At 63.0% G+C, this 56,979-nt stretch carries 50 protein-coding genes (1 of these 50 only partly in view); 31 read left to right on the forward strand and 19 right to left on the reverse strand.

Annotated elements, in window-relative coordinates; genetic code table 11:
- The 4 genes from SB772_RS27540 to SB772_RS27555 all read left to right on the forward strand — a co-directional run.
- Nucleotides 1–707 (forward strand): ABC transporter ATP-binding protein (locus tag SB772_RS27540; RefSeq protein WP_410836337.1); only part of this gene is annotated, 707 nt, incomplete at its 5' end.
- A complete protein-coding gene (locus tag SB772_RS27545; protein ID WP_410836338.1) occupies nt 704–1,561 on the forward strand; it encodes an ABC transporter permease in 858 nt (285 codons plus the stop codon). The genes SB772_RS27540 and SB772_RS27545, both read left to right, overlap by 4 nt.
- 44 nt (nt 1,562–1,605) lie before the next feature.
- On the forward strand, nt 1,606–2,586 hold the full coding sequence (locus SB772_RS27550; protein ID WP_410836339.1) for an ABC transporter substrate-binding protein: 981 nt from the start codon (nt 1,606–1,608) through the stop codon (nt 2,584–2,586).
- Between the two features lie 20 nt (nt 2,587–2,606).
- Nucleotides 2,607–3,938: an amidase gene (locus SB772_RS27555; protein WP_410836340.1), complete on the forward strand. Its 1,332-nt coding sequence runs from the start codon at nt 2,607–2,609 to the stop codon at nt 3,936–3,938.
- Between the two features lie 42 nt (nt 3,939–3,980).
- On the opposite strand, the gene SB772_RS27560 is transcribed toward SB772_RS27555, so the two are convergent.
- The gene (locus SB772_RS27560) at nt 3,981–5,441 is read right to left on the reverse strand and encodes an NAD-dependent succinate-semialdehyde dehydrogenase (RefSeq protein ID WP_410836341.1); all 1,461 of its coding nucleotides are present in this window, start codon (nt 5,439–5,441) and stop codon (nt 3,981–3,983) included.
- Between the two features lie 1,074 nt (nt 5,442–6,515).
- The gene (locus SB772_RS27565; RefSeq protein ID WP_410836342.1) at nt 6,516–7,805 is read right to left on the reverse strand and encodes a 4-aminobutyrate--2-oxoglutarate transaminase; all 1,290 of its coding nucleotides are present in this window, start codon (nt 7,803–7,805) and stop codon (nt 6,516–6,518) included.
- A 116-nt stretch (nt 7,806–7,921) separates the two neighbouring features.
- Between SB772_RS27565 and SB772_RS27570 the strand changes: the two genes are divergently transcribed.
- Nucleotides 7,922–9,439, forward strand: coding sequence for a PLP-dependent aminotransferase family protein (locus SB772_RS27570; RefSeq protein WP_410836343.1), 1,518 nt, complete (start codon nt 7,922–7,924; stop codon nt 9,437–9,439).
- 87 nt (nt 9,440–9,526) lie between these two features.
- Here the strand turns inward: SB772_RS27570 and phnE are convergent, their stop codons facing one another.
- Genes phnE through phnC form a run of 3 tightly spaced genes read right to left on the reverse strand, consistent with a single transcriptional unit; the run spans nt 9,527 to nt 12,281 of the window.
- Complete coding sequence (gene phnE / locus SB772_RS27575) at nt 9,527–10,375, reverse strand: phosphonate ABC transporter, permease protein PhnE (protein WP_410836344.1); 849 nt, start codon at nt 10,373–10,375, stop codon at nt 9,527–9,529.
- On the reverse strand, nt 10,372–11,349 hold the full coding sequence (gene phnD, locus SB772_RS27580; RefSeq protein ID WP_410836345.1) for a phosphonate ABC transporter substrate-binding protein: 978 nt from the start codon (nt 11,347–11,349) through the stop codon (nt 10,372–10,374). The genes phnE and phnD overlap by 4 nt, the downstream gene beginning before the upstream one ends.
- Nucleotides 11,346–12,281, reverse strand: a complete 936-nt coding sequence (phnC, locus tag SB772_RS27585) for a phosphonate ABC transporter ATP-binding protein (protein WP_410836346.1) — start codon at nt 12,279–12,281, stop codon at nt 11,346–11,348. Before phnC ends, phnD begins: the two co-directional genes overlap by 4 nt.
- Before the next feature lie 295 nt (nt 12,282–12,576).
- Here phnC and SB772_RS27590 point away from each other — a divergent pair, with 295 nt between their 5' ends.
- The 4 genes from SB772_RS27590 to SB772_RS27605 all read left to right on the forward strand — a co-directional run bounded on the left by SB772_RS27590 (nt 12,577) and on the right by SB772_RS27605 (nt 20,433).
- Nucleotides 12,577–13,611, forward strand: a complete 1,035-nt coding sequence (locus tag SB772_RS27590) for a M14 family zinc carboxypeptidase (RefSeq protein WP_410836347.1) — start codon at nt 12,577–12,579, stop codon at nt 13,609–13,611.
- Complete coding sequence (locus SB772_RS27595) at nt 13,608–14,384, forward strand: alpha/beta fold hydrolase (protein ID WP_410836348.1); 777 nt, start codon at nt 13,608–13,610, stop codon at nt 14,382–14,384. The genes SB772_RS27590 and SB772_RS27595 overlap by 4 nt, the downstream gene beginning before the upstream one ends.
- A gap of 158 nt (nt 14,385–14,542) precedes the next feature.
- Nucleotides 14,543–19,384, forward strand: coding sequence for an NAD-glutamate dehydrogenase (locus tag SB772_RS27600; RefSeq protein ID WP_410836349.1), 4,842 nt, complete (start codon nt 14,543–14,545; stop codon nt 19,382–19,384).
- A gap of 143 nt (nt 19,385–19,527) precedes the next feature.
- The gene (locus tag SB772_RS27605) at nt 19,528–20,433 is read left to right on the forward strand and encodes a cation diffusion facilitator family transporter (RefSeq protein WP_410836350.1); all 906 of its coding nucleotides are present in this window, start codon (nt 19,528–19,530) and stop codon (nt 20,431–20,433) included.
- A gap of 58 nt (nt 20,434–20,491) precedes the next feature.
- On the opposite strand, the gene SB772_RS27610 is transcribed toward SB772_RS27605, so the two are convergent.
- Nucleotides 20,492–21,472, reverse strand: coding sequence for an aldo/keto reductase (locus tag SB772_RS27610; RefSeq protein ID WP_410836351.1), 981 nt, complete (start codon nt 21,470–21,472; stop codon nt 20,492–20,494).
- A 238-nt stretch (nt 21,473–21,710) separates the two neighbouring features.
- Between SB772_RS27610 and SB772_RS27615 the strand changes: the two genes are divergently transcribed.
- Nucleotides 21,711–22,784 carry a purine-nucleoside phosphorylase gene (locus SB772_RS27615; RefSeq protein ID WP_410836352.1) on the forward strand — a complete coding sequence of 358 codons (1,074 nt, stop codon included), beginning with the start codon at nt 21,711–21,713 and terminating at the stop codon, nt 22,782–22,784.
- Nucleotides 22,785–23,991: 1,207 nt separating this feature from the next.
- Here SB772_RS27615 and SB772_RS27620 read toward each other — a convergent pair.
- Together SB772_RS27620 and SB772_RS27625 are read right to left on the reverse strand one after the other, a co-directional pair.
- Nucleotides 23,992–24,300 carry a DUF4148 domain-containing protein gene (locus tag SB772_RS27620; protein WP_410836353.1) on the reverse strand — a complete coding sequence of 103 codons (309 nt, stop codon included), beginning with the start codon at nt 24,298–24,300 and terminating at the stop codon, nt 23,992–23,994.
- Between the two features lie 203 nt (nt 24,301–24,503).
- A complete protein-coding gene (locus SB772_RS27625) occupies nt 24,504–25,508 on the reverse strand; it encodes a LysR family transcriptional regulator (RefSeq protein WP_410836354.1) in 1,005 nt (334 codons plus the stop codon).
- 173 nt (nt 25,509–25,681) lie between these two features.
- On the opposite strand from SB772_RS27625, the gene SB772_RS27630 reads away from it, so the two are divergent.
- The 6 genes from SB772_RS27630 to SB772_RS27655 all read left to right on the forward strand — a co-directional run bounded on the left by SB772_RS27630 (nt 25,682) and on the right by SB772_RS27655 (nt 35,430).
- The gene (locus tag SB772_RS27630) at nt 25,682–26,536 is read left to right on the forward strand and encodes an alpha/beta hydrolase (RefSeq protein ID WP_410836355.1); all 855 of its coding nucleotides are present in this window, start codon (nt 25,682–25,684) and stop codon (nt 26,534–26,536) included.
- A gap of 34 nt (nt 26,537–26,570) precedes the next feature.
- Nucleotides 26,571–27,779 carry an efflux RND transporter periplasmic adaptor subunit gene (locus tag SB772_RS27635; RefSeq protein WP_410836356.1) on the forward strand — a complete coding sequence of 403 codons (1,209 nt, stop codon included), beginning with the start codon at nt 26,571–26,573 and terminating at the stop codon, nt 27,777–27,779.
- 66 nt (nt 27,780–27,845) lie between these two features.
- A complete protein-coding gene (locus SB772_RS27640; RefSeq protein WP_410836357.1) occupies nt 27,846–31,031 on the forward strand; it encodes an efflux RND transporter permease subunit in 3,186 nt (1,061 codons plus the stop codon).
- A 13-nt stretch (nt 31,032–31,044) separates the two neighbouring features.
- Complete coding sequence (locus tag SB772_RS27645; protein ID WP_410836358.1) at nt 31,045–32,601, forward strand: efflux transporter outer membrane subunit; 1,557 nt, start codon at nt 31,045–31,047, stop codon at nt 32,599–32,601.
- Between the two features lie 270 nt (nt 32,602–32,871).
- A complete protein-coding gene (locus SB772_RS27650) occupies nt 32,872–34,041 on the forward strand; it encodes an acyl-CoA dehydrogenase family protein (RefSeq protein ID WP_410836485.1) in 1,170 nt (389 codons plus the stop codon).
- A 60-nt stretch (nt 34,042–34,101) separates the two neighbouring features.
- The gene (locus SB772_RS27655) at nt 34,102–35,430 is read left to right on the forward strand and encodes an Nramp family divalent metal transporter (protein WP_410836359.1); all 1,329 of its coding nucleotides are present in this window, start codon (nt 34,102–34,104) and stop codon (nt 35,428–35,430) included.
- Nucleotides 35,431–35,580: 150 nt separating this feature from the next.
- On the opposite strand, the gene flhC is transcribed toward SB772_RS27655, so the two are convergent.
- The 5 genes from flhC to SB772_RS27680 form a co-directional block, all read right to left on the reverse strand.
- Nucleotides 35,581–36,150 carry a flagellar transcriptional regulator FlhC gene (flhC, locus tag SB772_RS27660; RefSeq protein WP_410836360.1) on the reverse strand — a complete coding sequence of 190 codons (570 nt, stop codon included), beginning with the start codon at nt 36,148–36,150 and terminating at the stop codon, nt 35,581–35,583.
- 15 nt (nt 36,151–36,165) lie between these two features.
- Entirely contained in the window at nt 36,166–36,486 is a 321-nt protein-coding gene (gene flhD / locus SB772_RS27665) for a flagellar transcriptional regulator FlhD (protein ID WP_028194930.1), read from the reverse strand.
- Between the two features lie 637 nt (nt 36,487–37,123).
- Nucleotides 37,124–38,038 (reverse strand): helix-turn-helix domain-containing protein, encoded by a 915-nt coding sequence (locus tag SB772_RS27670; RefSeq protein ID WP_410836361.1) that lies wholly within the window; start codon nt 38,036–38,038, stop codon nt 37,124–37,126.
- Between the two features lie 206 nt (nt 38,039–38,244).
- Nucleotides 38,245–38,547, reverse strand: coding sequence for an addiction module antidote protein (locus tag SB772_RS27675; protein WP_410836362.1), 303 nt, complete (start codon nt 38,545–38,547; stop codon nt 38,245–38,247).
- The gene (locus SB772_RS27680) at nt 38,544–38,915 is read right to left on the reverse strand and encodes a type II toxin-antitoxin system RelE/ParE family toxin (RefSeq protein WP_410836363.1); all 372 of its coding nucleotides are present in this window, start codon (nt 38,913–38,915) and stop codon (nt 38,544–38,546) included. The genes SB772_RS27675 and SB772_RS27680 overlap by 4 nt, the downstream gene beginning before the upstream one ends.
- Before the next feature lie 295 nt (nt 38,916–39,210).
- Here SB772_RS27680 and SB772_RS27685 point away from each other — a divergent pair, with 295 nt between their 5' ends.
- The 5 genes from SB772_RS27685 to SB772_RS27705 all read left to right on the forward strand — a co-directional run bounded on the left by SB772_RS27685 (nt 39,211) and on the right by SB772_RS27705 (nt 41,342).
- Complete coding sequence (locus SB772_RS27685) at nt 39,211–39,579, forward strand: nuclear transport factor 2 family protein (RefSeq protein WP_341318687.1); 369 nt, start codon at nt 39,211–39,213, stop codon at nt 39,577–39,579.
- A 31-nt stretch (nt 39,580–39,610) separates the two neighbouring features.
- Nucleotides 39,611–39,880 (forward strand): hypothetical protein, encoded by a 270-nt coding sequence (locus tag SB772_RS27690; protein ID WP_410836364.1) that lies wholly within the window; start codon nt 39,611–39,613, stop codon nt 39,878–39,880.
- Between the two features lie 105 nt (nt 39,881–39,985).
- On the forward strand, nt 39,986–40,447 hold the full coding sequence (locus SB772_RS27695) for an RbsD/FucU family protein (RefSeq protein ID WP_410836365.1): 462 nt from the start codon (nt 39,986–39,988) through the stop codon (nt 40,445–40,447).
- A gap of 135 nt (nt 40,448–40,582) precedes the next feature.
- Nucleotides 40,583–41,014 (forward strand): DoxX family protein, encoded by a 432-nt coding sequence (locus SB772_RS27700; RefSeq protein WP_410836366.1) that lies wholly within the window; start codon nt 40,583–40,585, stop codon nt 41,012–41,014.
- Between the two features lie 55 nt (nt 41,015–41,069).
- Nucleotides 41,070–41,342, forward strand: a complete 273-nt coding sequence (locus tag SB772_RS27705; protein WP_410836367.1) for a hypothetical protein — start codon at nt 41,070–41,072, stop codon at nt 41,340–41,342.
- Nucleotides 41,343–41,366: 24 nt separating this feature from the next.
- On the opposite strand, the gene SB772_RS27710 is transcribed toward SB772_RS27705, so the two are convergent.
- Nucleotides 41,367–42,857, reverse strand: coding sequence for an MFS transporter (locus SB772_RS27710; RefSeq protein ID WP_410836368.1), 1,491 nt, complete (start codon nt 42,855–42,857; stop codon nt 41,367–41,369).
- 146 nt (nt 42,858–43,003) lie between these two features.
- Nucleotides 43,004–44,311, reverse strand: a complete 1,308-nt coding sequence (locus SB772_RS27715; RefSeq protein WP_410836369.1) for an MFS transporter — start codon at nt 44,309–44,311, stop codon at nt 43,004–43,006.
- 407 nt (nt 44,312–44,718) lie between these two features.
- On the opposite strand from SB772_RS27715, the gene SB772_RS27720 reads away from it, so the two are divergent.
- Nucleotides 44,719–45,438, forward strand: a complete 720-nt coding sequence (locus SB772_RS27720) for a response regulator transcription factor (protein WP_410836370.1) — start codon at nt 44,719–44,721, stop codon at nt 45,436–45,438.
- A gap of 75 nt (nt 45,439–45,513) precedes the next feature.
- On the opposite strand, the gene SB772_RS27725 is transcribed toward SB772_RS27720, so the two are convergent.
- Complete coding sequence (locus SB772_RS27725; protein ID WP_410836371.1) at nt 45,514–46,419, reverse strand: dihydrodipicolinate synthase family protein; 906 nt, start codon at nt 46,417–46,419, stop codon at nt 45,514–45,516.
- Nucleotides 46,420–46,766: 347 nt separating this feature from the next.
- On the opposite strand from SB772_RS27725, the gene SB772_RS27730 reads away from it, so the two are divergent.
- From SB772_RS27730 to SB772_RS27755, 6 genes are all read left to right on the forward strand, one after another.
- Nucleotides 46,767–47,723, forward strand: a complete 957-nt coding sequence (locus SB772_RS27730) for a 4-hydroxyproline epimerase (protein WP_410836372.1) — start codon at nt 46,767–46,769, stop codon at nt 47,721–47,723.
- Nucleotides 47,720–48,847: an NAD(P)/FAD-dependent oxidoreductase gene (locus SB772_RS27735; RefSeq protein WP_410836486.1), complete on the forward strand. Its 1,128-nt coding sequence runs from the start codon at nt 47,720–47,722 to the stop codon at nt 48,845–48,847. Before SB772_RS27730 ends, SB772_RS27735 begins: the two co-directional genes overlap by 4 nt.
- A 4-nt stretch (nt 48,848–48,851) precedes the next feature.
- Entirely contained in the window at nt 48,852–49,139 is a 288-nt protein-coding gene (locus tag SB772_RS27740) for a (2Fe-2S)-binding protein (protein WP_410836487.1), read from the forward strand.
- Nucleotides 49,136–50,425: an FAD-dependent oxidoreductase gene (locus SB772_RS27745; protein ID WP_410836373.1), complete on the forward strand. Its 1,290-nt coding sequence runs from the start codon at nt 49,136–49,138 to the stop codon at nt 50,423–50,425. The genes SB772_RS27740 and SB772_RS27745 overlap by 4 nt, the downstream gene beginning before the upstream one ends.
- A 155-nt stretch (nt 50,426–50,580) precedes the next feature.
- Nucleotides 50,581–51,348 (forward strand): AraC family transcriptional regulator, encoded by a 768-nt coding sequence (locus tag SB772_RS27750; RefSeq protein WP_341318846.1) that lies wholly within the window; start codon nt 50,581–50,583, stop codon nt 51,346–51,348.
- A gap of 10 nt (nt 51,349–51,358) precedes the next feature.
- The gene (locus SB772_RS27755; RefSeq protein ID WP_410836374.1) at nt 51,359–51,688 is read left to right on the forward strand and encodes a hypothetical protein; all 330 of its coding nucleotides are present in this window, start codon (nt 51,359–51,361) and stop codon (nt 51,686–51,688) included.
- 4 nt (nt 51,689–51,692) lie between these two features.
- Here the strand turns inward: SB772_RS27755 and SB772_RS27760 are convergent, their stop codons facing one another.
- The 3 genes from SB772_RS27760 to SB772_RS27770 form a co-directional block, all read right to left on the reverse strand.
- Complete coding sequence (locus tag SB772_RS27760) at nt 51,693–51,953, reverse strand: hypothetical protein (RefSeq protein WP_341318848.1); 261 nt, start codon at nt 51,951–51,953, stop codon at nt 51,693–51,695.
- 145 nt (nt 51,954–52,098) lie between these two features.
- The gene (locus SB772_RS27765; protein ID WP_410836375.1) at nt 52,099–52,431 is read right to left on the reverse strand and encodes a hypothetical protein; all 333 of its coding nucleotides are present in this window, start codon (nt 52,429–52,431) and stop codon (nt 52,099–52,101) included.
- Nucleotides 52,432–52,586: 155 nt separating this feature from the next.
- Nucleotides 52,587–54,470 (reverse strand): bifunctional sugar phosphate isomerase/epimerase/4-hydroxyphenylpyruvate dioxygenase family protein, encoded by a 1,884-nt coding sequence (locus SB772_RS27770; RefSeq protein WP_410836376.1) that lies wholly within the window; start codon nt 54,468–54,470, stop codon nt 52,587–52,589.
- A gap of 346 nt (nt 54,471–54,816) precedes the next feature.
- Between SB772_RS27770 and aroQ the strand changes: the two genes are divergently transcribed.
- The 3 genes from aroQ to SB772_RS27785 form a co-directional block, all read left to right on the forward strand.
- Nucleotides 54,817–55,272 (forward strand): type II 3-dehydroquinate dehydratase, encoded by a 456-nt coding sequence (gene aroQ, locus SB772_RS27775; protein WP_410836377.1) that lies wholly within the window; start codon nt 54,817–54,819, stop codon nt 55,270–55,272.
- Nucleotides 55,269–56,123 (forward strand): shikimate dehydrogenase, encoded by an 855-nt coding sequence (locus tag SB772_RS27780; protein ID WP_410836378.1) that lies wholly within the window; start codon nt 55,269–55,271, stop codon nt 56,121–56,123. Before aroQ ends, SB772_RS27780 begins: the two co-directional genes overlap by 4 nt.
- An 89-nt stretch (nt 56,124–56,212) precedes the next feature.
- Nucleotides 56,213–56,979 carry the 5' portion of an MFS transporter gene (locus SB772_RS27785; RefSeq protein WP_410836379.1) on the forward strand. 613 nt of this gene lie beyond the right edge of the window, so 767 of the gene's 1,380 nt are visible here — the first part of the coding sequence; it begins with the start codon at nt 56,213–56,215; its stop codon lies beyond the right edge, outside the window.

Below are 56,979 nucleotides of genomic sequence, written 5' to 3' on the forward strand. Positions count from 1 at the left end.
TCGGCGGTCTCACCTTCGACATCCACGAGCGTGATTTCGTCAGCATCATCGGGCCGTCGGGCTGCGGCAAGACGACGGTCTTCAATGTGATCGCGGGGTTGCTCGAGGCCGATAGCGGCGACATCGTCTATCGCGGTCAGGCCGTGGATGGATTGCGCGGCAAGGTCGGCTACATGATGCAGCGCGACCTGTTGCTGCCGTGGCGCACGGTGCTGCAAAACGTGCTGATCGGCCCCGAGCTGTCGAAAATGCCGGCGGCGCAGGCGCATGAGATGGCGATGGAATACCTCAATACGTACGGCCTCGCCGGCTTTGAAAATGCTTATCCACGCATGCTGTCCGGCGGCATGCGCCAGCGTGTGGCCCTGATCCGCACGCTGATCAACGATCCCGACATCATCCTGCTCGACGAGCCCTTCTCGGCGCTCGACTATCAGACGCGCCTCTATCTGGAAGGTGTGCTGATGGAGGCGGTCGAGACGTTCCACAAGACCGTCGTGCTCGTCACGCACGATATCGACGAAGCCGTGGCGTTGTCCAAGCGCGTCGTGGTGCTCGGCGGGCGGCCTTCGCAGGTGAAGAAGATCTACGACATCGACATTGGCGCGCGCTCGCCGATCGGCGCTCGCAGCGATCCGAACTTCGCGGGCTATTTTCACGCGTTGTGCGGCGAACTCGATATCCAGACCGAGGTGAGGGCAGCATGACGCAGTCCGTCTCCATCGATAAAGGCGCAACGGTGCGGCGCACTCCGAAGGCACGGCCGCGGCGGCTCGTGCTCGATAGCGGCTGGGGCCGCTCGCTGCTGCAAATCGCGGCGGTGATCGCGTTCTTCGCGATCTGGGAAGGCGCGGCGCGTCTCGGCTGGGTATCGAATTTTCTGGTCGGCTCGCCTTCCAAAATTCTCGACGCGCTGTTGCGCGACATGCGGTCTCATCAACTGTTCATCGATACCGGCTACACGCTCTTCGAAGCCATTCTCGGTTTCGTGTTCGGCACGGCGGCCGGCTCGGTGTGCGGGCTCGCGCTCTGGTATTCGCCGTTCGTTGCGCGGCTGATCGAGCCGTTCATCGTCGCGATCAACAGCGTGCCGAAGATCGCGTTCGCGCCGATCGTGATTCTATGGTTCGGCACCGGGCTGATATCGAAGGTCGCGCTGGCGATTTCGCTGACCGCCATCGTCGCGCTGATTGCGGCCTACGAGGCAGCGAAAGACGCCGATCCCGATCTGCAGGCGCTGCTCGTTACGCTCGGCGCCAACAAGAACGACGTGTTCATGAAGGTGGTGGTGCCGTTCACGCTGCCGTACGTGATCTCCACGTTCCGCATCAACGTCGGCTTCGGCCTGGTCGGCGCGGTGGTGGGCGAATTCATTTCATCGGAGAAAGGGCTCGGGCACATGATCTTCACCGCGTCGAGCCTGTACGACCTCAACACGGTATGGGCGGGGCTCTTCGTGCTGATGGCGATCGGCTTCGTGCTGTACTTCCTGATCGACCTCATCGAGCGCAAGTTGCTGCCGTGGCGGCAGGCGTCGAATACGACCACGCTGAAGGTTTAAACGCATTTCCGGCAGTCCAACCACTTCTATCCCAGGACAGGACGATGGCATTCACAGCAAAAAAAGCGCTCACGGCGTTGACCACGGCTTTGGCATTGACCGTTGCATCCGTTTCCTCGCCGGCGTTTGCCGCCGACAGGAAAGTCACCATTTCGCAGGCCTTCCAGTCGATGCTCTATCTGCCGCTCTATGTGGCGATCGACGGTGGCTTCTTCACGAAGGAAGGGCTCGACGTCACCAAGCAGACGGCGGGCAGCCCGAGCGCGGCGCTCTCGGCGGTGCTGTCGGGCAGCGCCGATTTCTCGCTGCACGGGCCGGAGTGGACGGCGGTCGCGGCGGAGAAGGGTGCGGATGTCGACATCATCGCCAACGTCGTGAACGGCGCGGCGGTATGGATCGCGGCCGCGCCCGACATGAAATTCAACAGCATCAAGGACGTGAAGGATCAGGTCGTGGTGTCCGGGCAGATGCCGACCACCAGCACGTCGCTGTTCTTCAAGTTGTTGAAGGAGAACGGCATGTCGCAGAGCGACGTCAAGCTGATTCAGGTGCCGCTTGGTTCGGAGATCGGGCCGCTGGTGGCCGGGCAGTCGAAGATCGCGGTGATGTATGAGCCGGGCCTCGATCAGGCCGTGGCGAAGGGCATGAAAGTCGTGCTCGGCTTTCCGAAGCTCTATGGCGAATACGCGTTCTCGTCGATTTCGGCAAAACGCAGTGTCGATCCGGATGCGGCCGCGCGGTTCGTGAAGGGGCTGCAGAACGCGCTGCGCTACATGCAGAGCAACCCAGCCGAAACGCAGGCGATCGCGCGCAAGGAATTTCCGACGCTCGATCCGGCGGTGGTGGACGCGGCGGTCAAGCGCATGCTGGCCGAAGGCGTGTATCCGAAGAACGTCGACATTACGCCGAAAGCGCTGACGGTTGCGATGGATACGCAGATCGCGCTCGGCAACCTGAAGCAGCAGCCGAAGTACGATACATTCATCGTCCACAGTTATATCCAGCCCGCGCTTGCCGCGAAGTAAGACTACTTGCCGACGCTCTCATGACTACGTTCGATCAATCGCCGACCATCGGCGACATACGTGCCGCGCTAGCCGCGGGTGACGCCACCGTGGCGCAATACGTTTCAGGCGCTTACGATGCCGCGCGGAAATCGCAAGCAACGTTGCACGCATTCTGCTACTTGCCCGATACGCCGCCGGTCAACCTCGCCGATGCGAGTGCGCCGCTCGCCGGTGTGCCGGTCGCGGTGAAGGATGTCATCGACACCGCCGACATGCCCACCGAGTTCAACTCGGCGGCCTATAAGGGACGGCGTCCCGGGCGCGATGCGTGGGTCGTGGCGCGCTTGCGGGCCGCCGGCGCGTCGATTCTCGGCAAGACGGTGACCACCGAGTTCGCGTGGCGTCATCCGGGGCCGACGGTCAATCCGTGGAACGGCGCGTTCACGCCGGGCGGGTCGTCGAGCGGATCGGCGGCGGCGGTCGCGGCCGGTATCGTGCCGCTCGCGCTCGGCACGCAGACGCAGGGCTCGGTGATCCGCCCGGCGGCTTATTGCGGCATCGTCGGTTTCAAGCCCACGTACGGCACGATTGCGCGAACCGGTGTGTTGCCGCTGGCGTGGTCGCTGGATCACGTCGGACTGTTCGCGCGGCGCGTCGCGGACGTGGCGTATGTGTTGAAGCTGGTTACAGGCGCGGATGCCGCGGATCCGCATGTTTCGCATGTGACCCCGGTCGCGCGCGGCGCGGGCACGCGGCGCATCGGCGTGTTGTCGAAACAGGCCGGCGGTGCCATTGAACCGGCGCAGCAGGCCGCGCTCGACCGGCTCGCGGCGCAGCTCGCGCGCGACGGCGCTGAGATCGTGACGGTGGATTTGCCGCAGGAAATCTTCGAGACGCCGGCGCACGCGCTGCAATTGATGGCGGTGGAAGCGGCGATCACGCATGGCGAACTGATCGATCGCACGCCCGAACTCGTGAGTCCCGCGATGCGCGGTCTCGTCGACGATGGGCGCACGCTGCCGGCCACCACCTACGCGAAGATCAAGGCGGCGCAGCTGCCGATGGCGCAGCGCTTTCATGTGTGGCTCACGCAAGCCATGGCGCTCGACGCGCTGCTGGTGGCGCCCGCCACGGGCGAGCCGCCGCGCGGCCTCGACTATACGGGCGATGCCTCGTTCTGCGCGCCGTGGACCTTCCTCGGCGTGCCGGCCGTGACGGTGCCGGTGGGATTCGGGCCGTCGGGCCTGCCGCTCGGCGCGCAACTGGTGGGCGCCGCGCAAGGTGACGCCGGGTTGCTCACGTTGGCGGAGTGGGTCGAGGCGCGCACGGGTTGGGAACGGCTACGCGCGACAGGATTTCTGTCGGCGTAGTTTCCAGCGTAAGTTCGATATTCGAGCCTTTACAGTAAAGGCTCAGATACCGCCGACGCACATGTACTTGATGACCACGTAATCGTCGATACCGTAGTGCGAGCCTTCGCGGCCGAGACCGGATTGCTTGACGCCGCCGAACGGTGCCACTTCGTTCGAGATGAGGCCGGTGTTGATGCCGACCATGCCATATTCGAGGGCTTCGGCGACGCGCCAGACGCGGCCGATATCGCGGCTATAGAAATACGACGCGAGGCCGAATTCGGTATCGTTGGCGAGGCGGATCACTTCCTCGTCCGACGAGAAGCGGAACAGCGGCGCGAGCGGGCCGAACGTTTCGTCGCGGGCGACCAACATGCCCGGCGTGACATCCGCGAGCACTGTCGGCTCGAAGAAGCCGTGGCCGAGTGCATGACGCTTGCCGCCGGTGAGGATGCGTGCGCCTTTGGCGAGCGCGTCTTCGATATGCGATTCGACCTTGAGCACGGCTGCTTCGTTGATGAGCGGACCTTGCGTGACGCCGTCTTCGGTGCCGCGGCCGACCTTCAGTTGTTCGACTGCGTCGCGCAGTTTCGCGGCGAACGCGTCGTAGACTTTATCGTGCACGTAGAAGCGATTCGTGCAGACGCAGGTTTGGCCGCTATTGCGGTATTTCGACGCGATGGCGCCGGCGACGGCCGCATCCAGATCCGCGTCTTCGAAGACGATGAACGGCGCGTTGCCGCCGAGTTCGAGCGACACTTTCTTGACGGTCGGCGCGCACTGCGCCATCAGCAGACGGCCGACCGGCGTCGAGCCGGTGAACGACAGTTTGCGCACGACCGGGTTGCCGGTCAGTTCCGCGCCGATGGCTTTCGGCTCACCGGTGACGACGTTGAACACGCCGCGGGGGACGCCCGCGCGTTCGGCCAGCACGGCGAGCGCGAGGGCTGACAGCGGCGTGGCTTCAGCCGGTTTGACGATGATCGGGCAGCCGGCGGCGAGGGCCGGACCGACCTTGCGGGTGATCATGGCTGCCGGGAAATTCCACGGCGTGATGGCTGCGCAGACGCCGATCGGTTCTTTCGTCACGACAATGCGTTTGTCGCCTGCCGGCGTGGGGATGGTGTCGCCGTTGACGCGTTTGCCTTCTTCGGCGAACCATTCCAGGAATGAGGCGGCGTACTGGATTTCGCCTTTGGCCTCGGATAGGGGCTTGCCTTGTTCGGCCGTTAGAATTTGCGCGAGGTCGTCGGCGTGCTCAAGCATGAGGTCATGCCATTTGCGTAGTATCGCTGCGCGGTGCTTGGCCGTTGTTGCTCGCCATGCTGGCCATGCTGTGTTTGCTACGTCGATCGCCCTGCGGGTTTCAGTTGTGCCCATGCGGGGCACGGTGGCGATTGTTTCGCCTGTGGCCGGGTTTTTTACTTCGAAGGTTTTACTGTCGTCGGCCTGTTGCCATTCGCCGGCGATGTAGGCTTTTGTCTTTAAAAGGGTTTTGTCTTTTAAGGTCAGTATCGTCATTTTGTCGTGCTCCGCGTAGTTTGGATTTTGATGGTGTTTTTGCTTGCCCGGCGGCTTATGTCTGTGTGCCTGCGGTGGTGGCCTTTCCTTGATTTGTTAGTGGTCTATTAGGTGGTGGCCTTTCCCTGATTTGTTAGTGGTCTATTAGCGTTCCCCCTGTGCGGGGGGGCACCTACTTTTCTTTGCCGGCCGCAAAGAAAAGTAGGCAAAAGAAAGCGGCTTCACACCGCTAATTCTTAAGCGGGTCCCCTGGCTTGGAGGAGGTAGTGGAGCATCTGGAATCGGTGTTCTCGCACACTCCGCGCTGGTGACAAGGCAGTCATTTTTCCGGCGGCGCTACGCGCGCCGTGGCGGTACTTCACAAGACCGACCTCCATTTTCGCGTCAATGTTTCGCTTGATGTGTCCGGCGGCGTTATGCACGTCGTAGCGGTACTTCACAAAACCGTCGGACCCTTCGGGCGCTTTCGGCGTCGGCGGTGGTTCACGCATAACGGTTTGCCTTTGCTGCGCTAGCGTAACTCGCGGCGACGTTTCGTTCGGCGAAGCGGCCCGCACTTCCGCAGTCCGGCGCCTCGCCGAGGCGAAGCCGATGGCCCCCACCACGCGCAAACGAAGCCACTGGTTTCCCTGGCAGACCCGTCCGCGGCGCACGTAGTGCGAGGCGGGAAGAATGATGCCGGAGGCGCCAATCCGCTATCGGTGTTGTGAAGTACCGCCACGGCGCGCGTAGCGCCGCCGGAAGTATGACTGCCTTGTCACCCGCGCGGAGTGTGCGAGAACACTGATTCCAGATGCTCCACTACCTCCTCCAAGCCAGGGGACCCGCTTAAGAATTAGCGGTTTGAGCCGCTTTCTTTTGCCTACTTTTCTTTGCGGCCGGCAAAGAAAAGTAGGTGCCCCCCGCACAGGGGGAACGCTAATAGACCACTAACAAATCAAGGAAAGGCCACCACCTAATAGACCACTAACAAATCAAGGAAAGGCCACCACCTAATAGACCACTAACAAATCAAGGAAAGGCCACCACCGCAGGCAAACAGAACATGAGCGCCACGAAAGGCAAAAAAAACCCTTAAACAGCGACCGCCACGGTCTCCTTAACCACCTCTTCAAGGATACCCAAAGCCTCATCGAAGACAGAATCCTGAATCGTGAGCGGAAACAGGAACCGAACGACGTTCGAATAAACCCCACAAACGAGCAACAACAACCCGCGCTCAAGCGCACGAGCCTGCACCCGCTTGGTGAACTCCGCATCCGGCTCGGAACCACCTGCCTTGCAGAACTCAACAGCCACCATCCCCCCCGGCCCGCGCACATCGGCAATCTGCGGAACCTCGCCCTGCAGCGCGACCAGCTTCGCTTTAACGCGATCTCCCAATACAACAGCCCGCTCGCAGAGCTTCTCTTCATCGATGATATCGAGCACAGCATGCGCAGCAGCAACCGCCAACGGGTTACCGGCATAGGTGCCGCCCAGCCCACCAGGCGCCGCAGCATCCATCACGTCGGCACGACCCACCACACCCGACAACGGCATGCCGCCGGCCAGGCTCTTGGCCATCGTCATCAGATCGGGCACCACATCGTAGTGATGCATCGCAAACAACTTCCCGGTACGGGCAAAACCCGTCTGCACTTCATCCGCGATCAGTAAAATCCCGTGCTCATTGCACAACTTCCGCAACGCGCGCACAAACTCGGCCGGCGCGGGATAAAAACCGCCTTCGCCCTGAACCGGTTCAAAAATGATCGCCGCGACACGTTTCGGATCGATGTCGGCCTTGAACAGAAACTCGATCGCCTTCAGCGAATCGGCCGTCGTCACGCCGTGCAGCGGATTCGGGAACGGTGCATGGAACACGTCGGAAGGGAACGGACCAAAGCCGAGCTTGTACGGCGCAACCTTGCCGGTCAGCGCCATGCCCATCAGCGTGCGGCCATGAAAACCGCCGGTAAAGGCAATCACGCCCGGGCGGCCGGTCGCAGCGCGGGCAATCTTGATCGCGTTTTCAACCGCTTCGGCACCCGTCGTGAAGAATGCCGTCTTCTTCGGATAGTCGCCCGGCGCGCGTTGATTGATCTTCTCAGCCAGTTCGACATACGACGCATACGGCACGATCTGATACGCGGTGTGCGTGAAATGATCGAGCTGCTCGCGGATTGCCGCCAGAATCTTCGGATGACGGTGGCCCGTGTTGCACACCGCAATGCCCGCAGCGAAGTCGATGAAACGGCGGCCCTCGACGTCCCACAACTCGGCGTTCTCGGCGCGCTCAGCGTAGAAATCGCACATCACGCCCACACCACGCGGCGTGGCGGCATCCTTGCGGCTCTTCAGGTCAGCATTCTTCACAGTCATCTCCTCACTCCTCGGTTCTCGCGGACGCCGCGCCCTCAGCGCAGCACATGCAGCGACTATAATGAGATTTGGCTCTTAACTTCAGAGCCATTTCAATAAAAATATAGGAGCCAATCATGCGCGCGAGCGTTTTGTCCGACTGGCTGGCGCAGCGCCTCGATCGTGGCAACGGCCAGCCGATCTATCGTCAGCTGCACCGGCTGTTGCAGCAAGCGATTCTGTCGCGCGAATTGCCGGCGGGCACGAAGGTGCCATCGTCGCGTTTGCTGGCGCAGGAACTGGGCATCGGGCGCAATACCGTCACTCAAGTGTATGAGCAGCTGGCCCTCGAAGGCTATGTGAGTTCGGCGACCGGGCGCGGCACCTTCGTCGCCGATAGCGCGCCGGACGAAATCGTCGGCGCGCCCGATGCGGAGGCGCACGCGGCGCGGCTCGAGCCACTCCCGCTCCCACTGCCGTTGCAGGCCAGGCGCGCGCTGTCCACGCGCGGCGCGAGGCTGATTGCCGGCGCGGGCGTGTCCAAGCGTCAATGGGGCGCGTTCATGCCGGGCGTGCCGGACGTCACGAAGTTTCCGGCCCGCGTGTGGAGCCGCTTGCATAACAAGTACTGGCGCCGGCTGCGTCCGGACCTGCTGACTTATGCGCCGGGCGGCGGTCTGGCACTGCTGCGGCACGCGCTGGCGGACTATCTGCGCACGTCGCGTTCGGTGCGTTGCACGCCCGAACAGATCGTCATCACGACCGGGATTCACCAGTCGGTCGATCTGGCCGTGCGCCTGCTGTCCGATCCGGGCGACGTGATCTGGACCGAAGACCCCTGCTATTGGGGCGTGCGCAGCGTCATGCACGTGTCCGGCCTGCAATCGCGGCCGATCGCCGTCGACGAAGAGGGCATCAATCCGTCCGCCGACGATCTCGCGCAGCCGCCGAAGCTGATGCTCGTCACGCCCTCGCATCAATATCCGCTCGGCATGGTGATGAGCCTCGCGCGGCGCCGCATGCTGCTCGAATATGCGCGGCAGAACCAATGCTGGATCATCGAGGACGACTACGACAGCGAATACCGCTACGGCAGCCGGCCGCTGGCATCGTTGCAAGGTCTGGACACGTCCGGCCAGGTGATTTACGTGGGCAGCTTCGGCAAGACGCTGTTTCCGGGTTTGCGCATTGGCTACCTGGTCGCGCCGGAGGCGCTGGCGGAGAGCTTTGCCACCGCCAGCGCGGAGTTGTATCGCGAAGGACAGTTGCTGCAACAGGCGATGCTCGCGGAGTTCATCGCGGAAGGGCATTTCACCTCGCACATCCGCAAGATGCGCACGCTTTACGGTCAGCGGCGCCAGGCGCTGCTCGACGCCGCCGCGCGCCGTTATGGCGATGCGTTGCCGGCAGTCGGCGGCGATGCCGGTTTGCATCTGGTGATGCAGTTGCCCGAAGGCGCCGACGACCGCGCCGTGGCCGCGGCGGCGCTGGAACGCAATATCGTCGTGCGGCCCGTGTCGGGGTATTACGCGCAACCGTCGCGCGCGCCGTCGGGCTTGCTGATCGGCTACGCGTGCGTGCCGGATGAGGAGATCGCGCCGGCCTTCAACACGCTAGCCGATGCGATCGACGCGACGCTCGTGCAATTCGCGTGAGCTTGAGCGTACGCGTGCGCCACCGCTGCAAATCCCGATCGGGATGGCGCCCAGCATGATCCGTGCGCAGGCAACGATGCGCCGCGATCAGGTCACGCGCTCCCGCAGCCACGCGGAAGCCAGATCGATCGCCGTCACGACCACGATCACCATGATCATCACCGCGGCGGTCTGCGCATAGTTGAACGAGCGGATCGACTCGTACAGCACCACGCCGATGCCGCCCGCGCCGACCATGCCGACCACCATCGCCGAGCGCACGTTGGATTCGAAGCGATACAACGCGTACGAGATCCACAACGGCAGCACTTGCGGCAGCACGGCGTAGATGATTTCGTCGAGACTGGTTGCGCCGGTTGCGCGCACGCCCTCGGCCGGACGCGGATCGATCGCCTCGACCGCTTCCGCAAACAGTTTGGCGAGCACGCCGGTGGTGTGCACCCACAAGGCCAGCACGCCGGCGAACGGACCGAGGCCGACCGCGACGATGAACAGCATCGCGAAGACCATTTCGTTGATCGCGCGGCACGCATCCATCAGGCGGCGCATCGGCTGCACGATCCACATCGGCGCCATGTTGTGCGCGGACATCAACCCGCACGGCACCGCGCACACCAGCGAGAGGGCGGTGCCCCACACCGCCACCGACAGCGTCACAACCATCTCGTGCAGATAGTTGCGCCACTCGGTGAAGTCCGGCGGGAAAAAGTCCCTGGCGAACTGGCCCATGTTGCCGGAGTCGCTGAGCAGGTCGAGCGGGCGCATGTCGGCGCCGTGCCAGGCTCCGCCCAACACGGCGAGCACCGCGATCCAGCCGAGCAGCGACAGCCAGCTGCGCTTGCCCGCGGCCGGCGCGGCATGCCGTGCCGCCGCAGCCGACGCCGTGCGCGCCTCGTTCGCGCGCGCCGGCGAGGTGACCAGATCGGCCGTGCTCATTGCTTCGCTGCAGGCGCGTTGAGCGCGCTCAGCTTCGCATCGAGCTCGGCCAGCTGGGTCTTACGGTCGTCGGCGGAAAGATGCGCGTCGCTCTCGATCTTCTGCTTCTGCTGGAACAGCGCGACCTGGCGGATCGGCAGCAACTGCGCATCCGTGGAAGCCGCGAAGCCGGCATAGCCGGTGATCGCCGCCATCACCGCCTTTTCATGCGGATCGGACTTCGCGTAGTTCAGGAAGAAGTTGCGGATCTTGTCCTTGGTGGCTTGCGGCAGATCCTTGCGCCACACCAGCGGGTCCGACGGAATCAGTGGCGAGGTCCACAGCACGCGCACTTGCGCGAACTTGTCCGGATGCTGCTGCTTGAGCGTGTCGAGCTGCTCAGTGTTGTTGGTGGCGATGTCGATCTTGTTGTTCACCACGGCCAGCAGGTTTGCTTCGTGGCTCGACGGCAACACGGTCTTGAACGAGGTGTAGACCGGCGTGTTGTGTTTCGCGAACAGGTAGTAGCCCGGAATCAGCGTGCCCGATGTGGAGTTCGGATCGCCGAAGCCGAGCGTGACGTCCCTGCTGTTCCTGAAGACGTCGTCGAGCGTCTTGAAGCGGCTGTTCACGTTGGTGATCAGCACCGAGTAATAGCCGGCGTTGCCGTTCGCGTACTGGACCTTGGCGAACACCTCGCCTTGCGAGCGATCGACCGCCTGGATCGCCGAGGCGTTGCCGAAATAGCCCACCTGCACTTTATTGAAGCGCATGCCTTCGATGATCCCGGCGTAGTCGGTCGCGAAGAACGCTTTGACGTTCAGGCCGGTTTGCCTGTTCATGTCGTCGATCAGCGGTTCCCAGCGCTGTTTCAGCACGGACGACGAATCAGTCGAGATGATGCCGAGATTGAGGTCTTCAGCTTGTGCGGTGGCGACGCAGGCGAACGCGGCGGCGCCGACGGTCAGCGTGATCAATGAACGCAGGAATTTCATCGGTTGAGATCCGGTTGAGTGGACAGAGTCGGGAAGCGCGCATAACTCGAGTGCGCTGGATTGAGGGCGAACGCGTAACGCGTCGGGGCGGGTGCGTCGTCAGGCGTCGCTGCGGTGCTTTCCGCGGTGTTGGCGCTGTTGGCGGTGTCGTCGAGCAGTTCGTGGGCGCCGTCGCCGTAAAGCTTCTTGAGCAGAGCCGGGGTCAGCGCGGCGGACGGGCCGTCGTAGACGATCTTGCCGCGTCGCAACGCAACGGTGCGCGGGCAATACTGCATCGCGATATCCACCTGATGCAGCGACACCAGCACTGTCAGCTGATGCTCGATGTTCAGCGTATGCAGCATGTCCATGACGCGGCGCGCCGATTCGGGATCGAGCGAGGCGATCGGTTCGTCGGCGAGCACGATGCGAGCGCGTTGCACCAGCGCACGCGCCAATGCCGCGCGCTGCTGCTGCCCGCCGGAAAGGGTGGCGGCGCGTTCGCGCGCATGTTCGGCAATGCCGACTTCATCGAGCGCGGTCATCGACAACGCCCGCTCCGCACGCGGAAAACGCCCGAGCAGACGGCGCCACAACGGCAGGCGTGCCAGCGCGCCGATCAGCACGTTGCTTTCGACCGACAAGCGGTTCACCAAATTGAATTGCTGAAACACGAAGCCGATATCGCGGCGAATGCGCCGCACTTCACGCACGATGCGGCCGTTCTGCTGAATCGGCCGGCCGAGAATCTCGATCCGCGACGGCTGCGCATCCGAGGCGGTGAAGCCCGCGATATGCCGCAGAAGCGTCGACTTGCCCGAGCCCGATGCGCCGATCAGCGCGACCATTTCGCCGGGCTCGACGCGCAAATCGATTTCGTCCAGTGCCTTGCGGCCGTTGCCGAACGTCTTGCTCAGCCGTTCGATACGAATTGCTTCCCGAATCGCGTCCATAACCAAGTAGCCCTTGATGCATCCGGCCGTTGCCGGAATGTGTGGGGCACATTCTAGGAAGCGTGTGTGACGGCTGAGTGACGGCATCGTAACGTCTAGACGACTATATCTTTTAGTGTCCGTTTTGCGTCTACAGCAAGGCAAATTGAAGTCAAACGGCTGAACGGAAAATGACACGCTGATGACACGATCTGCGCGGGGCAGGCCTCGCCGTTCATGATCGCCGCAAGTCAGGCTATATTGCGTCATTCGCTGTGCCGTCCCCAATAACCTTGCAATTCCATTCGCCGTCGTCATGCAGCCTTTGAGCTTTCTTCCCGACAGCTTTGCGGAGTACGAAGATCTCAAGACGATCCTCGAACAGGGCGGCGCCAACTTCGAAATCCGCACCGTCTGCGAGACGACGGTGCGTGGCAGGCAATTCGCCGTACACACGGCGAGCATGGGTTCGAGCGACCCGCTGGCGCCGGCCATCGGGTTTTTCGGCGGCATTCATGGGCTCGAACGGATCGGCTCGCAACTCGTGCTCGACTACATGCGCGCGCTGCTGTCGCGGCTCGAATGGGACGAACTGCTAGTGCGGCAGCTGCAATCGATTCGTCTGATCTTTATGCCGATCGTCAATCCGGGCGGCATGTGGGCCGCCACGCGCGCCAACCCCAATGGCGTCGATCTGATGCGCAACGCGCCGCAGAACGCCGACGAACGTGTGCCGCTGCTGGCCGGCGGTCAGCGCCTGGGTGCATGGCTGCCCTGGTATCGCGGTCCGCTAGGCGCGCCGATGGAGCCTGAAGCCGCGGCGCTGTTGCGGGTAGTCGAAACCGAACTGGCCACGCGGCCGCTCAGCATCGCGCTGGACTGTCACTCGGGTTACGGCTGGCGCGACAGCATCTGGTTTCCGTATGCGCGCACCCGCAAGCTGATGCCGCATCTGCCGGAAATGTACGTGCTGAAGACCATGTTCGAACGCGCGCATCCGCATCACGGTTACGCGTTCGAACCGCAGAGTCACCAGTATCTGTTGCATGGCGATCTGTGGGACTACGCGTACGACCGCACGCCGCCGCCCAACGTCTTTCTGCCGATGACGCTCGAACTGGGCTCGTGGCTGTGGATCAAGAAGAATCCACGTCAACTGTTTTCGCGGCAGGGCATGTTCAATCCGGTGAAAGCGCATCGCACCGCACGCGTGCTGCGGCGTCATGCGAACCTGCTCGACTTTCTGGCGCGCGCGGCGTTCTCGTCGCAGCGCTGGCTGCCGCAGGGCAATCGTCGCGAACAACTGCTGCAAAGCGCAATCGAGCTTTGGTATGAAGCGGGCCGCGTATGAGCACGTGGATTCTATTGCGCGGACTTACACGCGAAACACGGCACTGGGGCCGCTTGCCTGAGTTGCTGCGTGACGCGATCGGCAGCGATCGCCTGCTGCTGCTCGATCTGCCCGGCAACGGCGAGTTCAACGACTTGCGCGCGCCAGCTTCGGTAGCGGATATGGTGGGCTTCGTGCGGCTGGCTGCTTTGCAAAGCAAGGTGGCCGGTCCGTATCGCGTGCTCGCGATGTCGCTCGGCGGCATGGTGGCGACGGACTGGGCGCAGCGTCATCCCGGCGAGATCGAGCGGCTCGTGCTGATCAATACCAGCATGCGGCCGTTCAGCCGCATGCACGAGCGGCTGCGTCCATCGGCATGGCCGACGCTCTTCGAGGTGGCCGCGCATTGGCGCGACGCCCGGCGCGCGGAAGCGGGCATTCATCGGTTGACGTGCAATAACGTCGAGACGCTGACCGCCGATCTTGCCGCATGGAGCGAAATTCGTCAGAACGCGCCGGTGAGCCGAGGCAATGCGCTGCGGCAGCTATGGGCGGCCGCGCGCTTTAGCGCCGGGAAGGAGAAGCCGCGCTGCCCGACGCTGCTACTGTCCTCACGCGGCGACAAACTGGTGAACCCGGTATGTTCCGCAAAGCTCGCCATGGCGTGGGGCGCCGCGCATCGTGAGCATCCACTGGCCGGTCACGATCTGCCGCACGACGATCCGGCGTGGACCAGCGAGCAGGTCCGCGCGTGGCTGGCTCAGGGTGCGGGCACGTCGAAAGCCCCGCTTTAAACAGCGAACAGTAGACCCTATTCGGGGCTTCCGCCAGCGGGTATAACCTATGTGCGGTCGCACATCGCTTTTCGAGCGGGCAGGTGCATAATTCCTGTTCGGACGATGCATGCGATTCACGCGATATACGGTTATTGCCGGCCGCCGGGGAGCTCATCATGCAAGCGAAGAATGAAGAAGCCGTCACGCACCTGCTGAACGATGTCTTCGAATTTGCACGTGGGCGATTGCCTGAAGCAACCTTCGCCGTCGTCGAGCCTTTTTTGCGGCACTACTACGATTTCGTCGACGCCGACGATCTGCAAAGCCGCGCCATTGCCGATCTATACGGCGCGGCGCTCGCGCACTGGCAAACCGCGCAGCGCTTCGTGCCCGGCAGCGAACGGCTGCGCGTCTATAACCCGATCCTCGAGCAGCACGGCTGGCATTCCGATCACACGGTGATCGAAATCGTCAACGACGACATGCCGTTCCTCGTCGATTCGGTATCGATGGCGGTCAACCGGCTCGGGCTTGCGCTGCATTCGGTCGTGCATCCGGTGTTTCGCATCTGGCGCGGCCCCGACGGCAGCATCGTGCGTGTGGGCCAGGGCGCCGAAGACGCAGCCGATACGCTTTCGCAGCTTGCCTCGTTTATCCACTTCGAAGTCGATCGTTGCGGCGACGCCGCAAAGCTCGATGCCTTGCGTGACGAGATCGCGCGGGTCTTGCGCGACGTGCGTGCCGCGGTGGAAGACTGGCCGAAGATCGTCGAACGCGCGCGCGCCACCATCAAAGGCATGAAGGCCGGCGAGGCGGGGCCGGAAGGTGTCGAGGCCCGCGCGTTCCTCGAATGGATGGTGGCCGATCACTTCACGTTTCTCGGCCAGCGCGACTATGAACTGGTGCAGCACGATATCGGGTACGGCCTGCGCGCCGTGCCCGGCTCCGGACTCGGCATTCTGCGCGACGGGCAGCGTACTGCGGGCGCGCCCGAAGTCACGCCGTTGCCGCCTGCCGCGGCCGATATCATCTCCGGCTCGTCGCCGATCTTTCTGACCAAGGCGAACTCGCGTGCAACCGTGCATCGGCCCGGCTATCTGGACTACATCGGCGTCAAGCTAGCCGGTGCGGACGGCAAGGTGACGGGCGAGCGGCGCTTCATCGGCCTGTATACGTCCACCGCGTATTTTGTATCGTCCTCGGAAATACCGATCGTGCGCCGCAAATGCGCGAACATCGTGCGGCGTGCCGGATTCCTGCCGAAGGGGCATCTGGCCAAGTCGCTGGTGACGGTGCTCGAAACCTATCCGCGCGATGAACTCCTCCAGGCCGACGAAAGCCAGCTCTACGACATTGCGCTCGGCGTGCTGCGTTTGCAGGAGCACCAGCGCACGCGTCTGTTCGTGCGGCGCGATCGTTTCGATCGCTTCGTGTCGTGCCTCGTGTTCGTCCCGCGCGACAAGTACAACACCGATCTGCGGCAGCGCATCGCCAATCTGCTGGCCGACGCATTCAACGGCGCAAGCGTCGAGTTCACACCGCTGCTGTCGGAGTCGACGCTCGCGCGCATTCACTTCGTCGTGCATGCGAAACCGGACGGCATGCCCAGCGTCGATACGCGCGAACTCGAAGCGCGGCTTGTACAGGTATCGCGCCGCTGGCAGGACGATCTCGCCGACGCCTTGCTCGACGCATTCGGCGAAGAGCAGGGCAATCGCCTGCTGCAACACTACGTGGATTCGTTTCCAGCCGGCTATCGCGACGACTATCCGGCTCGCACGGCGGTGCGCGACATCGAACTGATCGAACGCGTGCAGGGCAGCGAGCGGCTCGCGATGAACCTGTATCGCCCAATCGAAGCGGGGCCGCGTGCGTTTCGCTTCAAGGTCTATCGCGCCGGCTTGCCGATCGCGCTGTCGCGCAGCTTGCCGATGCTCGAACATCTGGGCGTGCGGGTCGATGAAGAGCGGCCCTATCTGATCGAGGCACGGGGTGCGACGCCCGCGTGGATTCACGACTTCGGTCTTGAAGTCGCGGACGACACGGAGTTCGATATCGAGCGCGTGAAAGACCTGTTCGAAGAAGCGTTCGAGCAGGTGTGGACGGGCGCAATCGAAAGCGACGATTTCAACCGGCTCGTGCTGCGCGCGCATCTGAACGCGCGCGAGGTGACGATTCTGCGTGCGTATGCCAAGTACCTGCGGCAAGTAGGATCGACTTTCAGCGATGCCTACATCGAACGCGCGGTGACCGGCAATCCGGCGATCGCCCGCATGCTGGTCGAGTTGTTCATCGCACGCTTCGACCCGGTGTTCGGCGACACGCGCGAGGTACGCGTCGACGGCTTGTTGAAGACGATCGACAGCGCGCTCGATCAGGTGCCCAATCTCGACGAAGACCGGATACTCCGGCAGTTTCTCGGCGTGATCAAGGCGACGCAGCGCACCAACTATTATCGCTTCGACGCCGACGGGCAGCCGAAACCGTATCTGTCGTTCAAGTTCAATCCGGCACAGGTACCCGGTTTGCCGGAACCGAAACCGATGTTCGAGATCTGGGTGTACTCGCCGCGTGTGGAAGGCGTGCATTTGCGCGGGGGCCGTGTCGCTCGCGGCGGACTGCGCTGGTCGGATCGCCGCGAAGACTTCCGCACGGAAGTGCTCGGCCTGATGAAGGCGCAGATGGTGAAGAACGTCGTGATCGTGCCGGTCGGCTCGAAAGGCGGCTTCGTCGTGAAGAATCCGCCGCCGCCAACTGATCGCGATGCATGGATGCGCGAGGGTGTTGCGTGCTATCAGACGTTTTTGCGCGGCCTGCTCGATTTGACCGACAACCTCGCGGGCACGACGGTGGCGCCGCCGCCCGACGTGGTGCGCCACGATCCCGACGACCCCTATCTGGTGGTCGCCGCCGACAAAGGCACGGCGACGTTCTCCGACTACGCGAACGCCATCTCGCAGGAATACGGTTTCTGGCTCGACGATGCATTCGCGTCGGGCGGTTCGGTCGGCTACGACCACAAGAAAATGGCGATCACCGCGCGCGGCGCATGGGAATCGGTGAAGCGGCATTTCCGCGAGATGGGCGTCGATACGCAGACGACCGACTTCACTGTGGTCGGTGTCGGCGACATGTCGGGCGACGTGTTCGGCAACGGCATGCTGTTGTCGCCGCATATCAAACTGGTGGCCGCGTTCGATCACCGGCATATCTTTCTCGATCCGAATCCCGATCCGGCGGTCAGCCTTGCGGAGCGCGGGCGGCTTTTCGGTCTCGATCGTTCGAGCTGGGCCGACTACGATCCCTCGCTGATCTCGGCTGGCGGCGGCGTGTTTCCGCGCACCGCCAAAACCATTCCGCTGTCCGCGGCGGTACAGGCGGTACTCGGCATCAACGTGCCGGCGCTGGCGCCGGCCGAACTGATGCGCGCGATTTTGCAGGCGCCTGTCGATCTGCTGTACAACGGCGGCATCGGCACGTATGTGAAGGCGAGCCGCGAAACGCATCTGCAAGTCGGCGACCGCGCCAACGATGCGATCCGCGTGAATGGCGCCGATCTGCGCTGCAAGGTGGTGGCCGAAGGCGGCAACCTCGGCCTCACGCAACTCGGGCGCATCGAATTCGCGCAGCGCGGCGGCCGCATCAACACCGATGCGATCGACAACTCGGCGGGCGTCGATTGTTCGGATCACGAAGTCAACATCAAGATTCTGCTCGGCCTCGTCGTTTCCGACGGCGAGATGACTGGGAAGCAGCGTAATGCGCTGCTCGCGGAAATGACCGATGAAGTCGGTCTGCTGGTGTTGCAGGACAATTATTACCAGACCCAGGCGCTCTCGATTGCGGGCCGTTATGGCGTCGAGTTGCTCGATGCCGAGGCGCGCCTGATGCGTTGGCTCGAACGTGCGGGCCGATTGAATCGCGTGATCGAGTTTCTGCCGACCGATGAAGAAGTGGCCGAACGCCAGGCCGCGAAACAAGGCCTGACCTCGCCCGAACGCGCAGTATTGCTCGCCTATAGCAAGATGTGGCTGTACGACGCGCTGCTCGAATCGTCGATGCCGGAAGACCCGCTCGTCAGCGACATGCTGGTCGAATATTTCCCGAAGCCGTTGCGGCAGCGCTTTAGCGAACCGATGCAGCGGCATCCGTTGCGGCGCGAAATCCTCGCGACGCACCTGACCAACGCATTGGTGAACCGCGTGGGTTGCGAGTTCGTGCATCGCCTGATGGAAGAGACGGACGCTCAGCCCGGCGAGATCGTGCGGGCCTGCATCATGGCGCGCGACGTGTTCGATCTCGATGAGGTGTGGCGCAGTATCGATGCGCTCGATAACCGCGTCGCCGACGACGTGCAGGCGCGCATGTTCGTGGAAGTTGCGCGGCTCGTCGAACGCGCGGCGCTGTGGTTCCTGCGGCAACTGCAATCGGGCGCGATGAGCGGCGGCGATGTAGCCGGTCTGCTCGCGCGTTGCCGCGACGCCGCGCAACGCCTCGCGCCGCAATGGCCCGTGCTGTTGCCGGCCGCCGATCTGGAAGCGCTGTCCGAGCGGCAACGCGTGCTGGCGGATGCGGGTGTCGATAGCGAACTGGCGGTGCGGATCGCCAGCGGCGAAATTTCGGCGGCTTTGCTCGATATCGCCGAAGTCGCGGCCACCTGCGGGCGCAGCCTTGAGCAGGTGGCGGGCGTGTACTTCACGCTCGGCACGCTGCTGAACTACAACTGGATCAGCGAGCGCGCGGCGGCGTTGATGGCGCCGACGCACTGGGACATGCTGGCACGCGCTTCGGCGCTGGCCGAATTCGCGCGTCTGAAACGCGCGTTGACCACCAGCGCGCTGGCCGACGCCGACGAAGGGTCGACGCCGGATGCACTGGTTCATAGCTGGCGCGAGCGGCGTACGTCGCAACTGGAACGCTACGCGCGCCTGCTTGCCGATCTGCGGGCGACCGGCGGCGCGAGCCTGTCGATGCTGCTGGTGATCGTGCGTGAGATGGCGGCGCTCGAAAGGGCGTAGCGTGGCGGGGCGTGGGCGAGGTGAACGGAGCAAGACGCGGCGCAAAACGGCGCCGGTTGGACGCATGGCGCCCGGCATGCTCATAATACGAACTATTGCCAACCGAAAGCGCTCCGAAAACTCACGGAAAACAATTAACGACGATGAAAGAAGAATCGCCGAAAGCCATTTTGTATGCGCTCGCCGCCAACCTTGGCATCGCCGTCTGCAAGTTCGCCGCAGCCGCGTTCACCGGTTCCGGTTCGATGTTCGCCGAAGCCATTCACTCCACCGCCGATTGCGGTAATCAGCTGCTGTTGCTGTTCGGCCTGCGCGAAGCGCGCAAACCGGCGAGCCCGCTGCATCCGATGGGCAAGGGTCGCGAAATCAATTTCTATTCGCTGCTCGTCGCCTTGCTGCTGTTTTTTGTCGGCGGTGCGTTTTCCGTGTACGAGGGCGTGCATCGTCTGTTTGCGCGCGAGCCGCTGCAGTATGCGTATGTGGCGCTGGTTGTGCTCGGCGTATCGGTGGTGCTCGAGGCGCTGTCGCTGTGGGGCGCCGTCAAGGAGATCCGCAAGACGAATCCCGACAAAAGCATGTGGCGCTGGTTTCGCGAGACGCGCGAATCCGAGCTGCTGGTGGTCGCGGGTGAAGATATTGCCGCGCTGGCCGGTCTCGCGATCGCGTTCGCCGCCGTGCTGCTGACGATGGTGACCGGCAATCCGCTGTATGACGCGCTGGGCTCGATCGGCGTGGGCCTGCTGCTGATGGTGATCGCGTGGCTGGTGGCGCGTGAAGTGAAGTCGATGATCGTCGGCGAATCGGCGAGCCCGGAAGTGCGTCGTGCGATCGAGGCGCACCTGCGCGCGCGTAGCGAGATTCGCGGCATCATCAATATGATTACGCTGCAATGGGGCCGGCATGTCGTGGTGGCGGTGCAGGCGGAAATGATCGACTACGCGAGCGGCCGCGCGATGGTCGATGCAATCAACGTGATCGAAGCCGATTTGCAGGCAGCGTTTCCGCAAGTGCGCTGGGTGTTTTTCGAACCGGACGTGCCGCGCGTTTGAACCTGCGTTTTCCACTTCACCGGGAGCAACGTATCTTCGTTCCTCGCAGATCTGCCGGTTATTGGAAGCCGGTTACCGCATGCGGCACATACAGTTCTTCGAGCTGGCGGATTTCGTCCGCGCTGAGATTCAACGACAGCGCTGCGACCGCATCGTCCAGATGATGCAGTTTGGTCGCGCCGACGATCGGCGCCGTAATCGGCTTCTTTTGCAGCACCCACGCGAGCGCCACCTGGGCGCGCGGTACGCCGCGCTGGTTGGCGATCTGACTGACCCGCTCGACGATGCGGCGATCCGCGTCTTCGGTTTGCGCGTAAAGCGTATGGCCGAATGCGTCGGTTTCCGAGCGTGCGCTTTCGGTGTTCCAGTCGCGCGTGAGGCGTCCGCGCGCCAGCGGGCTCCACGGTATCACGCCGATGCCTTCGCTTTCGCACAGCGGCAGCATCTCGCGTTCTTCCTCGCGATACAGCAGGTTCACGTAGTTCTGCATCGTCACGAAACGCGTCCAGCCATGCTTTTCGGCGACGTGCAGCGCCTTGGCGAACTGCCACGCATACATCGACGATGCACCGATATAGCGCGCCTTGCCGGCCTTCACGACATCATGGAGCGCTTCCATGGTTTCCGCGATCGGCGTGGTGTAGTCCCAGCGATGGATCTGATACAGATCGACGTAATCGGTGCCGAGGCGCTTCAGGCTGTTGTCGATCTCGGCCATGATCGCCTTGCGCGACAGACCGGCGCCGTTCGGGCCCGGATGCATGCGGCTGTTGACCTTGGTGGCCAGCACGATCTCGTCGCGCCTGGCGAAGTCCTTGAGCGCGCGGCCGACGATTTCTTCACTGGTGCCGTCGGAATAGACGTTCGCCGTATCGAAGAAATTGATGCCATGGTCGAGCGCCTGTTTGATGAACGGGCGTGCCGCTTCGTCGCCGAGCGACCAGGGGTGCGTGCCGCGAGACGGCACGCCGTAGCTCATGCAACCGAGACAAAGACGCGATACATCGAGGCCGGTGCGGCCGAGTTTCACATAGTCCATCGTGGTGCTCCTGTTTTGAAGTGCACAAAGGCGGTGCGGATAGCGGACCTTCGATTATAGGAAATGGCCGGGCGCAATTGCCAAACCGATCCACATGCTTTGCCGAGCAGGATTTGACAATGGCACGGAAAAACGGTGCGTCTCATAGTGGAAAATAATTTCTTCGCATCTATACTTCTTTCGGCTTGAAAGCAGCACCTTCTCCCAATCCGCATCACAAGCAAAAGGAAGGAACACGATGCTGACTCGCACACTCGGTGCAATCTCCGCTATTACGCTGGCGGCCTGCGCGGCCTTTTCGGCCGGACCCGCCAACGCGGACGACAACGACGGTTTCGCGCAAGGCGACGGCGGCTCGCGCGGACGGCCGGTCAAGGTCATGATTATTTCGATGTTCGGACCGGAGGGCCAGGTGTGGCTCGACCGGCTCGGGCCATGGCGTGACATTCCGGTCGATGGATTGTCGCCCGATTACCCGAATGTTCATTGCAATAAGCAGGACGTGTGCGTCATGACTACCGGCATGGGGCATAGCAACGCTGCCGCGTCGATCATGGCTTTGACGTTTTCTCCGCGGTTCGATTTGCGGCATACGTATTTCATGGTGGCTGGGATTGCCGGCATCGATCCCCAGCAGGGGACGGTTGGGTCTGCCGCGTGGGCGAAGTATCTGGTCGACTTCGGGATTCAGTGGGAGATCGATGGACGGGAGATTCCTCCTGGCTGGAATACCGGTTACCTGGGGATCAATACGAAGAGTCCTGCCGATAAGCCGCCGCTCGATTATCGGACTGAAGTTTTTCAGTTGAATACGCAGCTTGCGGATACCGCTTTTGCTTTGTCCCGTAGTGTCGCGCTGGCTGATAATGCGCAGGCTCAGGCTGCTCGGGCCAAGTATTCTTATGCGCCTGCTAATCGGCCGCCTACGGTTGTCCAGTGCGATACGTTAGCAGGTGATACATGGTGGTCAGGGACGCTGCTTGGGCAGCGGGCTCGGGATTGGACCAGGATTCTGACCGATAACAAAGGCGTTTATTGCACCACGCAGCAAGAGGATAACGCCACTTATGAGGCGCTTAAGCGCGCGGCCTCCGTGCATAAGGTCGACTTGAATCGGGTCGCTGTGCTGCGGGCCGGGTCTGATTTTGATCGTCCTTACGATGGGCAGTCTAGTGCGGATAATCTGCTGAACTATGCTGCGCAAGGGGGTTTTACTATTGCTATTGAGAACCTCTTCCGGTCTGGAAATCCGCTTGTGCAGGATATCGCTACGCATTGGAGCGAGTGGAGGGACGCCGTGCCGCGGCGTTAGGGGGTTGTTTTTTTTTGTCTGCGCGGCGCTGTTGGTTGTATGCCTGCGGCAGTGGGCTTTTTTCTGTGTGCCTGCGGTGGTGGCCTTTCCCTGATTTGTTAGTGGTCTATTAGCGTTCCCCCTGTGCGGGGGGGCACCTACTTTTCTTTGCCGGCCGCAAAGAAAAGTAGGCAAAAGAAAGCGGCTCAAACCGCTAATTCTTAAGCGGGTCCCCTGGCTTGGAGGAGGTAGTGGAGCATCTGGAATCAGTGTTCTCGCACACTCCGCGCGGGTGACAAGGCAGTCATACTTCCGGCGGCGCTACGCGCGCCGTGGCGGTACTTCACAACACCGATAGCGGATTGGCGCCTCCGGCATCATTCTTCCCGCCTCGCACTACGTGCGCCGCGGGCGGGTCTGCCAGGGAAACCAGTGGCTTCGTTTGCGCATGGTGGGGGCCATCGGCTTCGCCTCGGCGAGTCGCCGGATTGCGGAAATGCGAGCCACTTCGCCGAACGAGACGCAGTTGTAGAATTGCAGGCCACTTCGTCGAATGACATGCAGTCGCCGAAGTGGGGGCCACTTCGCTGAACGAGACGCAGCCGCGAGTTGCGCCAGCGAAGCAAAGAAATGCAGCCGCAAATGACGCTAGCGCAGCAAAGGTAGGCCCGTTACGCGTGAACCACAGCAGGCGCCGGAAGCGTCCGCGGGGTTCGACGGGCCCAACGGGCTCGACGGTTTTGTGAAGCACCGCTACGGTGCGCGCAGCGCCGCCGGAAGGATGACTGCCTTGTCACCCGCGCGGAGTGCTCGAGAACACCGATTCCAGATGCTCCACTACCTCCTCCAAGCCAGGGGACCCGCTTAAAAGCTGGCGGTGTGAAGCCGCTTTCTTTTGCCTACTTTTCTTTGCGGCCGCCAAAGAAAAGTAGGTGCCCCCCCGCACAGGGGGAACGCTAATAGACCACTAACAAATCAAGGAAAGGCCACCGCCTAATAGACCACTAACAAATCAGCGAAAGGCCACCACCGCAGGCACACAACCAAAACCGCCGCGTAGGTAAAAATAACCTATCGTTGTGGCGCCCGATACGGCGTCCAGACCGCCGCATCAGTATCCCAGTGATCGAGTTCGGATGGATTCATGACGAGCTCCTTTATAAAGAGTGCACACCGGGCACCGCAATGAAAATTTCTTTTGGAAACCGAATCATTGCGGCGCCGCCGCTTACTGCCCGCGTGCAACGCGAGTAACGTCGCCGCCGCTGCCTTCCTGTAACGCAATACGAGCGGCCTGCGTCTGGCCGATCAACCCTTTGTTCGGGTAGGTCGTCCGGTTCAGCGAAGGCAACGACCCATCGCGATACGCAGCAACCAGTTCGGCTTGCACTTCAGCGCGTGTCTTGCCGCTCGTGCCCGGCGTGGGTTGCGTTTCGTAGGTGCCGGCGTGACCAATTCCTCCGCTGCTGCTTTGAGCGAATACCGGCGAGCTGGCGAGCAGCGAAAGAACAATCCCTGCGATGAGTTGACGTTTCATGATTCACTCCTGTCGATTCGTTTGCAGCACAAGTAGCGCTGCGACAGGGTGAAATGTAAGCGCTGAGCCGATGCGGATAAATCGCACTTTCGCGAAATGAATTGTCGCGTTTTCAGAACAATCGCGGCAACTCAAGCAATCGCGGCATTGGAGCCGCGATTGGAATTCAGTGTTTCAATTACTGTACTTCAAATCAACACGAATTAAGCTACCCACTCCGTTATCACCGGCGTATCGAGCGTCGGAGCAGACTCGCGTTCCTCAAAAGTACGTTTCGTGCAGGTCGCGTCAAGCGTGCCGCGGCCGCTCAACAACGGGCAGCGGTCGAACAACTCGGCAATCCAGTCTACGAAAACACGGACTTTCGGAGACAGATGCCGACTGTGCGGATAGACTGCGGAAATCGGCATCGGTAACGGCTTGTGCTCAGGCAACACCTCGACCAACTGGCCCGAACGCAGATGCGGCAGCACCATGAAGAGCGCCGGCTGAATCAGGCCGAAGCCTTCCATCCCGCATGTCACGTAGGCATCGGCGTCGTTCACCGACACGATGCTTTTCATCTTCACTTCAATTTCTTTGCCATCAACCATGAAGGCCCAATCGATCGTGCGCCCCGTGCGGCTCGAAAAATAATTGACTGCTTTGTGATTCTCGAGATCTTCGAGCGAGGCGGGTACGCCCGCGCGCTGGATGTAGTCCGGCGACGCGCACGTCACGCCCTCGAACAAACCGATCCGCCGCGCCACCAGCGACGAATCCTGCAGCGCGCCCACTCGCACCACGCAATCAACGCCTTCCTGCAACAGATCGACAGGCCGGTCCGTCAGTCCGAGTTGCAGGTCGATGTCCGGGTAGCGTGTGTGGAATTCACACAGCGAAGGAATCACCAGCAAGCGGCCGATCGATCCCGGCATGTCGATGCGCAGCTTGCCATGCGGCTTTTTATTGCCGCTCTGAAAACTGGCCTCGGTCTCTTCAACGTCCGCAAGAATGCGCACGCAACGCTCGTAGTACGCCGCACCGTCCGGCGTGAGCGACAAGCGGCGCGTAGTCCGGTGCATCAGACGCGTGCCGAGAAACGATTCGAGATTCTGAATGATGGTGGTGACCGATGCGCGCGGCAGATCGAGCGTTTCCGCTGCACGGGTAAAACTGTTTGTGTCGACGACACGCGTGAACACTTGCATGGCCTGAAGCCGGTCCATTGCAAACCTCCAGAAGGGGCGGGCGTTCTGAGCAGACGAGCGAATCAGCAGAGCAATTGATTCGATTGTTCAGAGACGCCGAATTGTGTTGCCGGATTATAGGCATTTATTTACGAGTCTGCCGAACCCACAATTCGCACCATTGAAGTTCTATGCGCATTGCGCGGCTCGACATGGATGCATTTAAACCGCCGTACTCTTTTGTGCCTGCCGGCAGCGGTCCGGCACAGGCCGACAGCACGGCGCTGGACGTCACCGACGTACAAATCGAAGGACACGCACAGGACATCACGTTGCGTTTATACCGGCAGCCGCAGAAAACCGCACTGCCGGTACTGCTTTATTTCCACGGCGGCGGTTTTACCAAGGGCTCGATCGATCAGGCCGACTTCGCCGCACGTTATTTCGCAGAACACTTACCGGCATTGGTGGTATCGGTCGGTTATTCGCTGGCGCCGCAATTTCCGTTTCCCGCGGCGCCTGAAGACGCGCACCGCGCGGCGCTGTGGGTGCAGACCCGGGCGCGCGCGTTCGGCGGCAACAGCAAGAAGGTCGGTGTGGCGGGCCACGATGCGGGCGGGCAGTTGGCCAACTGCCTCGCGTTCATCGCGCGGGACCGTGGCGACGTGCGCATCGCCGCGCAGGCGCTGTTCGGACCGATGCTCGATCCAAGCCTGACGCGCCTCGGCGACGAGCAGCGCCTGGGCTCGGACATTACCGCGAAGGAATGCGCGGCGTGCTATCGCGCCTATCTGCCGCAAGCGTCGCAACGCATGCATCCGTATGCCGCGCCGCTCGAATCGTCGCGCCTCGCGGGCCTGCCGGCCACGCTGATCGCGACGGCGCAAAACGACGTGCTGCATGTGGAAGCGGAGAAATACGCTAGCAGTCTGATCGACGCCGGCGTGCTGACCCAGGTGGTCCGCTATCCGAGCGTCTCACACGCCGCGTTGGCCGACCATCCGCCTGCGTTGCAGGAAGCCGTGCGGTTTTTTCAGTGGCGCTTCGATGCGCGCGCCCATCGATAAACAGAACTTTAATCAACGATACCGGGAGCTTCTCATGACTATCCTTCCTCTTTCCCGTCGCCGTCTGGCGATTGCCGTTCTAGCCGTTGCAGTCGTGGCCGGGCTGGGCACGTTCGGCGCGATCCGCGTGGACGCGAGCTCGCCCGCGGCGCCCACCATCGTGCCGGAAGTCGACGTCGCCACTGTGGTGCAAAAGACCATCACCGACTGGCAGAGTTACTCGGGCCGCCTCGAAGCAGTCGAAAAAGTGGACGTGCGCTCGCAGGTGCCGGGCACGATCGTGTCCGTCAATTTCAAGGACGGCGCGCTCGTGAAGAAGGGCGACACGCTGTTCGTGATCGACCCGCGTCCGTACGCCGCCGAAGTGGATCGCGCCGAAGCGCAGCTGGCGGCCGCTCAGGCGCGCACGGGCTACACGCAAAGCGATTGGGAACGCGCGCAACGCCTGATCACCGACAACGCAATCGCCAAACGCGACTACGACGAGAAGCAGAACGCCGCGCGCGAAGCGAGCGCCAACCTGAAAGCCGCACAAGCCGCCGTCGAAACCGCCCGCATCAATCTGGGCTACACGAAGATCGTCGCGCCGGTGGCGGGCCGCGTCTCGCGCGCGGAGATCACGGTGGGCAACGTCGTGTCGGCGGGCGCGAGCTCGACGCCGCTGACCACGCTGGTGTCGGTTTCGCCGATCTACGCATCGTTCGACGTCGACGAACAAACCTATCTGCAATACCTGAGCCGCGCGAAAGACGGCAGCAAGGTGCCGGTCGACCTCGGTCTCGCGGATGAAAGCGGCTACTCGCGCAGCGGCACGATCGAATCGGTCGACAACCGGCTCGACACGTCGTCCGGCACCATTCGCGTGCGCGCGCGCTTCGATAACCAGGATAGTGCATTGATTCCGGGTCTGTATGCGCGTGTGAAGGTCGGCGGCAGCGAGCCGCATCCGGCCCTCCTGATCGACGACGCGGCGGTCGGCACCGATCAGGACAAGAAATTCGTGCTGGTAGTCGACAAGAACAACCACGTCGTGTACCGCGAAATATCGGTGGGCGGCATGCAGGGCAACCTGCGCGTCGTCAAGGGCGGCTTGCAGGCTAGCGACCGGATCGTGGTGAACGGCATCCAGCGGGTGCGCCCGGGCGATGCGGTGCGCGCCCACCTGGTGCCGATGGACGCCGATCAGGATCCGAACAGCGCGCCGCTCGCGCAAACGCGTGCGAAGGCGGACAAGAATTCGTGAGCCTAGTGCGCCGCGCTCCGGTTGTGTTCCGGTCGCGCGCGCATGCTCCAACGTTAAGAGCTTCCAATGAACATATCCAAATTCTTCATCGATCGGCCGATCTTTGCTGGCGTGCTATCGGTCGTGATCCTGCTGGCGGGCATCATTTCGCTCTTCAAGCTGCCGATCTCCGAGTACCCGGAAGTCGTGCCGCCTTCGGTGGTGGTGCACGCGCAGTATCCGGGCGCGAATCCGAAAGTGATCGCCGAAGCGGTGGCTTCGCCGCTCGAAGAGCAGATCAACGGCGTCGAGAACATGCTGTACATGCAGTCGCAAGCCAATAGCGACGGCAACCTGACACTGACGGTCACCTTCAAGCTCGGCACCAATCCGGACCTCGCGACGCAGCTGGTGCAGAACCGCGTCAACCAGGCGCTGCCGCGTCTGCCGGAAGACGTGCAACGCCTCGGCATCACGACCATCAAGAGCTCGCCCACGCTGACGATGGTGGTCCACCTGATCTCGCCGAACAATCGCTACGACATGACGTATCTGCGCAACTACGCGCTGCTCAACGTCAAGGATCGGCTCGCGCGGATTCAGGGTGTCGGCGAAGTGCAACTGTGGGGTTCGGGCGACTACGCGATGCGTGTGTGGCTCGATCCGCAGAAGGTGGCGCAACGCGGCTTGACCGCGACTGAAGTGGTCAACGCGATTCGTGAGCAGAACATTCAGGTGGCAGCCGGTGTGATCGGCTCATCGCCATCGGTGCCGGGCACGCAATTGCAGTTGTCGGTGAATGCGCGTGGCCGTTTGAAGACCGAGGGCGAATTCGGCGACATCATCGTCAAGACGGCGCCGGACGGCGGCGTGACGTATCTGCGCGACATCGCGCGTGTCGAACTGGCGGCGTCGGAATACGGCCTGCGCTCGCTGCTCGACAACAAACCTGCTGTGGCGCTGGCAATCAACCAGGCGCCGGGCGCGAACTCGCTCGCGATTTCCGATCAGGTGCGTTCCGCGATGAAGGAGCTGGCGGAAGACATGCCGGCGGGCGTCGAGTACAAGATCGTGTATGACCCGACGCAGTTCGTGCGCTCGAGTATCGAAGCGGTGATCCATACGCTGCTCGAAGCGATCGCGCTGGTGGTCATTGTGGTGATCGTGTTCCTGCAAACGTGGCGTGCATCGATCATTCCGTTGATCGCCGTGCCGGTGTCGATTGTCGGGACCTTCTCGTTGCTGCTCGCGTTCGGCTTCTCGATCAACGCGTTGTCATTGTTCGGGATGGTGCTCGCGATCGGTATCGTGGTGGACGACGCGATCGTGGTGGTGGAGAACGTCGAGCGGAACATCGAAAGCGGGCTCAGTGCACGTGATGCGACCTACAAGGCAATGCAGGAAGTGAGCGGGCCGATTATCGCCATTGCGCTGACGCTGGTTGCGGTGTTCGTGCCGCTCGCCTTCATGACCGGCTTGACGGGCCAGTTCTACAAGCAGTTCGCCATGACCATCGCGATCTCGACCGTGATCTCGGCATTCAACTCGCTGACCTTGTCGCCGGCTTTGTCCGCGATGCTGCTGCGCAGTCACGGCGCCAGGGAAGACTTCCTGACGCGTGTGATGAATCGTGTGCTCGGCCGCTTCTTCAAGGGCTTCAACAAGGTGTTTCATCGCGGCTCGACGGAATATGGCCGCGGCGTGACGGGCGTGCTGCGCCGTAAGGGCGCCATGCTCGCCGTCTACGCGGTCCTGCTGGGCGCAACGGTGCTGATCTCGCGCGTCGTGCCGGGCGGTTTCGTGCCGGCGCAGGACAAGGAATACCTGATCGCGTTTGCGCAGTTGCCGAACGGCGCGTCTCTGGATCGCACCGAGAAGGTAATCCGCGATATGAGCGCGATTGCGCTCAAACAACCGGGCGTGGAAAGCGCGGTGGCGTTCCCGGGTTTGTCGGTCAACGGCTTTACCAATAGTTCGAGCGCGGGCATCGTGTTCGTCACGTTGAAGCCTTTCAAGGATCGCAGCAGCAAGGCGCTCTCGGCAGGTGCGATTGCCGGTGCGTTGAACCAGCAGTACGGCGCGATCAAGGATTCGTTCGTCGCGGTGTTCCCGCCGCCACCCGTGCTGGGTCTCGGCACGTTGGGCGGCTTCAAGATGCAGTTGGAGGATCACGGCGCGGTCGGCTACGCGGAGTTGAACAAGGCTGCGCAAGCGTTCGTGAAGCAGGCCGCGAAGACACCTGAACTTGGCCCGACCTTCTCCAGCTATCAGATCAACGTGCCGCAATTGAACGTCGACCTGGATCGCGTGAAGGCCAAGCAACTCGGCGTGCCGGTGACAGACGTGTTCAACACGATGCAGATCTATCTCGGCTCGCTGTACGTGAACGACTTCAACCGCTTTGGCCGCGTGTATCAGGTGCGGGTGCAGGCCGATGCGCCGTTCCGTCAACGTGCCGACGACATCCTGCAGCTGAAAACGCGTAACGCCGCGGGCGACATGGTGCCGTTGTCGTCGCTGGTGACGGTGACGCCGACGTATGGCCCGGAAATGGTGGTGCGCTACAACGGCTATACGGCTGCCGACATCAACGGTGGGCCGGCGCCGGGCTTCTCGTCGGGCCAGGCGCAGGCCGCGGCCGAACGCGTGGCCGCCGAAGTTTTGCCGCACGGCGTGAAGCTCGAATGGACCGACCTCACGTATCAGCAGATTATCGCGGGCAATGCCGGCTTGTGGGTGTTCCCGATCAGCGTGCTGCTCGTGTTCCTCGTGCTGGCCGCCCTGTATGAGAGCTTGACGTTGCCGCTCGCGGTGATCCTGATCGTGCCGATGAGCGTGCTGTCCGCGCTGACCGGCGTATGGCTCACGCATGGCGACAACAACATCTTCACGCAGATCGGTTTGATGGTGCTGGTGGGACTATCGGCGAAGAACGCGATCCTGATCGTCGAGTTCGCACGCGAACTCGAGCATGACGGGCATACGCCGCTGTCGGCGGCAATCGAGGCAAGCCGTATGCGTCTGCGTCCGATTCTGATGACGTCGATCGCTTTCATCATGGGCGTGGTGCCGCTGGTGCTCTCGAGCGGGGCCGGTTCGGAGATGCGTCATGCGATGGGTATCGCGGTGTTCTTCGGCATGCTCGGCGTGACCTTGTTCGGCCTGATGCTGACCCCTGTGTTTTATGTGGCGCTGCGTACGCTGGCGGGCGGGACGATTCACGTCGCGCAGAAAGACGCGCCGCACTATGCGTTGCCGGCGTCGGACGCCTGAGGAGAGAACAATAATGAAGCGGTTTGAATCTTTGAACGGATGGGGCCGGGCGGCAGCCAGCGGTTTGCTGGTGGCGCTGCTCGCAGCCTGCTCCGTGGAGCCTACGTATAAGCGGCCGGAGGTGGATACGCCGGTCGCGTTCAAGGAGGCACCGGTCGCGTCGCCGCAGGACACCGGCACGTGGAAGCCGGCGCAACCCGCCGACGATGCGCATCGCGGCGAATGGTGGACGGTTTTCGGCGATGCCAAACTCAACGAACTGGAGCAGCAGGCCGCTGCGGCCAACCAGGACTTGAAGGCGGCTGCGGCGCGCGTGCAGCAGGCGCGTGCGGTGACGCAGGCGGCGAAGTCGGACTGGTTCCCGAAGCTCGATGCGGGCTTCGGCCCGACGCGCGAACGGGCCTCGGCGGCATCGCAATTCCAGCCGGATAGCGCGGGCGGTACGACGGGCACGATCTGGCGCGCTCAGGTCGGGGCGTCGTATGAAGCCGATCTGTTTGGGCGGGTCGGTTCGAACGTGAACGCGTCGCGTGCGGACGAGCAGCAGAGCGAAGCACTGTTCCGCTCGGTTCAACTGTCGCTGCAGGCCGACGTCGCGCAGAACTACTTCCAGTTGCGCGAGCTCGATACGGATCAGGATCTGTACCGCCGTACCGTGACGCTGCGCGAGGACGCGCTGAAGCTGGCCGAACGGCGCTTCAAGGAAGGCGATATCGGCGAACTGGATGTGTCGCGAGCCCGCAATGAACTGGCGAGCGCGCGTGCCGATGCGGTGGGCGTAGCGCGTCAACGGGCTGCCTCCGAGCATAGTCTCGCGATTCTGCTCGGCAAGCCGCCGGCGGATTTCTCGTTCGCGGAAGCGCCGCTCGTGCCGATGACGGTGCGCGTGCCGGCTGGTTTGCCGTCGGCGCTGCTCGAACGGCGGCCGGATATTTCGGCGGCGGAGCGGGCAATGGCCGCGGCGAATGCGCGGGTCGGTCTGGCGAAGTCGGCGTTCTTCCCGAAGCTCGATATCACCGGCGCCTTCGGGTATGAATCGGCGACGCTCGGCGATCTGTTTAAGTGGTCGAGCCGCGCGTTCATCCTAGGGCCGTTCGCCGGTACCGCATTGACTTTGCCTCTGTTCGACGGCGGCCGCCGCAAGGCGAATCTCGCGCAGGCTCGTTCGAAGTACGACGAGGATGTCGCACAGTATCGTCAGCAGGTGCTGGTGGCGTTCCGCGAGGTGGAAGACAACCTTGCCGATCTGCGTTTGCTCGACGATCAGATGCGCGAGCAGAACAACGCGGTAGAGGCATCGCAGCGGGCCGCGCATCTGTCGCGCACGCAGTACACGGAAGGTGCGGTCAGCTATCTGGATGTGATCGACGGCGAGCGGCAGGTGCTGATTTCGCAGCTTCAGGCGAGCCATTTGTCGGGCACGCAGGCGGTTGCGACGGTTAATCTGATTCGCGCGATGGGCGGCGGTTGGGGGGATGTCAAGGCGCCTGATGCGGCGGTGGGGGCGGTTGCGCCTGCGTCCGCACCTGCGGCTGTATCTGAGGCTTCTGAGCAGGTGGCGAAGCGGTAGCGTTGCTTTTTATAGTTAGTTGGCTGGTGATGGACGCCGGGTCGCGCGTAGGCGCGGCCCGGCGTTTTTTTATCGTCTGCACCGTGCGGTGCTTGCAAATCATTTTTCCCACTTTCCTTCCAGAAATTCGTTCGTAGACCGCTGGTTTGCTGCCGTCTATCATGATCCGCACCGCATCTGGAGAGCGGCGCTGACAACTCTCGTGCCGCCCGCCAAACCTCTTTACGTGGAAATTGCATGAACGAAGCTCGTCGTCCCGAGCCGCGGGAAATGTTGCAGACATCCGCTGCGCCTGCGGTGCGCGATCTCGCCGGCTTGCTTGACGCATTGCGTGCCAGCGCCGCGCAACGCGATCGCGACGGTGGCCACGCCGCGCAGGAGAAACAATGGATCGCCGACGCAGGGCTGCTGACGCTGGCCGTGCCGCGCGAATTCGGCGGCGCCGGTGCGCGCTGGCCCGACATCTACGAAACGATCCGTTCGATTGCGCGGGTCGACAGTGCGCTCGCGCATCTGCTGGGCTTCACCTGCTTGCAGGTGGTCAGCGTCGATGTATGGGGCAATCCCGAGCAACGTGCACGCTATCTGAGCGGCACGGTGAAGGGGCGCTGGTGGTGGGGCAACGCCGTCAATCCGCTCGACACGCGACTCGCTGCGCGCGCAACCGGCGATGGCGGTTATCGTCTCGATGGCCAGAAAGGTTTTTGCTCCGGCACGCGCGGCTCGCAGATGATGACCGTATCCGCGCACGATCCGGCAACCGGCAAACCGGTCTTTGCCGTCGTACCGACGACGCGCGAGGGCATCACCGTCCATGAAGACTGGAACCCGATCGGTCAGCGGCAGACCGATAGCGGCAGCGTGTCGTTCGCGCAGGTCGAGGTCGAACCGCATGAAGTGCTGGCGCGCGCCGACGCGCCATACGCAAGTCTGCGCACGCTGATCTCGCAGCAGGTGCTGGTCAATCTGTTCGTGGGCATCGCGCAGGGCGCGCTAGAAGAGGCGCGCGCCTATGTCACGCAGCACGGCAAGCCATGGATCAGTTCAGGCGTCGAGAAAGCCACCGACGATCCCTACCTGATCCAGCGTTTCGGCGAGATGCGTTTGCAAACGGTCAGCGCACAAGCGCTGGCAACGCGCGCCGCCTATGCGCTCGAAGACGCATGGCAACAAGGCCCGGCGCTCGCCGCCGAAGCACGCGCGCACGTCGCGCTCGCGACTTCGGAAGCGAAGATTCTCGCACACCGCGCCGCACTCGACGTCAGCGAAAAACTGTTCGACGCCTGCGGCGCCCGCTCGACGCACGCGCCGCTCGCGCTCGATCGCTTCTGGCGCAACGCGCGCGTGCACACGCTGCACGATCCGCTCGACTATCGCGTGCGCGATGTCGGCCGCTATGCGCTAAGCGGGACATTGCCGGACGTTTCTTTGTACACTTGAGGGGCTTCGCGGCGGCCCGGGAGGCGCGCCGCGTTTCATCCACCTCGAGAGACCACCGGATTGCAGCTCAAACTACCGACCACCGCAACAGCGCCGTTTTGCCCATCCGAGGTGCAAGGCACGGTCGCCGTCTCGCAAGGCGCACCTTTCTGGAAAAAAATCCTGCAATTCGCGGGACCCGGCCTGCTGATTTCGATCGGCTACATGGACCCCGGCAACTGGGCCACTGATATCGAAGCCGGTTCGCGTTACGGCTACAGCCTGCTGTTCGTCGTCATGCTGTCGAGTCTCGCGGCGATGGCGCTGCAATGCCTGAGCATGCGTCTGGGCATCGCCACCGGGCGGGACCTCGCGGAACTGTCGCGGACGCGTTATTCGCCCCGCGTCGCGCGTGTCCAGTGGCTGCTCGCGGAGTTGTCGATCGTCGCCTGCGATCTGGCCGAAGTGCTCGGCGGTGCGCTGGCTTTCCATCTGCTATTCAAGTGCTCGCTGACGACCGGCGTGTTGCTGACCGCATTCGATACGCTGATCGTGCTCGGCCTGAAGGGCAAGAATTTCCGCGATCTCGAAGCGATCATGCTCGGGCTGATCGCGACCATCGGCGTCGGTTACATCATCGAGTTGGCGCTGGTGAAACCGCATTGGCCGTCGGTCGAGCAAGGGCTGATTCCGTCGTGGCAGGCGCTCAGCGCACGTGAGCCGATGTATCTGGCGATCGGCATTCTCGGTGCGACGGTGATGCCGCATAACCTCTATCTGCATTCATCGATCGTGCAGACACGCGCGGTGAAGCGCGATTCAGCCAGCATCAGGTCGGCGATCGGCATGTCGCGCATCGATACGATTGTGTCGCTGGTGATCGCACTTCTGATCAACATGGCAATCCTGATTCTTGCCGGCGCAGCGTTCCATGCGACCGGCCACAACCAGGTCACCGAAATCGAAGATGCGTACAAGCTGCTCGCGCCGATCGTCGGTACCGGTTTCGCGGCGGTGCTGTTCGCGATCACGTTGCTGGCCTCGGGACAGAGTTCGACTTTCACCGGCACGGTGGCCGGGCAGGTCATTATGGAAGGCTTTCTGAAGCTGAAAATCCCCTGCTGGCAGCGGCGCTTCATCACGCGAGCACTGGCCTTGATCCCGGCGCTGATCGGCGTGCAGATGATGGGCAACGGCGCGGTCGGCCAACTGCTGGTGGCAAGTCAGGTCGTGCTGAGCCTGCAACTGCCGTTCGCGCTTTACCCGTTGATCCGCATGACTAACGATCGTTCGTTGATGGGCGAATTCGCCAACCGGCTACCGACGCGGCTGCTCGCCTGGGCGCTGTTCGTGGCGATCAGCGCGGCGAATCTGTGGCTGGTGGTGCAGACGGTGGGGTGGGTGGACTGAGAGTCGAGCCGGCTTGGCGCCGGAAGCCGAAACGCCGGGCGCAGAAAAAGAGAGTGATAAAGCAAAGAGGTCCGCGACAATGGCGGACCTCTTTTTTCAGGCGCTTCGGTTCGATTCAGGCCGGACCAGCCCGCATCGATTCAATTCGACTCAGGCTGCTTGCGCGATTTGCGACGCTTCGAGGGCTTCCTGACGGGCGGCGGCAGCCTTTTTGGTCTTGCCGGCGCGCGACGGCGGCTGGCAGGCTCCGCACACGACATTGTGCTGCAGATCGTGCTTGTGCGCGACGAACTTGCCGGTGCAACGGCAGCATTTGGTCTGTTGCAGGATGTCGGCGTCGAAGAAGCGCACCAGCGTCCACGCACGCGTCAGATCCAGCACCGGTTCGGTTTCGCTGTGCCGGCAATGTTCCAGATACAGCCGATACCCTTTGGTCAGCGCATCCAGATGCGAGCAGCGCGCTTCGTTCTTCAGGAACAGGTACGTGTTGTAGAACAACGATGCGTGGATGTTCGCCAGCCACGTCATATACCAGTCCGCCGAGAACGGCAGCATGCCCTTGGGCGGCGATACACCCTTGACCTCGCGATACAGGCGGATCATGCGGTCGCGCGACAGCGTCAATTCGCTTTCGAGCACCTGCATGCGCGCGCCGAGTTCGATCAGTGCGATGGCACGGAATACTTCTTGTGCGTCTTCCGTCAGGCTACGCTTGAGCATCGCAGTCACCTCGTTTTAAGCAAACTGCTCGGCAGGCTGGCCTGCAAGCAGGATAGCCGCGTGAGTCGGTGCAACTGCCGCATGCTTCGTCGTTTGCGTCAACGCCGACAACATCGAGTGGTCGTTGAAGCGGAAGAAGCATAAAAGCTGATCGGAAGCGGCCAGCTTGACGATCTGCGCGAGCGACAGCCCGGCAAGCAAATCAGCCAGTTCCGATGACAGTCCCAGCCGGAACATCCCGACCGGTTTGTCCTCACGCAACATACGTTGCGCGAGCATGATGTAAGACAAGTTAATCTCGCGGATTGAATCCAGCGTCTCGCTGCTGCGGTCCATTTTCTCTGTTTCCGAAGCCCCGAATTACTATGTCGGCTTTTTTTGCCGTTATGTCTTTTCTGCCTCGCCGGAAACGATGACCTCCGGCTACATGTCACCACCTGATACAGATCGCGACTTCTTGATACAGGACGTTACATTTCGTAACAGCTTGGGACGAATTGTATGAAGGGCAAAACAAGAAATCAATCCCTTCTTAAAAAAATATCTCAAAAAGATACATCAAATTTCGGTAACTATTTCACGGTGCTGTAATAGATATGGCTGAGCCGCTTTCCGGCCGGCGAACGTTTTTGTCTGATCCGTGCAAACCCTTGTGTGGTGGGAGCCTGGTCGGACTACCCGGAAGACGAAAGAAGTGCAGGTGGGGAGCCGGAAAGTCACTCTTTGGCGAGAAAGGAAATAGAAAGCAAGCCCAATAAAAGTAATAAATACCGGCTATTGGCGTTGCAATAGGGACAAATCAGATGCGTAACAAATCGGCGAGGCCCCGGTTACAAACAGGCGCGTATTTGTAACTTCTAGCGGTTGTCCTGGCACCGAGGTTGATGCCGGCAGTCGTTATCGGGCAGACGTCGTTTGTAACAGGAGACCGCAAGGCGCGCGGCGGTGCGGGCATCGGGGCAGCGGCCCGCGGCTACGGCTTCGCTGTTCCGGCAGTCTGAGTTTCCGCGCGTTGGGTTTCGGCGAACTCGCGCAATGCTGCAGCGGTCTGCTGGTCGGCGGGAAAGAACGCTTCGATTGCCAGTTCCGATAGCGTCACGTCGACCGGTGTGCCGAACACGGTGGTTGTGCTGAAGAACGAGAGCACCCCAATCGGTGTGCGTAGCCGCAGCGGTACCGCGATCTGGCTGATCGCAGTGTTGTCGTGCCCGGTTGCGTCTGCGTCAAGCGGTGCAGGATAGGCCGCCAGCTCGTCGCGCAGTGCGCTCAGCGTGTCGTCACCGCTTACTTCGATTTGCCGCTGCAGTCGAGCCAGCACATGCGCGCGCCATGGATGCCAATTGACGATCGACGCAGCGATGCCGTCCGGATGCAAGCTCAGGCGCAGCGCGTTGACCGGCGGTTTCAGCAACGCCGGGCTCGCTCCAGCCAGCAACGGAGCGAGCGCGTTGTTCGCGGCAATGATGGTCCAGTGGCGGTCGATGGCGAGTGCCGGATACGGCTCGTGCCCCTTGAGCACCAATTCGACCGCCCCGCGTGCGGCGGCGAGCTGCGGGTCCGACAGCGGACGTTCGCGAAACATTGGCGCATAGCCGGCCGCAACGAGCAATGCGTTGCGAGCTCGCAGCGGCACGTCGAGCCGCTCGGCAAGATGCATGACCATTTCCCGGCTCGGCACCGCCCGGCCCGATTCCACGAAGCTCAGATGCCGCGTCGAAATATCGGCTTCGGCGGCGAGCAGCAACTGGCTCATTCTTCGCCGCTGCCGCCATTCGCGCAGCAGATCGCCGACGGTGCGGCTGGCCGTCGACGCGTTCGACGGAATGGTTTGCGCGAGAGAGAGTGCGTTCATGCTGCCGATGATAGCCAAAGCGCGCTGGCGATCCATTACCTGACAGGTAATGGAATGCCCGGGAAAACGGATGGCCTGGTTGATGGCTTCGCTGCCAGGAACCCGAACAAAGGCGCTGGACGCGCATGGTTACGATATCCCGCCACGCCTGCTTCGCAAGAAATCAAACGCGTGCACCTTTGCGCGCAGTGGCGGATAGCGGCGGCCAGTTCAAGCCGGGGCCGAAACATGGCGGGCGCAGATCAGGCAGACGCCACGCCCTCCGGTACTGCGTTGAGTTTGATGCCGAGCGCGTGCAGCAGTTTGAACACGGTATCCATACGCGGCTTGGAGCCGGGCGCGAGCGTTTTGTAAAGGCTTTCACGTCCGAGCCCGGCGTCGGCCGCGACCTTCGTGATGCCGCGCGCTTTTGCGATGTCGGCTATCGCGGCGAGGAGGAGGTCGGCGTCGCCTTCTTCCAGCGCGGCGTTGAGGTACTCGGCGATCATTTCCTCGCTATCGAGGTAGTGCGATGCGTCGAACCGGGCGGTTTTGATCTTGCTCATGACAGTTCCTTTCTGATTGCAGCCCACATTGTTTTGGCGTGCTTGATGTCGGCTGACTGGGTGGACTTATCCCCACCGCAGAGCAGCAGATACACCATGCGGCCCTGGCGCGCGAAATAGACCCGATAGCCTGGACCGCAATCGATACGCATTTCGGACACACCGTCTTCCAGCTGCTTTGCGTCGCCGAAATGACCGCGCTCGGCGCGCCGCACCCGGACCAGGATTTTCGCCCGCGCCTTGAGGTCTGCGAGGCGGGCAAGCCAGCGATCGAATTCCTCGGTGCGGTTGATCGTGTGCACAGGTGGTGAACCGATCTGCTGATGAGTGTATCCGTCAGGATACGTTTTTGCAAGTGTAAAAACCATATTTAAAAAAGCGGCTCGTGTCCGCGCTCGTTCAGTTCGTCGCCATGCCGCGTGCTCGCGCCGCGCGGCCCCCATTTGTCACACGAGGTTAGCGGCTGGTGCCGTCCCTGACGATTCGGCCAGATGGCCAATCCTGCCGGCATCGAGGCCATGTTCAGCGCAGCGGTGAGTGCGCATGCTTACCTGCGACGTAATCGACGCGCCGCACGCAAGCCGCCAATCTTGTTTCCGAGCCCGCCGCACACACCGTGTCTGCCGAGCGTAGCGCTCACTGATGCCACTCAAGGAGTTTGTGATGAACGCGCATACCGACCTGATCGACCGTTACTTCGATGCCTGGAATGAAACCGATGCGGCGCGCCGTCGCGAGCTGATCGCCGCGACATGGACCGTCGATGCCGACTACCTCGATCCGCTGCTCTCGGGCGCGGGACACGACGGTATCGACGCGATGATCCGCGCGGTGCATGAGCGTTTCCCGCATCACACGTTTCGACGCACGACGGAAGTGGACAGCTTCGCGAACCGGTTGCGCTTTTCGTGGGAACTGGCGACACCCGAAGGCGCGGCGATCGTCAAGGGTTCCGACTTCGGACAGGTCGACGCGAACGGCCGCTTGCAGACCGTGACCGGCTTCCTCGACCAGGTTCCTGGCGCCGCTTGACAACCTGCAACGCTTTCTCACTGAGACGATCATGCTCGAGCCCGCTGCCGCTCCCGGTACTTGTGCCAAGTTCGCGCGCCTCTCGGGCGCCGTCGATACCCTTTGCAGTGCGATCACTGGATTCGCGTTGCTCGCCGGTGCGCGTGCTTTCACGTTCACCGCGTTGCTAGCCTGGCGCGAGCCGGTGCTGGGCGGCGCCGGTCTCGTGCTGCTGGCGTTGGTGGGATGGCTGCGCTGGCAGTGGCGCGATGATGCGACGCCGCACTTCGTGCAGAACGGCCGAACGTCAATTCGGCCATAATCGACGTTCAATGCGAGCCGGTCGGGAGTCGATCGGCACACCCTATCGGGGCTGGCCGGCCGAACCCGGACGGTCAGCCTTCCAATCGGACACCAAGGAGACACCGTGCTGAAGAATCTGGACCCGCTGTTGAATGCCGATGTGTTGCACGCGCTACGCTCGATGGGACATGGCGACGAGCTGGTGATTTGCGACGCGAATTTCCCGGGCGCTTCAGTGGCGCATGCGACGGTGCTAGGCAAGCTGCTTCGCCTCGACGGCGTGAGCGCGCCGCGTGCGATTCGAGCGGTTCTGTCGGTGATGCCGCTCGATACGTTCATCGAGCATCCTGCTTCGCGGATGGAAGTGGTGGGCGAACCAAACACGCTCCCGGCGGTGCAGCGCGAAGCGCAGATCGAAGTCAATGCCGCGGAAGGGCGCGACGTGCCGTTTGCTTCGTTCGAGCGGTTCGATTTTTATGAGCGCGCGCGTAAAGCGTATTGCGTGATCGCAACTGGCGAAGAGCGGGGTTATGGCTGCTTTCTATTGACCAAGGGTGTGTTGCTCGCGCCGGATACCCCGCGGTAATTGCAGCGCGCAGCGCGCCGCTCGCTTCTGCCCGAGCTTGGAATAGGCGGGCTATACGCCTATTCTCAGATGCAAGTCGGGGAACTGCGGCCGCCCGGCCGGGTCTGCTGCTTATTCATTTATAGGAGCCCACTCATGACGCGTCCCGTCGATTCCGGCGTCATCTTCATCGCGCGTATCGCCCTTGCCGTGCTCTTTCTGTGGGGCGGCGTGATGAAACTGCTGGGCTATGCGGGTTTCGTCGGCTATCTGCATTCGAAAGGCGTGCCGTTCGTGCAGGTCGCCGCACCGGTCGCGACCGCCGTCGAGGCGCTTGGCGGTTTGTTCCTGATCGTCGGCTTCAAGATGCGTCCGCTTGCGCTCATCATGGCGGTGTATACCGTGGCAACGGCGGTGCTTGGGCACGACTTCTGGAACGTCGCCGATCCTGCCTTGCAACGCGACATGGTGATCCATTTCTGGAAAAACATCGGTATCGCCGGTGGTTTCCTGCTGCTGTTCGTGACCGGAGCGGGGCGTATCAGTATCGACGGCGCGCGTGCGCCACGCGGCGGGCTGAATCGCTGATAAGGCAGGCCACGCGGGTCGCTTTTGATCCCGGCCGTCATCAACGGAGCAAAAAATGATCCGAAGTTTCGAGCAAACCATTGGTGGCAAGGTCATGCAACTGTGCGCGAGTCTCGGCGAAGGACCCACGCCGCATCGCGTCATCATCAGCCTTGCCGATTCGGCCAAAACGCTGGTGATTCTGGATGCATCCGGGCTTATCGGCACGATCAAGGCCGAGATCGTCGAGCCGGAAAAGCTGATCGCCGACGCAATCAGCAAGGCGCAAAGCGAAGGGCTGATCGAGCGCGCCATCGACACCGGCACGATTCAGGAGGCGTCGCTTTAAGCGTCGTGCGGCGGCCGGTGGCGATCAGCGTGGCTCGGCTGCTTCTGACTTGCGTTCGCTCGCCGTCCGCGTGTGCGGCTCGGGATGGACGAGGCACGCGAAGGCGCCGGCCAGCACCAGCAGTCCAACGGAGATCGCGGCTGCGGCCTGCAGGCCGGAGACGATGTGGGTGGATGCCGTCCCGCTCGCTAGTGCGCCAAAAGCAGCCACGCCCACTGCACCGCCGGCCTGACGCGCCGTATTCAATACCGCTGACGCGGTACCCGCGCGCTGCGGCTCGACCGAAGCAAGCACAGCGGTCGTCATCGCCGGAACGGCGAGTCCCATGCCCGACGGAATCAACAGGAACGGCAGCAGGAGACCCGGCAGCGGTGTCGACGCATCGACCAGATGCAGCAGCCCATATCCGAGCGCCGCGGTTACCGCACCGGCGATCATCGGCACGCGCACACCATAACGGCCGACCACCCAGCCGCTAGCCACGTTGGAAATCAGGAAGCCGCCCGTCAAGGGCAGAAACGCGAGGCCGGCCTGCAACGGCGTATAACCGCGTGCCCGCTGCAGATACAGGCTCAGCACGAACACCATGCCGTAGTAAGTCAGGTTCACGCAGATGCCGAACAGCACCGGCGCGCTGAAGGTGCGCTTGCTGAACAGCGATAACGGCAGCATCGGCGCGGCCACACGCGTTTCGACCATGACGAAGGCGACGGCCGCAACGAGTCCCAGTATGAAGCCGCCCGCGACGATCGGATGCGCCAGACCCAGCGGGCGCCACTCGATCACAGCGGCGACCAGGGCGGTTAGCGCGACGATCGCGAGACACTGGCCGTTCAGGTCGAGGCCGCGCGGACCGGGCCTATGCTGTGGAGCCGGGCGCCCGCCGGCTCGTGCCGTGGTTCGGTGCTCTGTTTTCGCAGCTTCAGGCTGTGGCACCCATAGCAACGCCGCCAGCAAACCGGCTACGCAAATCGGCAGATTGACGAGGAAGATGCTACGCCAGCCGAACGCCGCGATCAGCAGACCGCCGGCCACCGGACCGGCCGCGATCGATATTGCGCCGGCGGCAGTCCACAGTCCGACTGCACGCGCCCGGAGCTTCGGATCGTGACCGTATGACTGATTGAGCAGCGCCAGCGAGTTCGGCAGCATGGCGGCCGCGCCGACGCCTTGCCCCGCGCGCGCGGCGACCAGCATGGCGGGGTCTAGCGCGAGGCCGCAAGCCAGCGACGCCAGCGCAAACAGCACGATGCCGGCCGCGTACATGCGCCGCGTGCCGAACCGGTCGCCGAGCGCGCCGGCGGACAGCATCAGCACGGCGAACGCGAGCGTGTACGCGTCGACGACCCATTGCAGGCCCGCGACGTTTGCATGCAGGTCCGCGCCGATTTTCGGCAGCGCGATGTTGACGATGGTCACGTCGAGTTGCGTGACGACGAAGCCGACGCTGACCGTTGCAAGGATGCGGCCGAGGGCGGGTGTGCGGGAGGTGTTGGCCGTTTTCATGCGATACATCGTAAGTTCGATGCAGCGCACCATGTTTCGCGACGGCGTGAAGTGTCGATGTCGCTAAAACAACGCGTCAAGCAGGGCATGAGCCCGGAGGAAACAACAGCGCGCCGCGTGGCGCGCCGTTGCGATGCTACGCAATCAACGCGCAATCAACGCGTTTGTGTCCGCGGCGCATCCTCGATGAAGAACGTGGTCAAAGCCCCGACGATGCACAGCGCGCCGACATACAGCGGCGCGGCCATCGGGTTCGACTTCATCATCAGCGACACGGCGATCGGCGTGAGGCCGCCGAACACCGCATAGGCGACGTTATACGAGAACGAGATGCCCGAGAACCGCACGACCGGCGGGAACGCCTTGACCATCACGAACGGAATCGCGCCGATCACGCCGACGAAAAAACCCGCCACGGCATACAGCGGCACCAGTGCCGACGGATCGACGGCAAGCTGCTGGAACATCACGTAGTACGACGCCGCCAGCGCCAGGCCGCCGATGAAAATCGTGCGTCCCGCGCCAATGCGGCCGGCGATCGAGCCCGCCATTACGCAACCGATCGTCAGGCACAGCGTCGCCACGCAATTGGCAAGCAACGCGGTGGCCGGTGCGATATGAAACTGCTTCTGCAACAGCGTCGGCGTCATCAGGATCACCACGACGATTGCCGCCGACAGCATCCACGTGAGCAGCATCGACACGATCACGGCGCGGCCGTGATCGCGCAACACGGCCTTGAGCGGCACTTCCGCGGCGATCGCCTTGCGCTGCTTGAGTTCGGCGAACACCGGCGTCTCATGCAGCCAGCGGCGCAGATACACCGAGAACATGCCGAACACGCCGCCCACCAGGAACGGGATGCGCCACGCGTAGGCGGAGATTTCCGCCGGTGCGAAATGGCGGTTCACCGCCGAGGCGATCAGTGAGCCGAGCAGGATGCCGGCCGTGAGACCGGCCGTCAGCGTGCCGCACGCATAGCCGACGTGCCGTTGCGGCACGTGCTCGGAAACGAATACCCATGCGCCGGGTACTTCGCCGCCGACCGCCGCGCCTTGCATCACGCGGAACAACAGCAGCAGCACCGGCGCCAGCACACCGACGCTGGCGTAGGTGGGCAACAGGCCCATCATCAGCGTCGGCACCGACATCAGCAGCACGCTCAGCGTGAACATACGCTTGCGGCCGAACAGGTCGCCGAAGTGCGCCATGACGATGCCGCCGAGCGGCCGCGCCAGATAGCCTGCGGCGAATATGCCGAAGGTCTGCACCTGACGCAGCCAGTCCGGCATCGCGGCCGGGAAGAATAGTTGACCGATCGCCGGCGCGAAAAACACGAAGATGATGAAGTCGTAAAACTCCAGCGCCCCGCCCAGCGCGGCGAGGCCGAGCGTCTTGTAATCGCTGCGCCCAAGAGGGCGTGGGGTGACAGCCTGTGCTCCACCCAGATTTGTTGCTTGCATTGCTATGTCGTTGTCTTGAATTGAAAGCCACACGTAGCGCGTGGAATGCGGCGGTCGTCGGGCGAGAAGTGTGGCAAGCGCTGGGTAGAGCACGGGACACCGGCGTGCCGGCCCGGATAGGGCGGGCGCGATGACGACTGAGGCCAGGCCGGGATTTTACAGGATGAAAGCGATTCGACTCGGGAAGTGCTTAATTAGATTGGGAAAAGTTCCCTTGAAGTTGTTTTTCTTCGGTCGCCCGGTCTTGGTATGTGGGCCCTTGTACGTGGTTTGGAAGCCTGTTGTCGGAACGTGACGTCGGTTCGTCAGATCGGGGCGCCGGACATGCAATTTAGGACTGCTCCTATGTAATAGAGCGGGTGCCCCTCTGAGAATCGCGTCCGAGATATCAGTTGAGAGTCATCCCCATGCGTATTGCCATCCTTCAGCGTGACCCTGTGCAGCGTCAATCGATCGAGAGGATCGTCATGCAGGCCGGACACACCTGCATGAGTTACGACGACGGTCTCGCCATGTCGAAAATGCTTGCTCGTTCCACGGTGGATCTCCTCGTGCTGGATTGGCAGGGCACACGCCTGTCCGGCGCCGAAGTGCTGAGGTCGGTGCGGGCGGTGGGCGGTGACCGCCTGCCGGTCCTGTTCGCTTCGGCCGAAACGTCGGAGGACAGCGTGGTGCGCGCTTTCACCGGTGGAGCGGACGATTACGTCGGGCTGCCGGTGCGCCCAGGCGAGTTCCGCGAGCGCATTGCCGCGCTCTTGCGCCGCGCCTATCCGGATCGTTTAAGCGCGGGCGGCTTCGATGTCGGCCCGTACCGTTTCGACACCCGTCGCCAGCTCGTCATGCTGCGCGGGCAGCTGGTGCCGCTATCGGGTACGCAATACCGGTTGGCGTCGCTGTTCTTTTCCAATATCGGCCGCGTGATGTCGCGCGATCATATTTTCGCGATGGTGTGGGGCCGCGAATTCCGCGAGTTCACGCGCACGATCGACAGCCACGTATCGCGTTTGCGTCTGTTGCTCGAAATCGAGCCGCAAAACGACTTCCGCCTGCAACCGGTGTACAAGAGCGGCTATCGGCTGCTGCATATGCCGCAAGACGAGGCCGACGCGCAGCAGCAGGCTGCCTGAGCTTATGACGGCCCGTGCCGGCGTTGCGCGCCGCTCACGTAGCCGGCAACCCTCACCACCTTGCCGCTGGACACCTCAAAGCGACGGCAACGCCGGACGCGTCTCGAGCGACCGGCGGATCAGCGCTTCCACAGCCTCGCGTTCGTCGCCGATCAGCGGCAGGCGCGGCGGCCGCACCGGTTCCGTGCCGAGTCCGACGATCGCCTCGGCCAGCTTGATGTTCTGCACCAGCTTCGGCGACACGTCGAGCGCGAGCAAGGGCGCGAACCAGCGATAGATGGCGCGGGCTTCTTCAAGGCGGCCTGCCTTCAGCAACTGGTAGATCACTACCGTCTCGCGCGGAAATGCGCACACGAGACCGGCCACCCAGCCGTGCGCGCCCATCAGTATCGCTTCCATCGCCAGGTTATCGACGCCGCACAGAATCGCGAAACGGTCGCCGACCACGTTGATCAGATCGGTCACGCGCCGCACGTCGCCGCATGATTCCTTGATCGCGACGATTTTCTTTTCGTCGGCGATTTCGGCGAACATCTCCGGCGTCATGTCGACGCCATATGCGAGCGGATTGTTGTAAATCATCAGCGGCAGTGCGCTGGCATCGGCGACGCTGCGGAAGTGATACAGCGTCTCGCGCCGGTCGGACAGATAACGCAGCCCCGGCAACACCATGAAACCGGCCGCGCCTCGCCGGCTGCCGGCTTCGGCCTGACGGCAGGCGTCGAGCGTGCTGTTTTCGGCGATCGTCAGCAGAACCGGGACGCGGCCGCGCGCGGTTTCGACGGCGATGTCGAGCACTTGCAGCTTCTCGTCCAGCGAGAGCGTCGACGCCTCGCCGAGCGATCCGCACACGATGATGCCGTCCACCCCCGCCTCGATCTGCGCATCGATATTCTTGCCGGTCCATGCACGATCTATGCTGAAATCCGCGTTGAATTTGGTAGTGACTGCGGGCAATACACCTTCCCAGATATGCGCCACGACTGCTCTCCTGAATGTGATGAGTCGAAGCGCAGTGTAAGCAGGGAAATTGCCGCCGTCTTGCGCGATTGCCGCGTGATGAATGACGATTTCAGCATAGTAATTGTGCATTCAGGCCCAACGGTTGAAGTTTGGCGGATGTTTCAAGATAGAACCGCGCATGCGGCGAGGTCGCGGGAATGGAGTGGCCAACGTGCTTCGCGCTGCCACTGTACGCGAGCGATCCCGACGCCGCCCGAGTCAGTTTCAACAGCGCAGCGTGCTGCAAAGCGTGCTGGCAGGCTATGCCGAAATCGTCACAATCCACGCGCACGCACACCAAGACTTGCCAGCCCGGCATTCCTACCATGGACGTCATGAAAACCTTGAAAATCATCGACTCGCACACCGGCGGTGAACCGACCCGCCTGGTGGTGTCGGGTGGGCCGGATCTCGGCGGCGGCACGCTGGCGCAACGCCTCGACGTGTTGCGCACGCGTTTCGACGACTGGCGCGCGGGCATCGTCACCGAACCGCGCGGCTCCGACGTGGTGGTCGGCGCGCTGCTGTGCGAGCCCGACGACCCGGCGTGCGCGGCGGGCGTGATCTTCTTTAACAACGTCGGCTATCTCGGCATGTGCGGACACGGCACGATCGGCCTTGTCGTCTCCCTTGCGCACATGGGACGGATCGGGCCAGGGCGCCATCGGATCGAGACGCCGGTCGGCGTTGTCGAAGCGACGCTCAACGAGGACGGTAGTGTTGCCGTGCGCAACGTGCCGGCTTATCGCTACCGCAAAGGCGTACAGGTGGATGTGCCGGGCTACGGCACGCTGAGCGGCGACATTGGATGGGGCGGTAACTGGTTTTTCCTTGTCGCCGAACATGGGCGCGCGCTGGAAGCCGCGCACATCGGTGAATTGACTGCATTCAGCGCGGCGATTCGCGACGCCTTGATCGCGCAGCGCATCACGGGCGCGGATGGTGCGTTGATCGACCACGTTGAACTCTTCGGGCCCGGCTCGCGCGACGGCTTCGACAGCCGCAGCTTCGTGCTGTGTCCGGGCAACGCGTACGACCGCTCGCCGTGCGGCACCGGCACGAGCGCGAAAGTTGCCTGCCTCGCCGCCGACGGCAAGCTGGCCGAAGGTGCGGTGTGGCGCCAGGAAAGCATCATCGGCAGCGTGTTCGAGGCAAGCTATCACCACGCCGGCGATGGCGTTTCGGTGATTCCGACCATCACTGGCCACGCGCACATCATGGCCGAAGGACGCCTGTGTTTCGACGCGCGCGATCCGTTCGCATGGGGCATCCGCACGGCATGACAGCGGACGCGGTGATCGTCGGGGCTGGCATTGTCGGCGCGGCCTGCGCGGCGGAACTGGCGGCGTGCGGCATGCGGGTCGAAGTGCTGGACGAGCAGGGCATCGGCGGCGGCGCGACCGCGGCGGGCATGGGCCATATCGTCGTGATGAACGACTCGCCGGCGGAATTCGCGCTGAGCCGCTATTCGCGCGAGTTGTGGCTGGAACTGGCGCCGCAGTTGCGTCCTTGCGATGCGTTCGCGCGCTGCGGCACGCTGTGGGTCGCAGCGGACGACGAGGAATGGCAAGCCGCATGCGCGATGCAGGCCGTGTTCGCCGCACAGGGTGTCGCCGCGGAACTGCTCGGCGCGGCTGCGTTGCGCGAGTGTGAGCCGGCGCTGGCGGGGTCGATGGCAGGCGGTTTGCGGATCGGGCACGACAGCATCGTGTATGCGCCGACGGTCGCGCAGTGGCTGCTGACGCAATCGCCGGGCGCGGCGAATATCCGTGTGCGGCGGGGGGCGCAAGTCACCGCGATCGGCGTGCATCGTGTGACTCTCGCCGATGGCGAGCGCGCGAGCGCGGCGCACGTGATCGTCGCCAATGGTCTCGGCGCACAGCGGCTCGCGCCATGGCTGCCGTTGCAAGCGAAGAAGGGCCATCTGCTGATTACCGACCGCTATCCCGCGCTGATTCGTCATCAGCTGCTCGAACTCGGGTACATCAAGAGCGCGCATCATGCGAGCGGCACGTCGGTGGCGTTCAATGCGCAACCGCGGCCTACCGGCCAATTGCTGATCGGCTCGTCTCGCCAGTTCGATACCACCGATCCCGCTGTCGAGATGCCGGTGCTCGCGCAAATGCTGCAACGTGCCGCGCGCTATCTGCCGGTACTGCCGACGCTCAATGGCATTCGCGCGTGGACCGGCTTTCGCGCGGCGTCGCCGGATGGTTTGCCGCTGATCGGTCCGGCCGGCGATCGCGCGCCCGGCGTCTGGCTGGCCGTCGGCCACGAGGGGCTGGGTGTGACGACGTCGCTCGCCACCGCCAGGCTGCTCGCCGCGCAAATCACGGCGAGCGTCGCGCCCATTCCTGTCGAGCCGTATCTGCCGGCGCGATTCACCGAACGGGACTGTCATGTCTAACTCGATGATGGCCGGCGGCGCGCGCGTTCGCTTGACGATCGATGATAGAACTATCGACGTCGAAGCCGGCACGACCGTCGCCGCCGCGCTCGTCTTGGCCGGAATACGCGGCACGCGGACCTCGGTCGGCGGCGAGCCGCGCGCCGCGCTGTGCGGCATGGGCGTGTGCCAGGAATGCCGCGTCACGATCGACGGCCGGCAGCACGCGCTGGCGTGCCAGACGCTTTGCCGCGACGGGCAAACCGTGCACACCGGCATGACGGGCTTCATGGGCTTCATGGGCGCGCGATGAAACAGCACTTCGATATTGTCGTCGTCGGTGCCGGTCCAGCTGGGTTGAATGCCGCACGTGCGGCGGCGCGCGAGGGCGCGTCGGTCGCGGTCCTCGACGACAATCCGCGCGCGGGCGGGCAGATCTGGCGACAGGGGCCCGGACATGCGCCGCAAGCGCCGCTACACACATTGCTCGCTGCCTTGCACAGGCAAGGCAACGTCACGCTATTGCCTTCGACCCGCGTGATCGCGCCGTTGGCCCCACGCGGTTTGCTGCTCGAATCGGCCGGGCACGGCGGTGTGTGCGTCACCTATGAGCGGTTGATCCTGGCGACCGGCGCACGCGAGCGCCTGTTGCCGTTCGCCGGCTGGACGCTGCCCGGCGTGACCGGCGCGGGCGCGCTGCAGGCGCTCATCAAAGGCGGCATGCCGGTGCGCGGCGAACGGATCGTGATCGCCGGCAGCGGTCCGTTGCTGCTTGCCGCGCTAGCCAGCGCGCGCGCCGCCGGGGCGCACGTGGTGGCTGTGGTCGAACAGGCATCGGCGGCGAAGGTCGCGCGCTTCGGCGCGTCGCTGTTCGCCGAGCCCGCGAAGTTGTGGCAAGCCGCTCGCTTGACGCGCGGTTTTGCGGGCTTGCGTTACTGGACCAGCAGCGTCGTGCGGGAGGCACAGGGCGACGGCCGCGTCGAACGCGTGACGATCCGGCGCGGCGAACGCGACGTGACGCTGGATTGCGACCGCGTCGCGTGCGGCTATGGACTCGTGCCGAATATCACGCTGGCGCAAGCGCTAGGGTGCGAGATCGGCGCTGCGGGCGAGATCGTCGTCGACAGCGAGCAGCGGACTTCGATCCACAACGTGCTGGCCGCCGGCGAATGCACGGGTATCGGCGGCGCGGAGCTGGCGCGCGCGGAAGGCGAGATCGCGGGCCTCGTGGCGAGCCACACCACCGGAAGCCGCGCCGAGCTGCACACGCAATGTACCGAACGTGCGCGATGGCGACGTTTCGGAAAGCGCGTCGAGGCGGCATTTGCATTGCAGGACGCCGCGCGCGCCATGCCCGCCGACACCACGTTGCTCTGCCGCTGCGAAGACGTGAGCATCGGCGAAGTGCGCGCCTATCCGAACTGGCGCGAGGCCAAGCGGCATACCCGCTGCGGCATGGGGGCGTGCCAGGGAAGAATTTGCAGTACGGCGGCGAGCCTGTATTTCGGCTGGCAAGCCGCCGCGCCACGCCCGCCGTTCAGCCCAGCGCAAATCGGCACACTGATGGCGGTGAGTGCCGAGCCGCCGCCGTCTGGATGACGTCCGCTCCAAAGGACAAGTCCCCCATGGGGACATCCCTCGGGGCGGATATTGTCACCCGCCGCCTGGCCCTATAATCGACTGCACAGGCCAACCGCCCAGATGCACGGACAACCGGCACAAAAGGCAACAAGGCACAAAACGGGACACGCACGATGAACACGCTGGCTCATCCGCTCGAAGCCGACGACGCAACGCTGTCCGGCATGCTGTCGCATTTCACGCTGCTCGAGCCGGTGTTCGACGCGATGCCGGACGTCGTGTTCTTCGTCAAGGACGCGCAGGCGCGCTATGCGCTGGTCAATCGCACGCTGGCTTCGCGCTGCGGCTACAAGGAAAAAGCCGCGCTGCTCGGCAAGACCGCCGAGGACGTGTTTCCGCGCCGCTTCGGCCGCATCTACACCGCGCAGGACAAGGCGATCATCAACGTCGGCAACCAGATGATCGACCAGCTGGAACTGCACCTTTATCCGGGCCGCCAGCCTGGCTGGTGTCTGACCTGCAAACAGCCGTTGCGCGATGCGGCGGGCAAGGTGGTCGGCCTCGCCGGCATTTCGCGCGACCTGAAAGCGGACGAGGGCAGTCATCCCGCGTACAGCCGACTCGCCGCGGTGGTGCAGTCGATCCAGGAAAACTACGTGCAGCCGTTGAATCTGAAACAGCTTGCGGCGATGGCGGATATGTCGGTGGCGCAACTGGAGCGCTACTTTCACAAAGTGTTTCATTTGACGCCGCGCCAGGTGCTGCTGAAAACACGTCTCGACGCCGCCACCGCGCTGCTGGTTTCACACGACAAGGTCACCGACGTCGCCGCGCTCTGCGGCTACACCGACCATAGCGCTTTTACGCGGCAATTCAAGGCGACCGTCGGCGTGACGCCGACCGAGTACCGGATGCTGCTGCACGGAACCGCGCGAAGCTGAGCCGCGGTACATGGTTCGTCGCAAGCATCACTACTACGTCTACGTCGTCCTGCTGGACGACAAGGTCTGGAACGAGGCGCGCTTTCGCCGCGCGAATCCGGACTACCGGTTCGACAAGCCTTGGGTGTATGTGGGAATGACGGGGCTGGACCCGGATCTGAGGTTCGACCGGCATAAGGCCGGCATTCAGGCAAATCGCTATGTGCGCGATTACGGCCTGCGCCTCGTGCCCGAACTGTATGAAGTGTTCAATCCAATGCCTTACAGCGGCGCACAGGATATGGAAGTGGAATTGGCGATTGGGCTACGCGAAGCGGGGTACGGCGTGTGGCAGGCGTAAAGTCTTACTTCACCCCGAGCCCACGCAGCACGGCATTGCCCTCAGGCGTCAAGCGGATATGCGACGAGCCGGCATCGCCGGATACCGTTTCGATCAGACCGGCTTCGTGAAGCTGCGGAATCTCGGGTTTCGCGGAAGCGTCAATCGGCGCGTGCAGCAATAGTAGCAGCGTCGCCAGTTCGTGGTGGCTCAGCAGGCGGCGCAAAATGGTGGGCCGCCGAGCCGGAGCCTGCGTGTCGTTCGTGTTGTGATCGGGCTGGTTCATTGAACGCACCTTTTACGGGATAGTGTCGGACGGATCATGCGGATGAAGCCTTAAACGATTCTTAAGGCTGCATTGTCCTGTAACACCGTGACACTATGATTGCGTCGGAACAAGTTACCGATCGTTACACTTGCCGATTCTTACCTCACGGCGCGCAGGTTTTGCTGGCCGACTCGATCCACAAATTGCCGACATGGCGATTGCCCGCGTAAAAGCGGTAAGTGGTCGCGCCATTGTCGCTGCGCACCTTGACGATATTCGAATCGCCGAAGTCGAGCATCTGACCCTGCGGGATCGCCGTCGACTTGAAAGCGGCGTTGTGGCGGGTCGCCACTTGCGTCAGGCAGGCCACCACGTCGTTGACCGAGCGTTGGGTCGTGCTGTCGGTGACGGGCTCGCCGGCATCCGGGTTCTTCTGAAAGTACGCGCAAGCGCTAAGCAGCAGTGGAACTGACAGGACTACGGCAAACTTCTTCATATCTCTCCTGGCGTTTCGGTCCGGCTGGCTGTGGCACGGCGCCCAACCGAAGGCGCCGCCGCGTTGCACCGGACCGCGGATCAACCGCCATTATATCGATGCGGCGGGCTCACCCGAGCCGGCGCCGCGATCTGCCTGGCGCGCCGGTTGATCGCCTACTTGCGGCGCTGCGCCTGCGCCGCAAGGCGCACGGCCGCATTGGCCGCGCCATAGCCGTCGTAGCCGCCGCGCCGTTCGACGATTTCGAGGAAAAAGCGCTGGTCGAGCAGTTCGGTGTAAGCGTGGAAGAATTCGCCGCCGCGTTCGTCGCGGTCGTACAGGATGTTGTGGGCGCGCAGCGCGTCCAGCGTCTCGTCCGGCAGCGCATAGCGGGCGGCGAGGTCGTCGTAGTAATTGCGCGGGATACGCAGAACCGGCACGCCGTCGGCGACGAATTCGGGGATCGCGCTGAAGATGTCGCCCGTGCTGAACGCGACGTGGTTCAGCCCGGAGCCGTGATAGGTGTGCAGCGCCTCGGCCACCGCCGTGTGACGGTCCACTGACGCGTTCAGCGCGATGCGCACCGAACCGTCGTGGCTGCGCAGCGCGCGGCTGCGCACCAGCCCGTAAGGATCCGGCACCAGCACGCCGGGTTCGGCTTCGAAACCGAAGGCGGTTCTCAGAAACAGCACCCACGTATCCAGCGAATTGGCCGGCACCGACAGGCAGACATGGTCGATGCGGGTGAGCGGACCCACTTCGCTCGGGCCGTTGACGTCGGTGAGGACGAAATCGGCTTCGAACAGCGTGGGCTGGTCCGGCGCTTCGTCGACGAAATAGTTCAGGCTGCCGTCGGGCGCCTGCACGGCGGGCAATACGCGCTCGTTCGGGCCGATCTGGCCGGAGAACGGCGCGTAACCGAAGCCGGCGGCGCGCTCGAACGCCTGGTTTGCATCGTCGACGCGAAAGGCCGACGCGCACAGCGACAAACCATGCTGCTGGAAGAACGCGTTGGCGAACGAATCGGGTTCGGCGTTCAGCACGATCGATGCCGCACCGTGCTGATACAGCGTCACATCTTTCGAGCGATGCCGGCCGGCCTGGCGAAAACGCAGCTTGCCGAGCCAGTCGACGAGTTGTGCGCGGGTCGTGTGGTCGACGGCGAATTCGAGGAACTGATAACCGACGTGCGCGGGCGCGTCGGGCGACTGATAAAGCTGCCCGACCGGCTGCTGCGCGGATTCGAGCAGCGCCCGGGTTTGCTCCTCGAGGAACAGCAGGGAGCGGTGGCCGTCCGCGGCGGTAATCGTGGTCGGCGCGGCGCGAAAACCGTCGTTGAAAATTTCGAGCGAAAGCGGCCCCTGGTAGCCGGTTTTGACGACCTGCGCGGTAAAGCCCGCCAGATCGAAGTCGCCCTGGCCCGGAAAGCAGCGGTAGTGGCGGCTCCATTCGAGCACGTCCATAGCCAGCTTCGGCGCATCGGCGATCTGCACGAAAGCGATGCGATCGCCCGGGATGTCGGCGATCGCCTCCACCGAATCGCTCAGCGACAGTGTGTGAAAGCTGTCGAGCACGAGCCCGAGGTTCGGATGATCGACCGCGTTGACGAGCTTCCACGCGTGCCGGTACGTCTTCACATGTTTGCCCCACGCCAGCGCTTCATAACCGGCGATCACGCCGGCTGCTTCGGCCGCGCGGGCCAACGCGCCTAGCTGATCGATCATCAGCGCGTCGTCGCAAAGGGTGTCGGGCGACACGTTGCTGCACACCAGAATGCGGTCCGTGCCCAGTTCGTGCATCACGTCGAACTTGCGCTTCGCCCGATCGAGATTGCGCGCGAGGCGTTCCGCGCTCACGCCGTCGAAATCGCGGAACGGCTGGAACAGCATGATTTTCAGCCCGAGACCGTCGGCAATGCGTCGCACATCGGCGGGCGAGCCGTCGAAATACAGCAGGTCGTTCTCGAAGATCTCGACGCCTTCGAAACCCGCCGCCTGAATCGCGGTTAGCTTCTCGACCAGGGTTCCGCTGATCGACACGGTGGCAATCGAACGTTGCATGAACGGCTCCTGCAAAAAACGGTGAAACGGCTGCTGAAAAGGGCGCGGACAAGCGTCTGCGGCAGTGTCTGCGTGGCTGGCACCGATCATGTTGCGATGCGCAAAATGATCTATTTCGTTACCTTGTGCAGGTAAGAAGCAGGCCGCAATGGCCCACTTTAGCCCAATTTTTTGCAAGTCTATACAAACTAACTAGATCGTACAAATTAGAGCAAACCCCGAATGACGGATGCCGCCAATGCGCGCACACTGCACTCACGTTACAAAAAAGCGGCGTGTTTCCTGGGTCCACCCGGTGGCCCGCTTCATGGTCCGCTTTATGCGTTACTTTGCAGGAGTAGTTGTCATGAGCTTTGCATCAGTGCTGGTCCTCAACGGGCCGAATCTCAATCTGCTGGGCACGCGCGAGCCGGCCATCTACGGCTCGGAAACACTCGATGACGTCGCGAGACTTTGCCGCGAGGCGGGCGAGCGGCTCGACCTGTCGATCGACTTCTGCCAGTCGAACGCCGAGCATCAGCTGATCGACTGGCTGCATGCGGCGCGCACCAAGGTCGACGGCATCGTGATCAATCCGGCTGCTTACACGCATACGTCGGTGGCGATCGCCGATGCGCTCTCCGCGATCGAAAAACCCGTAATCGAAGTGCATATTTCCAACGTGCATCGGCGCGAAGCGTTCCGGCATCACTCGTTCGTATCGGCGGTGGCCGAGGCTGTCATCATCGGCTGCGGTACGCAAGGTTACGTGCTCGCGCTGGAACGGATGGCGACCATTCTTAAGAATAGGGCGGCTAAATGAACGCGAAGTCTTATCTTGTCGGCTTGATCGGTTCAGGCATCGGCGGCTCGCTGAGCCCCGCGATGCATGAGGAAGAGGGCAGCCGGCTCGGCTTGCACTATGTCTACCGGCGCATCGATCTGGAAGCATTGAAGCTCGACGCCACCGCGCTCCCCGATCTGCTCGTTGCGGCTGAACGGATGGGCTTTAACGGCCTGAACGTCACGTACCCGTGCAAGCAGAGCGTCATCCCGCTGCTCGACGAACTGTCCGACGACGCGCGCGCGCTCGGCGCCGTGAACACGGTGTTGCTCAAGGACGGCAAATGCATCGGCCACAACACGGACTGGTCCGGTTTCGCCCGCGCGTTTCAGCGCGGTTTGCCGGGTGTGTCGCTGGAGCGCGTTGTCCAGCTGGGCGCGGGCGGTGCCGGCGCGGCGGTCGCCCATGCCGCGCTGACGATGGGCACGAAAACGCTCACGCTGTTCGATGTGGATGCCGCGCGCGCCGCCTCGCTCGCCGCGGAATTGCAAAAACGCTTTCCCGCGTCGACCGTGAGCGCCGGCGGCTCGCTTGCCGAGTCGCTCAAAGCCGCCACCGGCCTGATTCACGCAACGCCTACCGGGATGGCGAAATTGCCCGGCTTGCCGTTGCCGGTCGAATTGCTGCACCGCGACTTGTGGGTCGCCGACGTCGTTTATTTCCCGATTCGCACGGCGTTGTTGCAGGCTGCCGAAGCGCTCGGCTGCCGCACGCTGAGCGGCGGCGGCATGGCGGTCTATCAGGCGGTCGACGCAATGCGCATTTTCACCGGACTGGAACCGGACGCCGAGCGCGTGTATGCGCATTTCCAGTCGTTGCTGGAAGGCTAGTTCACACACACGCATCCAGCGCACGAGCAACGTACAAGCAACGCAACGTACAAGAAGATCAGAAACGATCAGAGAAACCTGGAGAAGACATGCCCCAACCGATCCATTCCAACCCCGCCGACGCAACGCTGCCAGGCGATGCCGTGCTCAGCACGACGCGCCGTTCGAAAGCCCGCTTTCAGATACTCACGCTGCTGGCGGTCGGCACCATGATCAATTATCTGGATCGCACGGTGCTCGGCATCGCGGCGCCGCAGTTGACCAGGGAGCTCGGCATCAACGCCGCACTGATGGGGTTGTTGTTCTCCGTGTTCTCGTGGAGCTACGTGGCCTCGCAGATTCCGGGCGGGCTGTTTCTCGATCGCTTCGGCAGCAAGCTCACGTATTTTCTGTCGATGACGTTCTGGTCGCTGTGCACGCTGGCACAAGGGCTGGTGCATGGCATCGGCGCGCTGTTCGTGTTCCGGCTCGGTCTCGGCGTGTCGGAAGCGCCGTGTTTTCCGACCAATAGCCGGGTCGTGGCGACGTGGTTCCCGCAAAGCGAACGCGCGATGGCAACCGGCACCTACACCGTCGGCGAATATATCGGCCTGGCGTTTTTCAGCCCGTTCCTGTTCGCGCTGATGGGCGCGTTCGGCTGGCGTTCGCTGTTTTTCGTGGTGGGCGGCGTGGGCATCGTATTCGGCTTCATCTGGTGGGCGTTCTATCGCGAGCCGCGCGATCATCCGTCGGCCAATCAGGCGGAGCTCGACTATATCGAAGCGGGTGGCGGTTTGACGCATCGGAAGAAGGATGCCGGTGCCTCTGGTGTCTCTGCCGCTTCGGCCGCGGCGGGCAAGAGCGGTTTCGAATGGCG

The organism is Paraburkholderia sp. SIMBA_030 (assembly GCF_046535245.1).
GTDB lineage: Bacteria > Pseudomonadota > Gammaproteobacteria > Burkholderiales > Burkholderiaceae > Paraburkholderia.

What these genes read in the sequence shown, in the direction of transcription:
- SB772_RS27605 (WP_410836350.1), top strand. Translation starts at nt 19,528, where the DNA reads ATGAAAGAAGAATCGCCGAAAGCCATTTTGTATGCGCTCGCCGCCAAC.
- SB772_RS27595 (WP_410836348.1), top strand. Translation starts at nt 13,608, where the DNA reads ATGAGCACGTGGATTCTATTGCGCGGACTTACACGCGAAACACGGCAC.
- SB772_RS27645 (WP_410836358.1), top strand. Translation starts at nt 31,045, where the DNA reads ATGAAGCGGTTTGAATCTTTGAACGGATGGGGCCGGGCGGCAGCCAGC.
- SB772_RS27765 (WP_410836375.1), bottom strand. Translation starts at nt 52,431, where the DNA reads ATGAAGAAGTTTGCCGTAGTCCTGTCAGTTCCACTGCTGCTTAGCGCT.
- SB772_RS27760 (WP_341318848.1), bottom strand. Translation starts at nt 51,953, where the DNA reads ATGAACCAGCCCGATCACAACACGAACGACACGCAGGCTCCGGCTCGG.
- SB772_RS27720 (WP_410836370.1), top strand. Translation starts at nt 44,719, where the DNA reads ATGCGTATTGCCATCCTTCAGCGTGACCCTGTGCAGCGTCAATCGATC.
- SB772_RS27710 (WP_410836368.1), bottom strand. Translation starts at nt 42,857, where the DNA reads ATGTATCGCATGAAAACGGCCAACACCTCCCGCACACCCGCCCTCGGC.
- SB772_RS27705 (WP_410836367.1), top strand. Translation starts at nt 41,070, where the DNA reads ATGATCCGAAGTTTCGAGCAAACCATTGGTGGCAAGGTCATGCAACTG.
- SB772_RS27600 (WP_410836349.1), top strand. Translation starts at nt 14,543, where the DNA reads ATGCAAGCGAAGAATGAAGAAGCCGTCACGCACCTGCTGAACGATGTC.
- SB772_RS27670 (WP_410836361.1), bottom strand. Translation starts at nt 38,038, where the DNA reads ATGGATCGCCAGCGCGCTTTGGCTATCATCGGCAGCATGAACGCACTC.
- SB772_RS27750 (WP_341318846.1), top strand. Translation starts at nt 50,581, where the DNA reads ATGAACACGCTGGCTCATCCGCTCGAAGCCGACGACGCAACGCTGTCC.
- phnE (WP_410836344.1), bottom strand. Translation starts at nt 10,375, where the DNA reads ATGAGCACGGCCGATCTGGTCACCTCGCCGGCGCGCGCGAACGAGGCG.
- SB772_RS27730 (WP_410836372.1), top strand. Translation starts at nt 46,767, where the DNA reads ATGGACGTCATGAAAACCTTGAAAATCATCGACTCGCACACCGGCGGT.
- SB772_RS27590 (WP_410836347.1), top strand. Translation starts at nt 12,577, where the DNA reads ATGCAGCCTTTGAGCTTTCTTCCCGACAGCTTTGCGGAGTACGAAGAT.
- SB772_RS27740 (WP_410836487.1), top strand. Translation starts at nt 48,852, where the DNA reads ATGATGGCCGGCGGCGCGCGCGTTCGCTTGACGATCGATGATAGAACT.
- aroQ (WP_410836377.1), top strand. Translation starts at nt 54,817, where the DNA reads ATGAGCTTTGCATCAGTGCTGGTCCTCAACGGGCCGAATCTCAATCTG.
- SB772_RS27630 (WP_410836355.1), top strand. Translation starts at nt 25,682, where the DNA reads ATGGATGCATTTAAACCGCCGTACTCTTTTGTGCCTGCCGGCAGCGGT.
- SB772_RS27755 (WP_410836374.1), top strand. Translation starts at nt 51,359, where the DNA reads ATGGTTCGTCGCAAGCATCACTACTACGTCTACGTCGTCCTGCTGGAC.
- phnD (WP_410836345.1), bottom strand. Translation starts at nt 11,349, where the DNA reads ATGAAATTCCTGCGTTCATTGATCACGCTGACCGTCGGCGCCGCCGCG.
- SB772_RS27690 (WP_410836364.1), top strand. Translation starts at nt 39,611, where the DNA reads ATGCTCGAGCCCGCTGCCGCTCCCGGTACTTGTGCCAAGTTCGCGCGC.
- SB772_RS27675 (WP_410836362.1), bottom strand. Translation starts at nt 38,547, where the DNA reads ATGAGCAAGATCAAAACCGCCCGGTTCGACGCATCGCACTACCTCGAT.
- SB772_RS27715 (WP_410836369.1), bottom strand. Translation starts at nt 44,311, where the DNA reads ATGCAAGCAACAAATCTGGGTGGAGCACAGGCTGTCACCCCACGCCCT.
- SB772_RS27680 (WP_410836363.1), bottom strand. Translation starts at nt 38,915, where the DNA reads ATGGTTTTTACACTTGCAAAAACGTATCCTGACGGATACACTCATCAG.
- SB772_RS27550 (WP_410836339.1), top strand. Translation starts at nt 1,606, where the DNA reads ATGGCATTCACAGCAAAAAAAGCGCTCACGGCGTTGACCACGGCTTTG.
- SB772_RS27555 (WP_410836340.1), top strand. Translation starts at nt 2,607, where the DNA reads ATGACTACGTTCGATCAATCGCCGACCATCGGCGACATACGTGCCGCG.
- SB772_RS27640 (WP_410836357.1), top strand. Translation starts at nt 27,846, where the DNA reads ATGAACATATCCAAATTCTTCATCGATCGGCCGATCTTTGCTGGCGTG.
- flhC (WP_410836360.1), bottom strand. Translation starts at nt 36,150, where the DNA reads ATGCTCAAGCGTAGCCTGACGGAAGACGCACAAGAAGTATTCCGTGCC.
- SB772_RS27635 (WP_410836356.1), top strand. Translation starts at nt 26,571, where the DNA reads ATGACTATCCTTCCTCTTTCCCGTCGCCGTCTGGCGATTGCCGTTCTA.
- SB772_RS27700 (WP_410836366.1), top strand. Translation starts at nt 40,583, where the DNA reads ATGACGCGTCCCGTCGATTCCGGCGTCATCTTCATCGCGCGTATCGCC.
- SB772_RS27745 (WP_410836373.1), top strand. Translation starts at nt 49,136, where the DNA reads ATGAAACAGCACTTCGATATTGTCGTCGTCGGTGCCGGTCCAGCTGGG.
- SB772_RS27610 (WP_410836351.1), bottom strand. Translation starts at nt 21,472, where the DNA reads ATGGACTATGTGAAACTCGGCCGCACCGGCCTCGATGTATCGCGTCTT.
- SB772_RS27565 (WP_410836342.1), bottom strand. Translation starts at nt 7,805, where the DNA reads ATGACTGTGAAGAATGCTGACCTGAAGAGCCGCAAGGATGCCGCCACG.
- SB772_RS27545 (WP_410836338.1), top strand. Translation starts at nt 704, where the DNA reads ATGACGCAGTCCGTCTCCATCGATAAAGGCGCAACGGTGCGGCGCACT.
- SB772_RS27615 (WP_410836352.1), top strand. Translation starts at nt 21,711, where the DNA reads ATGCTGACTCGCACACTCGGTGCAATCTCCGCTATTACGCTGGCGGCC.
- SB772_RS27650 (WP_410836485.1), top strand. Translation starts at nt 32,872, where the DNA reads ATGTTGCAGACATCCGCTGCGCCTGCGGTGCGCGATCTCGCCGGCTTG.
- phnC (WP_410836346.1), bottom strand. Translation starts at nt 12,281, where the DNA reads ATGGACGCGATTCGGGAAGCAATTCGTATCGAACGGCTGAGCAAGACG.
- SB772_RS27770 (WP_410836376.1), bottom strand. Translation starts at nt 54,470, where the DNA reads ATGCAACGTTCGATTGCCACCGTGTCGATCAGCGGAACCCTGGTCGAG.
- SB772_RS27560 (WP_410836341.1), bottom strand. Translation starts at nt 5,441, where the DNA reads ATGACGATACTGACCTTAAAAGACAAAACCCTTTTAAAGACAAAAGCC.
- SB772_RS27685 (WP_341318687.1), top strand. Translation starts at nt 39,211, where the DNA reads ATGAACGCGCATACCGACCTGATCGACCGTTACTTCGATGCCTGGAAT.
- SB772_RS27735 (WP_410836486.1), top strand. Translation starts at nt 47,720, where the DNA reads ATGACAGCGGACGCGGTGATCGTCGGGGCTGGCATTGTCGGCGCGGCC.
- SB772_RS27780 (WP_410836378.1), top strand. Translation starts at nt 55,269, where the DNA reads ATGAACGCGAAGTCTTATCTTGTCGGCTTGATCGGTTCAGGCATCGGC.
- SB772_RS27625 (WP_410836354.1), bottom strand. Translation starts at nt 25,508, where the DNA reads ATGGACCGGCTTCAGGCCATGCAAGTGTTCACGCGTGTCGTCGACACA.
- SB772_RS27620 (WP_410836353.1), bottom strand. Translation starts at nt 24,300, where the DNA reads ATGAAACGTCAACTCATCGCAGGGATTGTTCTTTCGCTGCTCGCCAGC.
- flhD (WP_028194930.1), bottom strand. Translation starts at nt 36,486, where the DNA reads ATGGACCGCAGCAGCGAGACGCTGGATTCAATCCGCGAGATTAACTTG.
- SB772_RS27570 (WP_410836343.1), top strand. Translation starts at nt 7,922, where the DNA reads ATGCGCGCGAGCGTTTTGTCCGACTGGCTGGCGCAGCGCCTCGATCGT.